This window comes from Herbaspirillum sp. NPDC101396 (assembly GCF_044767365.1).
GTDB lineage: Bacteria > Pseudomonadota > Gammaproteobacteria > Burkholderiales > Burkholderiaceae_D > Herbaspirillum.
Genome location: NZ_JBIWNT010000001.1, coordinates 1027888 through 1083952 on the forward strand (window position 1 = coordinate 1027888; position 56065 = coordinate 1083952).

The window sequence follows — 56065 nt, forward strand, 5'->3', positions numbered from 1 at the left end:
TCGGCCTCGCCCGGGTTGCGCAGGTACACCGCGAGATGCGTCAGGCTCTCCGGCGCGGTCAGGTGCAGGAACGGCCGCGAATGTACTTCTGCGGCGAGGGCTACGCGCTGCGGATGATTCAGGCTGGCGTAAACGATGGACATGGACAGGCCTTTGGCTTAATCGGAAAATTCATCGGAGAAATCAGCAAATCGGAATGGCGTCGCGCTGTAAGACCGTGAAGCAGAATCCGTTCCACGCGCACACTGATGCCAGGCCTGCTGCACGGCCGGCCCGGGAAAACTCAATCCTGGCGCGCCGGATAGCTGACTTCGAGGATGGTCAGTTGCTCCACGCCGGCCGGCGTCTGCAGCGTGACTTCGTCACCTTCGCGCGCCTTGGTCAAGGTGCGCGCCACCGGCGAGATCCAGCTGATCTTGCCGTTGAGCGGATCGAGTTCGTCGATGCCGACGATGGTTACGGTATGTTCGATGCCGTCCTGGTTCTCATAGGTGACGGTGGCGCCGAAAAAGATCTGGTCGTTGCCATGGTGAATGGTCGGATCGACCACTTCGGCGATGTCGAGGCGCTTGGTCAGGAACCGGATGCGGCGATCAATCTCGCGCAGGCGGCGCTTGCCGTAGATGTAGTCGCCGTTTTCCGAACGGTCGCCGTTCGAGGCTGCCCAATGCACGATGCGCACCACTTCCGGACGGTCGACGTCGATCAGGTGCAGCAGCTCGTCCTTGATGCGCTTGTGCCCCGCCGGCGTCATGTAATTCTTGGTGCCCGCGGGAATGGCCGGCAACGCCAGTTCGTCGTCATCGTCGCCGTCGGATTCTTTTACGAATGCTTTATTCATGTTCTCGCTTGCATACTCCACGTGGTGGTGCGGCCTTTCAGCCTGTCCATCATTGTAGCGGTATGTTAAAGTTCCCGAGCGCGCAATTGCACTGCGAGCGCGCTAAAACAGAGCTTCCCGCATAGACTTCTTCCGCCTTTTTCATGACCTCTTCCACGACTCGCTACCGTATCGGCCTGGCCGCCAACCGCGCCCATCAGGACGCCCCCAACTCCGCACTGGTGCAACTGCTCCAGGGTTCGCGCGCGCGCATCGAAGCGCTGCAGCCGGAACTGGTGGTGGTCGGCCGCACCCTTGATGCGATCGGCCAACTCGGCCTGCTGCCGGGCTATCCGCACATCGAGCGCTTTCCTTACGGGCGCCAGGGCGGCCTGATGAAGCTGGTGTCGCGCGTGGTCGACAGTGATCCGGCGCGCACGCTGGACGCCATCATTTACCTGATCGATCCGGTCGATCCATCCTCGACCTTCCCTGAAGCGGTGGCGCTCAAGCGCCAGTGCGTGATCCATGGCAAGCCCTTCCTGTCGACGCTGGCCGGTGCGCAGGAATGGTTCGAGCTGGAAGCGATCGCCGGCGGCGCGGCGCCCGATCCGGCGCTTGACGGCTCATTCAGGCTGGCCGACGAAGGCATCGCCCTGATCGCCCATGATTCGATGAAAACACGCATGCTGGCGCTGGCCGAACGCCATTTCGAGGTGCTCGACAGTTTCGGCTTCCGCTGCGCCACCGGCACCACCGGCGGCCTGCTCAACGAACTCGCGGTCAAGATCAAGGGAGAGGCCGGCCGTAACTGGGTCAAGCCTTTCCTGAGCGGCCCGCTGGGCGGGGACGCCCAGATCGCCGAGCTGATCCTCGAACATGAATGTCGCCGCGTGCTGTTTCTGGAAGATCCGCACGTCGCGCGCCAGCACGAAGCCGATATCCAGTTGCTGGAACGCGCTGCGCGCACCGTGACCGGCTACGCCTCCTGCATGAGCGATGAAAAATGGGGTGATCGCTGGCTCAGCCTGATCAAGCAGCGTCAGGTACGCTGACCCGCGCGATGCGGCCAGGAGATTCCCTGAAGCAAGTCCGGCTTGTTTTTGGCGCGCCCGCCCAACATATGCCTGCAGCGGCCTTCGCGCATCCTTGAGGACTTCCTTGTCGCACAAGATCAGAAAATACCTGCTGGCGCCCTTCGTCTACACGGCGGCGCTGCTGTTGTTGCTGGAAGAATGGCTCTGGAACGCCAGCAAACGCCTGTTCGCCCGCCTGCCGCTGATCCCTTTCGTGGCGCGCCTGGAAGCCTGGATAGCGGGCGTTCCTCCCTACGTGGCGTTGACCATCTTTGTACTGCCTAGCCTGCTGTTGCTCCCCGTCAAAATCCTGGCCCTGATGTCGATCGCCCACGGCCATCCGACATTGGGCCTGGTCATCATCGTCAGCGCCAAGGTGCTCGGCACTGCATTGGTGGCGCGCCTGTACACGCTGACGCAACAAGCCTTGCTGTCGCTACCCTGGTTCGCCCGCTACCGCGACATCGTGTTGCGCTTCAAGGACCGCATGATTGCGCAACTGCGTGCGACGCAGGCGTGGCAGCAGGTCGAAGCCGGCCTCGCTGTTTTCAAGGCGGCGCGGCGGCGCTGGTGGGCATCGGTCAAGGAGCGTTGGGGCGGTCGTAATGGCCGCCGCGGCCAGGGCAACCGCCTGGCGCGGATGATAAAAAAATACGCCGCTAGGCGGCGTGATCGGGAATAAACGATAACTGCGAGCGATAACTGCGAGCGATAACCGCAGAAAGTGAAAATGAAACCGCCGACATGGCGTCGGCGGCGCTTTGAATCAAATGCTCAACTGATCAGCTGTCCTGCTCGGCAACGTCGCCGGCACCGGCTTCCGCTTCGACTTTCTTCTCGGGCGCGTGTCCCATGTTGGTGGAAATGTTGTTGCCCCATTCGAACGCCTGGGTTTCCAGTTCGTAGAAATCTTCGGCGCTCAGTTGCAGTCCGTCGAGCAACTCCTTCATCTGCTCCGGCGTCTTGTCGGCTTTCTCGGTAGCTTCTGCCAATTGCAGGATCTCACCGTAGAAGCCGGTGCGGAACAGCAGCGCATCGCGGATTTCTGCACTCACCGTGATCTGCGTGAGGATGGCTTCCATCGGCATGCCGAACAAGGCGTCCACCAGCGACATGATGCCGACGGTGAAGGCGATCTCGGACATCTTGCGACGACCGGGACGGATTCTTTCGGTGATCAGCTCCAGCATCTTGCCGCGCGTTGCCGCCAAGATCAGCAACGGCGACAGCGTGTGCGCCTTGTCCTTCTCGGTATTGGCGAACAGCAGGATCTGCATCCAGCGCTTGAGCTGGCGACGACCCAGCACGATCAGCGCCTGGCCGAGCGAATCGATGTGCTTCATGAAACCGTACACGGGCGTATTCACCAGGCGCAGCAGCGTCAGGCTCAGCGCCACGTCGCGCTTGATGTAGCGCACGATCTCGCCGTTGTCGACGTTGCGCACCAGCAGCGTCAGAATGTGCATGATGACGATCTTGGACGCTTCCAGTTTCTTGCCCTGCAGGATCACGGGCTTGGCGAAGTAATAGCCCTGGAAGTAGTCGAAACCGAAAGTCACGCAATCGCGGAATTGTTCGACCGTCTCGACCTTTTCGGCCAGCAGCATCTTCTGTGCGCGCTTGAAATGCACGCTCAGCTTGAGCAGCTTGCTGGCGTCCACTTCCATCACGTCAATCTTGATGATCTTGACCAGCGGCAGGAGCTGGGCGATATCTTCCGACTCGGTGATGACGTCGTCCAGAGCGAACACATAGCCGGCGCGCACCAGTTCGTTGACGCGCTTGACCAGTTCAGGAGTGACCTTGACGGTTTCAAGGATTTCCAGCACGACCTTGTCGGCCGGCAGGAAATTGATGAAGTCGCTCATCAGCACGGTAGCGTCGACGTTGATGAAGCCGTGCAGGCTGCCGATGACATTGTTGAGACCGAGTTCCGACGCGTGCGCAATGACCGAGGCAGTGGCCGAAACGTCGTCGTTGACGTTGGCCGGACCGAACGCGGCGTTGCGGAACAGCAGCTCGTAACCGATCAGCTCCTGCTCGCGGTTGAGGATCGGCTGTCGAGCCAGGAAAAAATCATGGGCGTGATGCGCTGGGGGCGCCGGGGCAGCGGCGTCGTGATCAGGAGACGGTTCGGTCATGATTTCTTGTTTTGAATAACCCCGGCACTTTTGGCAGACATGGAATCTTTGGCATGACCTTCTATTGTATGCCCTGATGCATTGCCGATACCAGAAAACATTTCACGGATGAGACGGCGGCAAAAACTGCCGGCGCAAGCCTCGTCAGTACGATACATTCAAGCCTCTCCCGATTCCAGCAGGAAACCGGCGCCGCTGTCGCGACCCAGCACCTTCACCAGGTACGGCATGACTTCTTTCAGCGTCGCCAATAGCGTCCACGGCGGATTCAACACGAACATGCCGCTGGTGTGCAGGCCGAAACCATCCGGCGACGGCGAGCTGATCGACAGCGTGACGTTGATCCAGCTCTTGGCGCCAAGGCGCTTGAGACGGTCGGAAAACTGTTTGGATTCAATCCGCTGCAGCACAGGATACCAGACCGCATAGGTGCCGGTCGGGAAGCGCACCAGCGCATCCTGAAGGGCTTCCTTGACCTTCTGGTAGTCGCGCTTGTCTTCGTAAGGCGGATCGATGAGGACCAGCGCGCGCCGCGACGGCGGCGGCAGCAAGGCCTTGAGGGCGAGGAAACCGTCACCGCGCTCGATCATCACGCGCTTGCCGCGCGAAGTCGGGCGCTTGCCCTGCTCTGCAGCGTGCGCATCAAGTTTGCGGAAATTGTCGGCCAGGATCTTGCTTTCGGTCGTATGCAGCTCGAACAGGCGCAGACGATCCTGCTCCCGCATGACCTGGTTGGCACAATACGGCGAGCCCGGGTAATAACGCATCTTGCCGCTGGGATTGAGGTCTTTCACCAGTTGCACGTACTCGGCAACGGCTTCGGGCAGATCGGTGCGATCCCACAGCGGGCCGATGCCGGTTTCGTATTCAGCGTTCTTGCTGGCGTAGTTCCCGTCCAGCGCATAGACGCCTCCGCCGGCATGGGTGTCGACCACCATGTAGGGAGTGTCTTTCTGGCCGAGATAACGCATCAACTGGATCGTCACCATGTGCTTGAGCACATCAGCGTGATTGCCAGCGTGGAAGGCATGGCGGTAACTCAGCATAAAATCGTTCGAATCCCTGAAATGTTGGTGGCCGTTGCCGGCTATGGCAGTGCTTGTACCAAAATCACACGTAACTGTTGTGAGTCTGGTAGTTTTTCACATTTAATTTCACATTCTAACAAGGTTGCCTGCCGAATAGTCGCCCGGGCCTCGAATGTTACAAAGCCATCAACAGTTTTCAAAACAACCTACTCGCCAGAACGGTCAAGCCTAAAATACGCATCCAGCAACGAGGTTTTGAACACCACGCCCAGCAGGCGCGGGTCTTCCGTGCTGGAAATCACCGGCAGACGTTCGCCCTGGTGATCAAGGAAGAGTTGCAGGGCCTCTCCCAGCGACATGTCCGGCGTGACCTCGTGCAAGAAGTGAGTACGCATGAAATCTCCCGCGCATTTTGCTCCGATGTTGTCCTTGTCGAGCAGCAACGAGGTCACGTCCTGCAAGGCCACCACTCCCAGATAGCGATTCTCCTGATCGGTGATGTAGATGTATTTGACCGGATACTGCAGGAAGATGCGGGTCACTTCGGAGAACGGCGCATCCTTGTACAACACCGTTTCTGCGGGCTTGATCAGTTCGCTCATGTGAGTGCCGCGCAGGCGGATGCGTTCGGCCGCGTCGCGGTGGCGCTTGAGCGTGATTTCATACATCGAATTGCCATCCAGGCTGCGCGCGATGACATACGCCACCACACACGACAGCATCAACGGCAGCACCACCTGATAACTCAGCGTCATCTCGAAGATCATCAGGATCGCCATCAGCGGCGCATTGGTCGCGGCAGCCAGGAACGCGCCCATGCCCACCATGGCATACGCGAACGGCTGCGAAATCGCATGCGGCCACAAGGTGTGCGCCATGTCGCCGAACAGGAAACCGATGGCCGCGCCGACGAACAAGGTTGGCGTGAAAATCCCGCCGACTGCGCCCGAGCCGGTGGTCAGCGCCGTCGCGACGATCTTGTAGATCATCACGATCAGCACCGTCGACCACAGCCAGTCGGTGTGCAGCAGCGAATTGACCACGCTGTAGCCGTTTCCCCACACTTCCGGCACCCGCACCGACAGCAAACCCACCAGCAAGCCGCCCAGTCCCAGTCTCAGCGGCAACGGCAGGCGTGTTTTCTGAAACAAGGTCTTGCTCAATTCGAGCAGGCGCAGGAATTGCGGCGCCAGCAGTCCGGCAATCACGCCCAGCACGACGAACAGGATGATTTCGACACCTGCCACTTCGGGAAAATACGGCATCTCGTACGCCGGCTTGTAGCCCGGCAGCTCGCGCATGGTGATGTTGGCCACCACCGACGCCACGACCACCGGGCCGAAGCTTTCCATGACCAGCGCGCCGAGCACGATTTCAGTGACGAAGAAGGCGCCCGCGATCGGCGCGTTGTAGGCGGAGGTAATCCCGGCAGCGGCGCCGCAGGCCACCAGCAGGCGCATGCGCGAGGACGGAAAGTGGGCGAAGCGGCCGACCAGCGAAGCGCACAAGGCGGCCAGTTGCACCATCGGCCCTTCCCGCCCGATCGAGCCGCCCGAGCCTACCGTGGCCAGCGACGACAGGCTGCGCAGCAAGGTGTGGCGAATCGGGATCTGGCCGTCGCCGATGGCCACGGCCTCCATGTAATCCGAGGTGGCGCCGGCCGGCATGCGTTTGGCCCAGATCAGGATCAGCCCGGCCACCACGCCGCCGCAGGTCGGCAACAGCACGCGCATCTGCCAGGACAGGCCTTTGGCGATTTCGACGAAACTACCGCTATGACCGGTCAGCAGGTATTGCACGGCATCGATGCATTCGCGGAAACCGATCGTCGCCAGCGAGCCGACGAAGCCGACCACGGCCGCCCACAGCAGCATCGCATGGCTCTCGGACATGCGCAGCCAGGTTTGCAGGCGGAACCGGTATTTGAGGAGAGTGTTGCGCATCGGACCGCGTTCAGTCCTTGCCGACGATCAGGGATTGCAGGTGCTGCATGTCTTTTTCGATGGCGCTGTCGGCCTTCTTTTGCATGCGCTGGTAGCAGGCCACCACCTCGCGCGCCAGCGCGGTGATGCTGGCGCCGCCGCCCTTGGCGCCGCCGGTCGCAGTCTCCACCAGCGGCTGATTGAAGCAGCGGTTCATTTCTTCGACCAGCAACCAGGCGCGCCGGTATGACATTTCCATTTCCCGCGCCGCCCCGGAAATCGACCCCGTGCGGTCTATCGCCAGCAGCAAGGCGGCTTTGCCGGGGCCGAAGGCGATCGTGTCGCCCTGCATCACGCGCAATCGTACGGTTTTGGAATTTGTCATGACCGCGATTGTAGCAAGGGCTCCGGGCAAATTACATGTATATGCGACAGCGAATTGACTATCGTTATATCCTTACGTATATTCCGACCAGATTCGTCTTCCCACTCAGAAAAACAGGAACTCACATGCCCTCTTCGTTTGCCGCACAAATGCGCCGCCTCGCTGCGTCTGCTTCGCTCGTCTTGCTGGCGCTGCCCTTGGCGACGACCGCCGCCCATGCGACAGACCTCGTGGTCTCCGCCGCCGCCAGCCTGACCAATGCGTTCAAGGATCTGGGCACCGCATTTGAACAGCAAAATCCCGGCGTCAAGGTGATCAACAACTTCGGCGCCTCCGACATCCTGATGCAGCAAATCGTGCGCGGCGCGCCGGCTGACGTGTTCGCCTCGGCGGACCAGACGGCGATGGACAAGGCTGTCGCAGAAAAGGCCGTGCAAGCGTCCACCCGCAAGAATTTCGCCGCCAACCAGATCGTCCTGATCGTCCCCAGCGACAGCACCCTGCCGCTCGCCAGCCTGAAGGACCTGACTCAGCCCGCCGTCAAGAAGGTCGCGCTGGGCAACCCGGCGTCGGTGCCGTTCGGTCGCTACACCAAGACCGCGCTGGAAAGCGCCGGCCTGTGGGATGCCGTGCTGGCCAAGGGCGTGATGGCGCAAAACGTGCGCCAGAGCCTGGACTACGTCGCGCGCGGCGAAGTCGAGGCCGGCTTCGTCTTCGCCACCGATGCCGCCGTCATGCCGGACAAGGTCAAGGTCGCGATCCGCATTCCCTCCGATACACCTGCCACGTATCCAATCGCGGTAACGGCAAGCACCGCGCAGGCAGAACTGGCGGCAAAGTACCTCGCCTACGTGCAATCGGCCGCCGGCCAGGCTGTACTGGCGCGTTACGGCTTCCTCAAACCCTGATACGCTGCGGGCTGATCAACTCTCACTCGCTCACGCGCTTTCTTAACCTATGGCTGCAGTCTGGACCCCGTTGCTGCTCTCGCTCAAGGTCGCGGGTTGGGCAACGATCCTCAATCTCTTCTTCGGCGTCGCGGCGGCCTACGGGCTGTCGCGCTGGCGCTCGCCGCTGCGCGACCTGATCGACTCCATCCTGACGCTGCCGCTGGTGCTGCCGCCGACCGTGCTCGGCTACTACCTGCTGGTGCTGTTCGGCAAGCGCGGCACCTTCGGCGCGTGGTTGTCCGGCATGGGCATTGAGCTGGTCTTCACCTGGCAAGGCGCGGTGGTCGCCTCGACCATCGTGGCCTTCCCGCTGGTGCTGAAGTCGGCGCGCGCCGCCTTTGAAAATGTCGATAAACAGCTGGAAAACGCCGCGCGCGTGCTGGGCGTATCCGAAGCCGGCGTGTTCTTCCGCGTCAGCCTGCCGCTGGCGGCGCGCGGCATTGCCGCCGGCGTACTGTTGGCGTTTGCCCGCGCGCTCGGTGAATTCGGCGCCACGCTGATGATCGCCGGCAATCTGCCCGGCCGCACGCAAACACTCTCCGTCGCGATCTATGAAGCGGTGCAGGCCGGCGATGATTCCACCGCCACCTTGCTGGTGGTGATCACGTCAGTCACTTGCGTCGCCGTGCTGCTGATCGCCGGACGCCTGATGCCGGGCCACACCCGCCGGGCGGATCTGTCATGAGCGTCGCTGTCCACATCCGCAAGGAGCTGCGCGCCAACGACCGTACATTCCAGCTCGACATCGACTTTGCCTCTGACAGCGACCGCATCGTGCTGTACGGTCCCTCGGGCTCAGGCAAGAGCCTGACGCTCAAGGCCGTGGCCGGTCTGATGACGCCGGACGAAGGCAGGATCACGCTGAACCAGGGCACGCTGTTCGATGCCACACAAGGCATCAACGTCAAGCCGCAGCAGCGCAATGTCGCCTATCTGTTCCAGGATTACGCGCTCTTCCCTCACCTTACCGTGGCGCAGAACATTGCCTTCGGATTGCAGCGCGGCTGCTTCAATCTGCGCAAGCCTGCCGCGCATCCGGCAGTCGCGCGCTGGTTGCAGGCGTTCGGACTGGACGCCACGGCCGGCAGTTATCCCTCGCAGATTTCCGGCGGCCAGCGTCAGCGCGTCGCCCTGGCGCGCGCGCTGGTGGCGCAACCTGACATCCTGCTGCTGGACGAGCCGTTTTCCGCGCTCGATCTGTCGCTGCGCGAACGCATGCGTCAAGAGCTCAGCGAATTGCAACAACAACTGCATGTGCCGATGCTGATCATCACGCACGATCCGGCCGACGTCGAGGTGCTCGGCGACGCCGTGTTCGAGGTGCGCGACGGCATGGTCTCCCGCCAGAAATAAGCCGACAATAAAAAAGCCGCACTCTTGTGGAGTGCGGCTCCCGCAGGGACGGGGGTGGATACCCCCTGAAACTTCAATCGCCCTTAAGCAAACTTAAGCAACCTTCTTTTCGGCGCCATCGAAGAATTGTTCATCTTCGGTCGAACCGTGCAACGCTGTGGTCGACGACTGGCCTTGCTGAATCGCCTGGGTGACCGCGTCGAAGTAACCGGTGCCGACTTCGCGCTGATGCTTTACCGCAGTGAAGCCCTTGTCGGCTGCGGCGAATTCGGCTTCCTGCAATTCCACGAAGGCCGACATCTGGTTGCGCGCATAGCCGTGCGCCAGGTTGAACATCGAATAGTTCAGCGCATGGAAACCGGCCAGCGTGATGAACTGGAACTTGTAACCCATGGCGCCCAGTTCCTTCTGGAATTTGGCGATGGTGGCGTCGTCCAGGTTCTTCTTCCAGTTGAACGACGGCGAGCAGTTATACGACAGCATCTTGCCGGGGAACTTGGCGTGAATGGCTTCGGCGAATTTCTTGGCGAAGGCCAGGTCCGGCTTGCCGGTTTCACACCACACCAGATCGGCGTACTCCGAATAAGCCAGACCGCGCGAGATAGCCTGATCAATACCCGGACGGGTCTTGAAGAAACCTTCGACGGTGCGCTCGCCGGTCAGGAACGGCTTGTCATTGTCGTCCACATCGGACGTCAGCAAGTCGGCCGCCTCGGCATCGGTACGGGCGATCACCAGTGTGCTGGTACCGGAAACGTCAGCCGCCAGGCGCGCGGCGTTGAGCTTCTCGACCGCTTCACGTGTCGGCACCAGCACCTTGCCGCCCATGTGACCGCACTTCTTCACCGACGCCAGCTGATCTTCGAAGTGGACGCCGGCGGCACCCGCGTCGATCATCGACTTCATCAGTTCGTAGGCGTTCAGCACGCCGCCGAAGCCGGCTTCCGCGTCGGCCACGATCGGTGCAAAGAAGTCGATGTCATTCTTGCCTTCCGACCATTGGATCTGGTCGGCGCGTTGGAACGTATTGTTGATGCGCTTGACCACCATCGGCACCGAGTTGGCCGGATACAGCGATTGGTCGGGATACATTTCGCCGGCCAGGTTGGCGTCGCCGGCAACTTGCCAGCCGGACAGGTAGATCGCCTTCAGGCCGGCCTTGACCTGTTGCATCGCCTGATTGCCGGTCAGCGCGCCGAGGGCGTTGACGAACGGTTCGTTGTTGACCAGATTCCACAGCTTTTCAGCGCCGCGTTTTGCCAGCGTGTGCTCGATCTGCACCGAGCCTCGCAGGCGCACCACGTCATCGGCCGAGTAGTTGCGCTTGACGCCTGTCCAACGTGGGTTCTCCGCCCAGTCTTTAGCCAGTGCCTGAATTTGTTGTTCGCGTGTCGTCATGGTCAATCTCCTTAAGGTAGTCAGAAAATGGAGGTCAAGAAGTGAAATCCATGACTTCATAGTAGGCCTTTAGGTGCAGAGCAACAATGTCTTATATAAGACATATCAATAAATTTTTATCGTTAATATTCAAAAGCTTAAATATTGTTTTTTGCGATGCGAAACGAAATTTCTGAAAATGAAATGCTTTCATGATGCTGCGCAATCCTACTTTTCATAATGTGGAACGACGTTTTTGCATCATGAAAAACATACTCCGGCCACAGCTCCTTTTGCCGTTGCGCCGATGCCGGGGCATAATGCACTCCGTCTTTCATCATAAAAGTCACGCATCATTTTTTAGTGCAGAACGACCGCCACCCCATAACGATATAAACAATAAGGACCTCCATGAGCCCCACCAGCAACAGAGAAGAGACACTCCGTCAATGGCAAGCCCGCGAAGCCGAAGTGCGCGCCAAACTGGCCGCGCCCGGCGTCGCGTCAATGGATGAGCTGAAGGCCGGCAGCGGCATGGATTTCCTGCAGCGCATCTGGGACGGCGAGCTGCCGTCGGTGCCGATCGGCGAAACCATGGATTTCATCCCGGTTGAAGGCGAACCGGGCCGCATCGTATTTCAGGGCACACCTGGCAAGCAGCACTACAACCCGCTGGGCAGCGTGCATGGCGGCTATTTCTGCACCCTGCTCGACTCGGCCGTCGGCTGCGCCGTGCATTCCGTGCTGCCGCAAGGCATGGGTTACACCACACTGGAGCTGAAGGTGAACCTGATCCGCGCACTGACCGCGAAGACCGGCCCTGTGCGCGCCGAAGGCAAGGTGATCCAGGTCGGCAACCGCGTCGGCATCGCCGAAGGCCGCATCATCGACGTCGACGGCAAGATTTATGCGCATGCCACGACGACTTGCCTGGTGTTCCCGCTGCCGTGAGATCGGAAGCGCTGCAAGCATGGTACATGACGGTTGCTGAAGAGTCCGACGTCTCTTTCAGCAGTCGTCCGACCGGCATCGATTGCCTATTGGTTGTCTATTGAGTGCAGAAGGGTCAGAATGGCGCTAATAGAAATCAGCCGACGCCCCCATGCATTACGCCCTGGATATCCGCACCTTCCTCTTCAGTCATTATTTCTATACCGGCCTGCGCATCGCCACCGGCGTCGTCGGTCTGACCATGCTGGTCTTCAACATGGCCGACATGCAGACCACCATGACGGTCTTCCTCGGCGCCTTGTGCACCAGCCTGATGGACTTGCCCAGCCCGCTGCGTCACAAATTCAATGAAATGCTCGCCGGCGTGCTGCTGTGCACCCTGGTGATGCTGGTGATCAGCCTGTGCGCGCCGATCCACTGGCTGGTCAGCGTGGCGATGGTGCTGGTGAGCTTCCTCGCCAGCATGATGGTGGTGTACGGCAAGAAGACCTTGCCGCTGCAATTCGCAGCGTTAATGGTGATGACGCTGTCGATGGAAAACAGCGTGCCGTTTGACGAAGCCTTCCTGCATGCAGGTTTCTTCCTCGCCGGCGGCCTCGGCTACCTGACCTATTCGATGATCGTGTCCTACTTTTTGCGGCGGCGCGTCAAACAGCAAGTGCTGGCGGAAGCGCTGTTCGAGCTGGCGCGCTACTTGCGCATCAAGGCCGATTTCTACGACGTGCGCAGTGATCTGCAGACGCAGTTCACGACGCTGGTGCGCCAGCAGATCGTGCTGGCCGACAAGCTGCAGGCGTCACGCGACCTGGTGCTGCGCGACATGCACACCAAGCAGGACGGCTTGCTGGTGCATGTCCACCTGAGCATGCTGGAGCTGTATGAACAGGTGTTGTCGACGCATGCCGACTACGCCCTGCTGCGCAGCCATTTCGGCGACACCGACGTCATCATCTTCCTGCGCGACCTGGCCAACAAGACCGCCGAAGATATCGAGTCGATCGCCTACGCCGTCACCCGCAAGCGCATCTCGACGCCAACCGTCAATTACAAGGCGGAACTGCGCGCCGTTCAGTACGAGATGCAACAGCTGCAGCAGGACAACCTGGCCGGTCACATCCCCGACGAAGCCATCACGGTGCTGCGCGTGACCTACAACAAGATCCTCGACATCATCGAGCTGATCTCGCAACTGCACCTGGCCACGCAAACCCCGATCGATGCGATCCCGATCCTGCCGGGGTCCGACATGACGCCGTTCCTGACCCAGCAAAAGTACAAGGCCGGCCTGCTGATCGCCAACCTGCGCTGGCAATCGCCGATATTCCGCTTCGCCATCCGTGTCGCGCTGGCGGTCTCGACCGGCCTGTGGATCGCCGCGCATCTGCCGTACATGTCGCACGGCTACTGGATCGTGCTGACCATCGTCATCATCCTCAAGCCCAATTTCAGCTCGACCAAGCAGCGCGTGAGCGACCGCCTGATAGGCACCATCATCGGCTGCCTGCTGACCGCGCTGATCCTGCGCTTCGTGCATGATCCGATAGGCTTGCTGGCGGTGCTGTTCATCGCCAGCGTAGCGGCGCCGGCCTTCACCTACGTCAAATACCGTTACACCGCGATCGCGGCCTCGGTGCAGATCCTGATGCTGCTCAACCTGCTGCTGCCGGCCGGCCATCACGGCGCGGTCAGCGAGCGCCTGATCGATACCGTCATTGGCGTAGCCATCGCCACCCTTTTCAGCTACGTGCTGCCGAGCTGGGAATACCGCGACCTGCCACGCCTGCTCAAGAACGTGCTGCACGCCAGCCATCGCTACATCAAGGCCAGCCGCGACATGCTGGAAGGCAAAGTGGGCGATGATTTCTTTTACCGCGTCTGCCGCAAGGGTTTCATGGACAGCCTGTCGGCGCTGATCTCGGCGCAGGTGCGCATGATGGACGAACCGATCAGCAAGCAGCGTGCGGTGCGCGAGATCAACCGCTTCGTGGTGCAGAACTACCTGGTGGCGGCCCACATTGCCGCACTGCGCATCCTGCTGCGCCGCCATGCCGAAGGCTTGCCGCGCGCTCCCGTCAACAAGCTGATCGAGCAGACTTACCAGAGCGCCACCGCGCATCTGTTGCAGGCGCAAGGCATCCTGGCAGGTCCCGGCGGCAATACCGCGACGACCGTACCGGTGGAGGAAGTCGTGCCGGTCAATCCGCTGGCGGAAACCGTGGCGGCCGAAGACATCGCCCTGGCGACCGAGCCCGAAGTGAGCGAATGGTCCGGCTGGCATACCTTCCAGCGCCGCTCCGCGCTGCTCGACAGCGACCTGCAGGAGATCGTTGCGCAAACCGGCGCCATCGAAAGCATCCTGCGCAAAGCGGAGACCGCATGATTACCCGGCCGACGCGATAAAGCAGTTACCCGGACTTGCGCGACTTTGAATTGCGTTGATCCGCACCGGCCATGGCTGGCGACAGACAAAAAAAAGCCGTGCTGAGCACGGCTTTTTCATTTCACGACTGACGCCGATTACTGCTTGTCCTTGCCGTCATACGACAGAATGCGGTGCATGCGCTTCTGCTCGAACATGCGTTCGTCGGCGACCCGCAGCAGCGTTTCGATATCCAGGCCGTCCTGCGGGAACAAGGCCACGCCGATGGAAGCATCGACGTGATACTGATTGCCGTCGCGCCCTTCGATAGGCTGGTTGAGGAAGTTGCGGATCTTCTCGGCGATCGACTTGGCGATGTTCTCGTCGGTCACGCCATGCAGGTAGACCACGAACTCATCGCCGCCAAAGCGCGCGACCGAGTCGTCCTTGCGCAGAGCATGCTGCAATTGCGACGCCGCCGAAATCAGCACCTTGTCGCCTTCGTCATGGCCGTACTGGTCGTTGATCGACTTGAACTTGTCGAGGTCGATGAACAGCAGCGCAAATTGCAGCGGGGCCACCTCCGTCCCCTTGCGGCGGCGGAAGTCGATCTGCGCGATGAACGAATCGCGGTTAAGCACATTGGTCAGGCGGTCGGTGCGCAGGTTGCGTTCCATTTCCTGGAAACTCTGCGCCAGCTGGCCGATTTCGTCGCGGCGATCGATATTGAGCGACGGGAAAGGCTCGCCGTTGCCGATGCTCTTGGCCGCCAAGGTCAACTTACGAATGTCGCGCAGCACCCAGCGCAGGATCACAAAGCCCAGCACAAACGTCATGCACACAGCAATGAAACCCAACAACAATGTCTGGTAAACGCCGCCGGTCACCGAGCCGAGGAAGTCGGACCGGCTCACCGCGCTGACCGCCACCCAGTCCAGCCCGGCGTCGTCGTGATGCAGGCGGAACGCCAGTTCGGTCTTGGGACCATCGGTCTGCAGCGACTGGACCACCAGTTTTCCCGGCTCCAGCTTTTGCGTCTTCATGTAGGCGACCAGGTCGGCATACGACTGCCGCACGATGGGCGAGGTGCTCTGCCCGGCGTTCAGGCGCACGAAGTTGGCACCGTCGACCTTATGGATCGGCTCGTTCACCGAAGTGGCGATCAGGTCGCCCGACATCTCGATGATGAAGGCGACGCCGTTTTTGGTCAGCGGCAAGGCTTGCAGGAAGTCGCTCAGGCGGCGCAGGCCGATGCTGCTGGTGGCCACGCCCAGCAAGACATGCTCGGGAGAATAGACCGGCTTGGACAAGGTGATGCCGAGGAACTTGAGACGGAAATCAGTGAACACCGGCGACCAAGTTTCCTGCTTGCGCTCGATGGCCTGGCGATACCAGGGACGATTGCGCGGTTCGTAGTCCTGCGTGGCGATCAGCGTCGGCGTGGTGCCTGGGCCGCGCAAATGATAGACGTAGTTTTTACCCTGCGGATCGCGGGTGCTGTACATGAAGAGATTCATCTCTTCCTGCTTCACACCCAGGAAACTGCCGTCCGCGCCGCCGAAATAGACATAGCTGGGATCGTCGAACAGGCTGTTGGCCAGCCACAGACGCTCTTCCAGCGCGGCCTTTTCTTTCGGGAACGGGATGTAGGTCGGCGGCCCGCCCTTTTCGGCCGGCGGAATCGGATCCGGCGCCACCACGCGCAGCGTCTCGCGCGCGCCCAGCAGTTGCCGGTCGGTCGCCTGGCCGACGCGGTTCATGGTGTCCATCAATGCATTGCGCGCCAGCACCTCGGTGGCGTCATCGCCGGCACGATACAGAAACCAGCCTATCGTCACCGCCAGGCATAACATCAGAAATACAAACGGCAAGATGAACAGCCGTTGTAATGAAGATTGCTTCAGAATTTCACCCCTTGCTTATGCCACGGTCGTCTGGGACGGATAGTTCACGTGTTTTATTGTTTTTTATACATGACTTAACGTCATTTGATGCCTCATTTCGCCCACCTGGCACCGAATCAGAGAGTTTAATCGTTTATATAAAAAAATTCCCTGAAACCTGAAAAAAATACCCGTTTTATCGAAGTATTTCTCTCAGGCCGTCAGGGAACTAGATAGCATAATTACAAAGAGTTAATCAAGACATTTCAGTTCGGCTCAAACGAAAGTGCACCATTTTTGACACTCACATGGACCACGTCCTTGGGACCGAACTTTCCTTGCAAGATGAGCTTCGACAAGGGGTTTTCGATTTCCTGCTGGATCGCCCGTTTCAGCGGCCGCGCACCATAGACCGGATCGAATCCGGCCTCTGCGATCTTCTGCAATCCGGCGTCGGTAATGACCAGACCGATATCCATCTTGGCCAGACGCGCCTCGAGGATATGCAGCTGGATCTTGGCGATCGCGCCGATGTTCTTTTCGTCCAGCGCATGGAACACCACGATCTCGTCGACACGGTTGATGAACTCGGGACGGAAGTGCAGCTTGACCTCGGCCATCACCGCCATCTTCACCACCGCCGCATCGCTGCCTTCCATGGCCTGGATCTTGTGCGAACCCAGGTTGGAGGTCATCACGATCACGGTGTTCTTGAAGTCCACCGTGCGGCCCTGGCCATCGGTCAGGCGGCCGTCGTCGAGCACTTGCAGCAGGACGTTGAACACGTCCGGATGCGCCTTCTCGACTTCATCGAGCAGAATCACGCTGTAAGGCTTGCGCCGCACCGCTTCGGTCAGGTAACCGCCCTCTTCATAGCCGACATAGCCCGGCGGCGCGCCGATCAGGCGGGCCACCGAATGCTTCTCCATGAATTCGCTCATGTCGATGCGGATCATCGCTTCTTCGGTATCGAACAGGTACGACGCCAGCGCCTTGCACAGTTCGGTTTTACCCACGCCGGTGGGGCCGAGGAACATGAACGAACCGTAAGGCTTGTCCGGATCGCCCAGGCCGGCGCGTGAGCGGCGGATTGCATCCGAAACTGCAACAATCGCCTCATCCTGCCCCACCACGCGTTCGTGCAATACCTCTTCCATGTGCAACAATTTTTCGCGCTCGCCCTGCATCATGCGCGACACCGGAATGCCGGTTGCGCGCGCCACGATCTCGGCGATTTCTTCGGCGCCGACCTGGGTACGCACCAGGCGCCGCTTGCCGACGGTCTGTTCGCTGGCGGCGTCCTGCTTGTTCTGCATCTCCAGTGCCTTCTCCAGTTCGGCCAGCTTGCCGTACTTGAGCTCGGACACTTTCTGCCAGTCGCTCTTGCGAGTAGCGTCATCCATCTGCAGACGGATCTGCTCGATTTCTTCCTTCAGATGCTGGCTGCCCTGCACCGTGGCTTTTTCGGCTTTCCAGATTTCTTCGAGATCGGCGTATTCGCGCTCGAGCTTGGCGATCTCTTCCTCGATCAGCGTCAGACGCTTCTGCGAGGCTTCGTCCTTCTCGCGATTCACGGCTTCACGTTCGATCTTCAACTGGATCAGGCGACGGTCGAGCTTGTCCATGACCTCCGGCTTGGAGTCGATTTCGATCTTGATCTTGGCGGCGGCTTCATCTATCAGGTCGATTGCCTTGTCCGGCAGGAAACGGTCGGTGATATAGCGATGCGACAACTCTGCCGCAGCGACGATGGCCGGATCGGTAATGTCGACGCCGTGATGGACTTCGTACTTTTCCTGCAAGCCGCGCAAGATGGCGATGGTCGCCTCCACGCTGGGCTCGTCGACGATGATCTTCTGGAAGCGGCGCTCCAGCGCAGCGTCCTTCTCGATGTACTTGCGGTATTCGTCGAGCGTGGTGGCGCCGACGCAATGCAGCTCGCCGCGCGCCAATGCTGGCTTCAGCATGTTGCCGGCATCCATCGCGCCTTCTGCCTTGCCGGCGCCAACCATGGTGTGCAGCTCGTCAATGAAGACGATGGTCTGGCCTTCATCCTGGGCGATCTCTTTCAAGACGGCTTTCAGGCGTTCTTCGAACTCGCCGCGATACTTGGCGCCGGCCAGCAAGGCTGCCATGTCGAGCGACAGCACGCGCTTGGACTTGAGGCTGTCCGGCACTTCGCCGCTGACGATGCGTTGCGCCAGACCTTCGACGATGGCGGTCTTGCCGACGCCGGGCTCGCCGATCAGCACGGGATTGTTCTTGCTGCGGCGTTGCAGCACCTGAATGGCGCGGCGGATTTCATCGTCGCGGCCGATCACCGGATCGAGCTTGCCGGCACGGGCGCGCTCGGTCAGGTCGAGGGTGTATTTCTTGAGCGACTCGCGCTGGCCTTCCCCCTCTTGCGACGACACGCTGGCGCCGCCGCGCACAGTGCTGATGGCGGCTTCCAGGGACTTGCGCGAGAGACCGTTTTCACGCGCGGCGCGGCCGGCGTCGGACTTGTCGTCGGCCAGGCCGAGCAAGACCATCTCGCTGGCGATGAACTGGTCGCCGTGCTTTTGCGATTCCTTGTCGGCCAGGTTCAGCAAGGCCACGAGCTCGCGGCCGATCTGCACTTCGCCGCCATTGCCCGAAACCTTGGGCAGGCGCGTGAGTGCGTGCTGCAACGCCGAAGTCAGTCCGGCCACATTGACGCCGGCGCGCTGCAGCAGCGAGCGCGCGCCGCCGTCGTCCTGGGCCAGCAGGGCCAGCACCAGATGGGACGGATCAATGTATTGGTTGTCGTTGCCGACAGCCCGGCTCTGGGCATCCGCCAGAGCTTCCTGCAATTTTGTGGTGAGTTTGTCGAGACGCATGGTGTGCTTTCGCTCCGAATTTTGAATACCTAGAAAATTGGGACGTGCGGACGTATTTCAAGGAATGATCCGACTGTATGGCCGCGAAAGGCTGCCGGATTTGATCCAGATCAACTTACGGTAGATCGCTCCGGCGCGGGAAGGTGTCCGCCAGGCGCCCGGCGAAAGCCGCCAGCGCGGCGCTCAGCTTTTCCGAGACGGCTCTGTCGGCCAGCATGGCGGCCGTATCGAGCTTGTTGGTCGGCAAAGCCACCACTGCGGAAGCAGGTAAAACCACATCGGCGTTCATCATTGCCAGCGTGTCGAGCAAGGACGCCTGCGCATGTTCCGCACGGCCGGAGGCATTGAGCGCGGCGACCGGCTTGTTGATGAATTCGCCGCTGCCGACCACCCAGTCGAGCGCATTCTTGAACGCGCCCGGCACGCCGTGGGCATATTCCGGGCTGGCGATCAGGACCGCATCGGCCTCTCGCAGCGCAGCGCGGAACGCCAACACCGTCGCCGGCTCGGCGCCCTCGGCGTCGGGATTGAACGGCGGCAGCTCAGCCCATGCCAGATACAAGCTGATGCGCAGCGACGGCGGCGCCAGCACTGCCGCCGCTTGCAGCAGCGCCGTATTGGAAGATGCCGCCCGCAAACTGCCGGACAAGGCCATCACCTTGAAAGAAGCGCCGTCGCGGTCCATCGCGCCGACTATGCAAACACCGCGCGATACACTGCAAAACCCGCCACGCACAAGGCGACCGAACCCAGCAGATGCAAGCCTGAATGAGCGATCGCCAACAGGTAGTTGCCGCGTTGCAGCAGCAGCATGGCTTCCGCCGAGAACGTTGAAAATGTTGTCAGGCCGCCCAGAAAACCGGTGATCAGGAACAAGCGCCACTCCGCCGGCAAGCCCTGGTGCCCTTCAAAAAACGCCACCATGAAGCCGATCACGAAACCACCGCCCCAGTTGGCAGCCAGCGTGCCCCATGGCAGCGCTTGCCCGGCGACGTTGAGCCACAGGCTCAATCCCCAACGCAACCAGGCGCCCAGTGCCGCACCCATGCCAACCGCAATCCATTGCATCGTTCGTTTTTCCTTTTTTGTCTTCTTGATCAATACGCAATCATGGCGAATGAACCGTGAGCCGGTCAAGCGCCTGATGATCGTCCTGCAAGGCCTTGTCGACGCTTTCGTGCATCCAGTCGACCCAGGTGCTGATCTTGGCATCCAGGTATTGGCGCGACGGGTACAGCGCATACACGCCCATGTCCTGCATGCGGTAGTGCGGCAGCACGCGCACGATGGTGCCGGCGCGCAAGGCGTCCACCGCCGAATACAGCGGCAGCACGCCGATGCCCATGCCTTCCTTCAATGCCAGCAGCATGGCTTCGGCGACGTTGACGTGGAAGTTGGACTTGATGGCCACCACTTCCCTGCCATCCGGGCCTTCCATTGCCCACTCGTCCAGCGGCGACACCGGGCTGACCAGTTGCAGGCAATTGTGATTGAGCAATTCCTGCGGCTTTTGCGGCGCGCCGTGCTTTTCCAGGTACAGCGGCGATGCGCACAGAATGCTGTAGATGCTGCTGAGCTGGCGGAAGATCAAGCCCGAATCCGGCAACTCGCGCGCCAGCACCAGCGAGACGTCGAAGCCTTCCTCCAGCAGGTCCGGCACGCGCTGCGCCAGCGTCAGCTCGATGGCGACATCCGGATAGCGTTTCTGGTAGCTCGACACCGCGGGGATGACATAGCGCTGTCCGAAGCTGGTCATGGTGTGGATGCGCAGGCGCCCGGACGGTCTGACGTAGGCGTCGCTGGCCTCGGCTTCGGCCTCCTGCACGTAGGACACGATCTGTTCGCAACGCAACAGATAGCGTTCGCCGGCTTCGGTCAGGGCGATGCGGCGCGTGGTGCGGTTCAGCAACCGGGTGCGCAGATGGCGCTCCAGGTCCGCCACCGCGCGCGACACGTGGGCGGTGGTCAATTCCATTTGTTGCGCAGCCAGCGTAAAACTGCCAGCATCGACAACACGCATGAAAATGCGCATGTTCTGCAAAGTATCCATATATTCCGTCTTTCCTGTCTTCAATCCGGTCGTTTTGCATGCGTACAGCAACAAAAACGGCTCCGGGAAGCTGCATTGTTACCCAAAACGACAAAAATATTATTGCAGTAATTGAAAAGACCCTTTGTGTTTCCTGCGGTTTTTCTCTTTATCTTTACCAAATACAATCAGTATCGCTAGATATTTGCATTTTTTGGGATAGTCCGATGAAGACCTCTGCTGACAAACACCGCATTGTTGCGCCGCTCATGATGATTGCGGCCGGCCTGGCCTGTGCTGTGCTCGCCGGTTGCGCCGACAATGGCGGCATCAAACCGCAGGCGGTCGTCCAGCAGCCCAACACCCTCGACGTCGGCAACGCCATCCGCCAGGTCGGCGCCGAAGCGGGCTGGCCCAGGCGCGCCTGGTGGGAAAACTACGCCGATCCGCAACTGAACCGCCTGGTGGTGGCCGCCGTCGCCGGCAATCCCAACATGGCGATTGCCGCCGCGCGCGTGCGCCAGGCACAGGCCATGGCCGTGGTCGCGCATGCCGGCGAATTGCCGCAGGCGCAGCTGGACGCCGCCGTCGGCCGCAAGGATTGGTCCGACAACGTCTATTACGGCGCCAGCTTCCGCGACAAGCTGACCTGGAACAACACTGCGGTGCTGAGCCTGTCCTACAACCTCGATCTGTGGGACCGCAACCGCAACACCACTGAACGCGCCCAGGATGAAATCCATGCCGTCGCCGCCGATGCCCGCGCCGCCCAGCTCGAACTGGAAAGCAACGTGGTGCGCACTTACGTCCAGCTGTCGCTGCAATACGGCCTGCTCGACAGCACCCAGGACACGCTGAAACAGGAACAACAGATCCTCGACCTCGCCAACCGTCGCTTCCGTGGCGGCATCGGCACCCAGATGGAAATCAGCCAGGCCGAAGTCCCGCTGCCGGAAACCCGCCGCCAGATCGAAGTCTTCAATGAAAACATCGCCCTCACGCGCAACCAGCTGGCAGCCCTGCTCGGCCAAGGTCCCGGCGCCGGCGACAGCATCACGCGTCCGGTCATGAACCTGCAGGCCGTACTCGGACTTCCCAGCGCCCTGCCGGCCGAGCTGATCGGCCGCCGTCCCGACATCAGCGCCGCGCGCTGGCGCGTGGAGGCTTCGGCCAAGGGCATCGCCGTGGCCAAGGCGGCGTTCTATCCCAACGTCAACCTGCTCGCCAGCATCGGCCCGACTGCGGCCGGCGGCGGCTTGCTGAGTTTCCTGAGCGCGCCCAACATCACCACCACTTACGGCCCGGCGATTTCACTGCCGATCTTTGAAGGCGGCCGCCTGCGTGGCCAGCTCGGCGCCACTACCGCCGGTTACGACATGGATGTCGAACACTACAACCTGCTCCTGAGCCAGGCGCTCAAGAGCATCGCCGACCAGATCGTCACGCTGCAGGCGATCCAGCGCCAGCAGGTGCAGGCCGAGCTCTCGGTGGCGGCGGCGCAAAAGAACATCGACATCGCCACGCGCGCCTATCAGCGCGGCCTGACCAACTACGTCAACGTGCTGACCGCACAAACTCAATGGCAGCACCAGCAGCAAGTGGTGCAGCAATTGCTGGCACAAAAGCTGACCGCGTACGCCAGCCTCACCGTCGCGCTCGGCGGCGGACTGGAAGTATCGATGCCTGAGGCCGTCGCCAATTCGGCTGCAGCGCCGCTGCAAGTGGGAGCCGCGCAGTGAGCACCCCAGCCACGCCTACTACCACCACGGCAAGCCCGCCGGCACCGCAGTCGTTCGGCCGGCAATTGCATGAGGCTGCCACCGACTGGTGGCAGAGCGACTTCCCCAACTGGATCTACGTGTTCAAGATGGTCTTCGCCGGCTTGCTGGCGCTGGGCATCGGCTACGCGCTCGACCTCGAGTCGCCGCGCTCGGGCCTGATCACCGTATTCATCGTGATGCAGCCGCAAAGCGGCATGATCCTCGCCAAGAGTTTCTATCGCGTGATCGGCACGCTGGTCGGCTCGGTGGCGGTGGTGGTGTTCGTCGGCCTGTTTGCGCAGACGCCGGAACTGTTCCTGCTCGCCACCGCCTGCTGGATCGGCCTGTGCACGGTCGGCTCGGCGCATAACCGCAACTTCCGCTCCTACGGCTTCGTGCTGTCGGGCTACACGGTGGCGCTGATCGGCATTCCGGCCGCACTCAATCCGGCGCTGACGTTCGACTCGGTGATGACACGCGTGACCGAAATCACGGTCGGCATCGTCTGCGCCGGCGTGGTCAGCGCGCTGGTGTTTCCGCAAGCCAGTGCGCCCGGCCTGGTGCGCATCATCCGCGGCCGCTTCACCGCCTTCGTCGACCTGATCGGCAGCACGCTCGGCGGCAGCGCCGACCGCAAGGCGCTGGAAGCCACCAACGCCCGCTTCGTCGGCGACATCATCGGCCTCGAAGCGCTGCGCAGCTCGGCCATCTTCGAAGATCCCGAAATCCGCCTGCGCAGCGGCCGTCTGACGCGCATGAACAGCGAGTTCATGGCGTTGTCGACACGGGTGCACGCGCTGCACCAGCTGATGAACCGCCTGCACGACAGCCGCAATCCATCGGCGCAACTGGTCATCGATGCGATTTCGCCTTACTTCCGCGAAGTCCAGCCCCTGCTGACCCGCAGCGGCGGCGAGCCGGTCATGACGGCCATCGACGCCGCCGATGCCGCGCTCAAGCTGGAAAGCTACAAGCAAGAATTGCCGCGTCGCGTGCGCGCCACCCGCGACGTCCATGCGCAGAAACTCGATGACGACGCGATGCTCGATTTCGACACCGCCTCCGAACTGCTGTATCGCGTGATCGAAGAGCTGCACGCCTACACCCTCACCTACGCCTCGCTGGTGCAACGCCGCCATGAGCGCGAACAATGGGAACACGCCTACGCACCAAAAACCAGTCTGGTCATCGCCGGCATCGCCGGCGCCCGCGCCGCCATCACGCTGATCGGCCTGTCGATGTTCTGGATCCTGAGCGGCTGGCCCAGCGGCGACGTCGCCGCGCTCAACGCCGCCGCCTTCTGCGCCATCACCTCGGCCGCGCCGGACCCCGCCAAGGCCACCCGCACCGTCACCATGGGCGTGGCGCTGGCGGTGGTGCTGGGCTACTTCTACACCTTCCACATCGTGCCGCAACTGGACGGTTTCTGGATGCTGGCCGCAGCACTGACGCCGGTGCTGATGCTGGCGGTGCTGCTGACCACCAAACCGACGCTGGCCGGTTACGGCCTCGGCATCTGCATCTTCTTCCCGTTCGTGGCGGTGCCGGACAACCTGGCGCACTTCAACGCCGCCGGCTACCTCAACGAATCGATCGCGCTGATGCTCTCGCTGATCGTGACCACCGTCGCCTTCATGGTGCTGTTGCCGCCCACCACCAACTGGACCGTGCGCCATCTCGAAAAACAATTGCGCAAACAGGTCGTGCAGGCCTGCTTCGGCAAGCTGGCGCACCTCGCGCTGCAGTTCGAAAGCGGCACGCGCGACCTGATGCACCAGATCACCATGCTGACCGGGAGCCGTCCTGCATTGCGCAAGGACGCTTTCGGCTGGATGTTCGCCACGCTGGAAATCGGCCACGCCATCATCGAACTGCGCACCGAACTGTACGGCATCCGCAGCGGCAATCCCGGCCTGCTGTCGCCGGCCGCCTACGCCGCGCTGGACCGCCTGCGCGAAACCCTCCCTGCGCTGTTCAACCAGCCGACCCCGGCGACGCTGGCGGCCGTGCTCGACGCCAACAACCGCACCATCGCCGAAGTCCAGCAAGCCATCGGTCCGCACTACCGGGAACGCAGTGAACGCCATCGCTTGCAGCGCACGCTGAGCTACCTGCACTTCATCCGCACCGCGCTGCTCGATCCGCAATCACCGCTGCAACCGATGCATCAGGGCAGCGCCGCCACACCTTCAGGAGCCAACCATGCCGCGTGAAATTTCCTTCTTCGACGCCTACATGCCGACGCTGCTGCTGGCCGTCATCGTCGCCGGCGTCATCGCGCTGATCGCCGACCGCATCCTGGTGCGCATCGGCCTGTACAACCTGGTGTGGCATCCCGCGTTGTTCCGCGTGAGTCTGTTCACGTGCATCGCAGCGCTGCTCGGGCTCGCCATCTACCGTTAAGCAAGAACAGATAAAGAAATCATCGGGAGTTATCCATCATGTCGGTCAAATCGATTTTTCGTTTCCTCATCACGGCGCTGATTTTCCTGGCCGCAATCTTCCTGGCGTGGAGCCTGTGGCAACACTACATGGTGTCGCCGTGGACGCGCGACGGCCGCGTGCGCGCCGACGTCGTCAACATCGCGCCGGACGTCGCCGGCCAGGTGGTCGACCTGCCCGTGCGCGACAACCAGCTGGTGCACAAGGGCGACCTGCTGATGCAGATCGATCCTTCACGCTACCAGCTGGCGCTGCAACAAGCCGAAGCCGCCCTGGCCGCACGCAAGGCCGACCTCGACATGCGCCGCGCCCAGGCGCGTCGCCGCGCTGACTTGGATAGCCTGGTGGTCTCGCGGGAAAATCGTGAAGACGCCGGCAGCCAGGTCGCCGGCGCCGAAGCGCAATACCAGGTCGCCGTCGCCCAGCGCGACAGCGCCCGCCTGAATCTGGACCGCACCAAGGTGGTCGCGCCGGTCGACGGCTACATCACCAACCTGAGCGTGCGCCGCGGCGACTACGCCAGCGCTGGCGTGGCTAAGATCGCCATCATCGACAGCCATTCGTTCTGGGTGTATGGATATTTCGAAGAGACCAAGCTGCCCTACGTCGCCGTCGGCGACAAGGCAAAAATCCAACTGATCAACGGCGCCACCTTGCGCGGCCACGTCGACAGCATCTCGCGCGGCATCTACGACCGCGACAATCCGCAAAGCCGCGAATTGCTGGCCGACGTCAACCCTACCTTCAATTGGGTGCGCCTGGCGCAACGCATTCCGGTGCGCATCCAGATCGATGAAGTACCCAAGGATGTGTTGCTGGCTGCCGGCCTGACCTGCACCGTGACGCTGGAGCCCGGCAACCGTAAAGACGTCAAATGAACAACTGAACCACCAGCCAGATATTGGCCGCGCTGATCCCCAGGAACAGCATCCACACCAGCGCGGCAAGCCACACCGGGTTGACGAAATCGCCCATCAGGTCGCGCCGGCTGGTCAGCCGGATCAGCGGGAACATGGCAAACGGCAGTTGCAGGCTCAGCACCACCTGGCTGAGCACCAGCAAACGCCCGACCGAATGTTCACCCAGCGTCATCACACCGATCAGCGCCGGTATCAGCGCGAGACCGCGCGTGATCAGGCGACGCTGCCAGCACGGGATTTTCAGTTTCAGGAAACCTTCCATGATCACCTGACCGGCAATGGTGCCGGTGAAGGTTGAACTCTGTCCCGCCGCAAACAAGCCCACGCCGAACAGGATCGCCGCCAGCGAGGAACCCGTGATCGGATCAAGCAGGTGATAGGCAACGTCCAGGTCGACCACGTCGGTGCGGCCGCTGCGATGGAAGGCTGACGCCGCCAGGATCAGGATGGCGGCGTTGATCGCCATCGCAATCAGCAGCGATATGGTGGTGTCCACGCGCGTATAGCGGATCGCTTCGAGCAGGCCGGCGCGGTCGCGTTTCACCGCGCGCGTCTGCACGATGGAGGAATGCAGGTACAGGTTGTGCGGCATCACCGTCGCGCCCAGCACGCCGATGGCCAGATACAGCGGTTCACGGCTAGCCAGCGCCGCCAGTGACGGTACGAAGCCCTGCACCACCGCGTGCCAGTCGGCTTTCACGAACGCCAGCTGCGCAAACAGGCATACCGCAATCGTCACCACCAGCCCGAGGATGATCGCCTCGACCTGGCGAAATCCGCGCCCCTGCAAGCCCAGCACGATCACGGTATCGAGCGCCGTCAGCAGCACGCCGACCGGCAGCGACACGCCCAGCAAGAGTTTGAACGCCAGCGCGCAGCCGAGCACTTCGGCCAGGTCGCAGGCAATAATCGAGAGTTCGGCAAACACCCACATGCCCTTGCCGACCGCCGGCGGATAGTTTTCGCGCGAATGCACCGCGAGGTCCTTGCCGGTGACGATGCCCAGTCGCGCGCACAGGCATTGCAGCACGATCGCCGCCAGGCTCGACAGCATCACCACGAACAGCAGCTGATAGCCGAATTGCGAACCGGCCTGCACCGAGGTCGCCCAGTTGCCCGGGTCCATGTAGCCGATGGAAATCAGCAGGCCGGGACCGACGTAGACCTTGAGCTTTTGCCAGATGGTGGCGTGCGGCGGCACCGACACGCTGCCGGACACTTCGGAGGGACAAAAAGGCGCGGTAGCGGTGGTCGGGAGACGAAACATGTTGTTATTGTGGAAGAAGAGGAACGATCAGTCTGTGCCGGACTGCCATTTGGACAGCGCCTGGTCGTCGCTTTCGCGCGCATCGACCCAGCGCGCGCCTTCGGGCGTCTGTTCCTTCTTCCAGAACGGCGCCTGCGTCTTGAGGTAGTCCATGATGAACTCACAGGCGGCGAATGCGACGCCGCGATGCTTGGCCGTCACCGCCACCAGCACGATCTGTTCGAGCGGCTGCAGCGGCCCGACGCGGTGGATCACCAGCGCATCGAAAATCTCCCAGCGCGCCTTGGCGTCGACGACGATCTGTTCGAGCGCCTTCTCGGTCATGCCGGGATAGTGTTCGAGTTCCATCTCCTGCACGCTGGCGCCGTCGTTGAGGTCGCGCACCGTGCCGACGAAACTCACCACCGCGCCGACCTTGGGATTGTTCATACGCAGCGCGGCGATCTCGGCGCTGAGGTCAAAGTCGGCAGTCTGGACGCGGATCGGCATGGAGGAGGCAGGCAAGAAGCAGGTAAATGGAATCGCGTCCATTGTACCTAAAGTAAGCGCTTCCCCTGCCGCAGAAACGACAAGTCCCGGACTGGCCGGGACTTGTTCAGCACAAGAGAACCATGCTCAGGTCAGCACGCTCCACAGCAGCAGCGTCATGACCAGTCCGACCACCGACACAATGGTCTGGATCACCGACCACGTTGCAAAGGTTTGCTTGAGATCGAGCCCGAAGTATTCCTTCACCATCCAGAAGCCGGCGTCGTTGACGTGGCAGAAGAACACCGAACCCGCTCCGATCGACAGCGCCATCAGGGCATTGTGCGTGCCCGACAGGCTCGCCACCAGCGGCGCGACGATGCCGGCAGTGGCGGTCGTGGCCACGGTCGCCGAGCCGGTTGCCTGGCGCAGCGCCACGGCGATCAGCCAGGCGAGCAGGATCAGCGGCACATGGGTGCCGGTCGCCACCTTGGTAATCGTGTCGCTGATGCCGGCGGTCAGCAAGGCTTGCTTGAGGCCGCCGCCCGCACCGATGGTCAGCAACAGCCCGGCAATCGGCGGCAAGGCCTTGCGCAGGATGGCGCCGACTTTGTTGCGGTCCGTGCCCTGCGCCCAACCCAACACGATCACGGCAAACAGCACCGTCACCGTCAGCGCAATGATCGGCTCGCCGAAGAAATTGAGCATCTCGAACAAGGTGGTTTCAGGCGTGACCCAGATCTTGGCAACGGTACGCCCCAGCATCAGCACGACCGGCAGCAAGATGGTCACCAGCGACGGCAGGAAGCCAGGTTGCAATTCAGCCGCTTGCTGGCCCTTGAACAAGGCGCCGATCTGCTCCGGCTCACCGATGGGCATGCGCGGTGCAAGCCACATGCCGTACAGCGGACCGGCCAGGATCACCGCCGGAATCGCCACCACAAACCCCAGCAGCATGGTGGTGCCGAGATCGGCGTGCAAGGCGCTCACCGCAATCAGCGGGCCCGGATGCGGCGGCAGCAAGGCATGCAAGGTGGTCATGCCGGCCAGCGCCGGAATCGCAACGCGCAGGATCGGTTGCTGCGAACGACGCGCCATCACGAAGATGATCGGCGCCATCATCACCAGCCCGACTTCGAAGAACAACGGCAGGCCGACAACCAGCGCCACCAGCGCCATCATCCAGGGAATCGCCGCGCCCCTGGCGTAACGCAAAAGCGTCGTGACGATCTTGTCCGCCGCGCCCGAATCAGCCATCAGTGCGCCCAGCATGGCGCCCAGCGCAATGATGATGCCGGCCTCGCCGAGGATGCTGCCGGCGCCCTTGCTGAACGAGGACGCGATCTTTTCCAGCGGCAAGCCGGCGCCGGTGCCGGCGATGAAGGTGCCCAGCAGGATCGACAGAAAGGGAGCGATTTTGAGTACGCTGATCAGCAGGACGATCGCGATCAGCGCAACGAGAACGGACAGCAGCAGGCGCGTGTCCTGGGCCGCCCAGGCGGCAATTTCAGTGGTCAGGTGCAAGGTATCTCCCTTCAGTATATGAGCGTCTCCTCACCTGTTTCTCCTGCTGAAGTATTTGCTTCATTTGCGGTGCGCTACGTTGGCGCCCGCTGCTTTTCAACCGCGCTTGACCGTCGCCAGCAGGGCCCCGGCGCCGATGAAGGTCGCACCGGAAATACGATTGAACATCTTCGCCCGGCCCGGCGTACGCAACCACGGCGCCACGCGTGCAGCGAAGTGGGCATAGAACGTCAGCCAGAACAGTTCGAAACAGACGAAGGTCGCGCCCAGCACCAGAAACTGCGGCAACTGCGCGGCGTGCGGATTGATGAACTGCGGGAAGAACGCGGTGAAGAACAACAGCGCCTTGGGATTGCTGCCGCCGACCAGGAATCCTTGCCAGAACAAACCGGCGCGCGACTTCCGTGTTGGTTCAGCGTCGCCATCGCGACCTGCCTCTATCGTGCTCTGGGTCGAGAAAAAAGTGCGCACGCCAATATACGTGAGATAGGCGACGCCGCACCATTTCAAAATGAGAAACACTTTCTCCGAAACTGCAAGAATGGCGCCAAGTCCGGCCGCCGACACCACCATGATCAGGCACACTGCCGTGACGCTGCCGAGCGCGCCGGCGAAGGCGCGACGCACGCCGTGATGGATGCCATTGGTGATGCACATCAGCACGCTGGGACCGGGCGTGACGGTCAGTACGAACACGGCGGCGACATAGAGGAAGAACGTTTGCAGAGTCATGGGAGATCGTCTGGTCGGGATAGATTACGAAGGTTTGCGCCACACCGTGGCCAGCCACGCCTGTTCGGAACGCAGCAAGCCGTCAGGACGGTAATAGTGCCGGATTTCGACAAAGCCTGCTGCCGTCATGAAGCTGCGCCAGGCCTCGAGGTCGTGATACGAACCATAGCGTCCGCCGCTCCAGCCTTCGCTGTTGCTACCGCGCGGATTGGAGCAGAACAGCACGCCCTCCGGCTTCAACGCAGCGTGCAGCTGGCCGAGCACGCGCGGCAATTCGGCGGCCGGCACATGAAACAGCGACGCATTGGCGAATACGCCGTCGAACAAGGCCGCGGGCAAGTCCAGTTCAAAGAAGTTCTGATGCCAGACTTCGCAGCCGGAATCGGCGCGCGCCATCTCGACAAAACTCGCCGTGCCGTCGAGGCCGATGGCGCGATGGCCGAGCTTGCTGAAGGTTTGCAGGTCGCGCCCGGGACCGCAGCCGAAATCGAGTATCGTCAGCGGTGCTGCCGCCGATGACGATGGCGCGATGGCGTCGAGCAAGGCGTTGATGTTCTGGCTGACGTCATGGTCGCGCGTGCCTTCGCGGAAGTCGTCGGCGCGTCCTTCGTAGTGCGCCAGCGTGCCGCCGGCAATGCGATCGAGGTCTTCTTTCGGCAGCGGCATGTGTGTACTCACCCGCCGGTCACCGGCGGGAAGAACGCGACTTCGCCGCCCTCTTCGATCAGCGTGTCCGGCTCGACCATGTTGTGATCGTAGGCCATGCGCAGCGCCTTCTCCGGCGACAGCACTTCCATCCAGAGACCGCCGCGTCCCATCAGGAACGCGCGCACGTCGCCGACGGTTTTGACGTGGTCGGGCAAGTCGATGATCTCTTGCGTGACGCCGAGCGCTTCACGCACGCTGGCAAAAAAACGGAGTTCTATTTTCATGTGTTTCTGGTCCTGAAAAAGCGTTACAGAGGTGGTTGTAGATCAACGCTCAAGGCGCAATATGGATCTTTGGCCGGATGTGCTTCAGCTGCGCGACGATGGTGAATGTCATTACCACCAGCAGGGCCCATGCGCTCCATTTACCGATATGTACCGTGGACCATGCGCCGATCTGGTTGGGATAACGCCAGATGCCGAAGAATGTACTGATGTTTTCCGCCAGCCAGATGAACAAACCGATCAGCAGAAAAGCCAGCAGCAAAGGCATCTTGCGGTCGCGGTCATAGGGACGGAACACGACTGTCGTGCGCGCATACAGACCCAGCGCGCAGGCGCCGAGATACCAGCGGTAGTCGCCGATGTAATGATGCGTGAAAAAATTCAGGTAGATCAGTATCGCGATCAGCGTCGCCATCCAGTACGGTGGATGATGCAGGATGCGCAAATGAAACAGACGCCAGGCCTGGATGATATAGCTGCCCACGGCTGCGTACATGAAGCCCGAAAACAGCGGTACGCCGAACAGCTTCGAATAGGCAAAATCAGGATAGCTCCACGACTGGATATGGCCGGAAGTCTTGAACACCTCCAACGCAAACCCGACCACGTGAAAGACACTGATGGCCTTGAGTTCATCCATTGTCTCGATGCCCGTCCTGACCATCCAGAACTGCACGCCCAACGCGAACAGCAGCAAGGCGTCGTAACGCGCAATGCCGAACAGCCCCTGGCGCGGCATCAGGAAGATTGCAGCGAAAAACAAACCGGCGAACAGACAGGAGCGCGCTTCCTTGATGCCGAAATACCAGAATTCAACGACAAACCGACGCAGGCCCGTCAGCGCCGGCTGGTCTGTTGGCGCCATCAGATGACGATCGAGATTGGCGAGCATGGGCGCGGCTCAGTTCAGCAAATGATCGAAAGGAATGAAGCGCACCAGATCGCCCTCGGCAATGGTCTTGCCCGCAGGATTGTCGATCAGGCCGTCGCCCCAGACGGTGGACGTCAGCACACCCGATCCCTGTTTCGGGAACAGGTCGAGGCCGCCCGCGTCGTTGAAGCGCGCGCGCAGGAATTCCTGGCGACGGTCGGCCTTGGGCCAGTTGAAATCGGCGCGCAGCGTCAAGGTGCGCGGCGCGACGTTGTCGATGCCCTGCAGGCGCAGCAGGAACGGCCGTACGAAAATCAGGAAGGTGACGAAGGTCGACACCGGATTGCCCGGCAAGCCGAGGAAAAATGCTTTGCCATCGTCACTGCGATTGACCTCTCCGAAGGCCAGCGGCTTGCCCGGCTTCATGGCGATCTGCCACATGTTGAGGCGACCTTCCGCCTCGACCGCCGGCTTGACGTGGTCTTCTTCGCCCACCGAAACGCCGCCGCTGGTGATAATCAGGTCGTGGCTGGCCGCCGCCGCGCGCAAGGTGTCGCGCGTGGCTTGCAACTGATCGGGCACGATGCCGAAGTCTTTCACCTCGCAGCCGAGGTTTTCCAGCAGGCCGCGCAGCAGGAAGCGATTGGAGTTGTAGATTGCGCCCGGCTTGAGCGCTTCGCCCGGCATGGTCAGTTCGTCGCCGGTGAAGAACACCGCCACGCGCAACTTGCGCAGCACCGGCAGGCTGGCCAGACCGACCGATGCGGCCAGTCCCAGCTCTTGCGGACGCAGGCGCACGCCGGCCGGCAGGATGGTGTCGGCGACCTTGATGTCTTCGCCGGTTTCGCGGATCCACTCGCCCGCTTGCGGCACATGGCGCACGATCACATAGTCGCCGTCGGCATCTTTACTGAACTCGCAGGCTTCCTGCATGACGATGGCGTCGGCGCCTTGCGGCACCATCGCGCCGGTGAAGATGCGCGCCGCCGTGCCAGGCTCCAGGGCAACGCCGACATGGCCGGCCGGAATGCGTTGCGACACGCGCAGGCGCGTCTCGCCGCCCGCGCATTCCGCCGCACGCACGGCGTAGCCGTCCATCTGCGAATTGTCCATGCCCGGCACGTTGATCTGCGACACCTGCGGCGCCGCCAGTACGCGGCCGTTGGCTTCCAGTGTGGGAATGGTTTCGGTCTGGTTCAGCGGCACGGCCGACTTGAGCAGGAATTTCAATGCTTCGGCGACGCTCAGCAGTGGTGGTTTGACTAGCATGGGAAGGAAAATGATGATGCTGGAAAGGCATCCATTCTAGAGCAAACCGGCGTCTTGCCCCTGCTTGCCATGCGGAACGCTTTCAGCGCAGCAAACCCTGCATCGCCGCCGCGAAGCGCGGGTCGCCGAGCAGGCCGACGTTATAGCGCGACCACCGCGACGGCGCCTCGGTGTCGATATGGAAGATGCTGCCCGGCGCGGTGACGATGTTCTGCCGCATCAGCGCCTGCGCCAAAGCCTTGGAATCCGGATAGCCCGGCATCGCCGCCCACAGGTACATCGACTGCGCCGGCGTGCAGAACAGTTCCGCCCCCATGTTCTCCAACAGACGCCGCGAGCTCTCGGTAGCCTGCGTCAGGCGATCGCGCAGACGCGCTGCATGGCGGCTGTAGTGACCTTCGCTGAGGATGACGTCGAGCGTGCGCTCGCAGTATTCGGAACTGCTCACGTGCACCAGCATCTTGATGTCGGCAAGGTCGCTGGCGAGATCGCGATGGCAGGCCAGGAAGCCCACGCGCAAGGCCGCCGACACCGATTTCGAAAAACTGCCGACATAGATCGTGCGGCGCAGCTGGTCCAGAGTGGAAATGCGCGGCGCGGCGTTGGGCTTGAAATCGGCGAAGGTGTCGTTCTCGACGACGATGGCGTTGTAGCGATCGGCCAGTTGCAGGATCTTGTGGGCCTTGTGCGGCGAGGTGTCGGAGCCGGTCGGATTGTGCGCCAGCGTCTGCGTGAAGAACAGGCAAGGCTTGCCGATCTTGAGTTCGCGTTCTAGCGCCTCCAGGTCCGGCCCGTCGGCCAGGCGCGGAATGCCGACGATGCGCGCGCCGCCCAGCTTGAGCTTGCCGAACAACATGTAATAGCCGGGCTCGTCGACTAGCACGCGGTCGCCCGGTTTGACGAAATTGCGGATCACGATGTCGAGCGCCTGGTTGGCGCCGTGCGTCAGCACGATCTGGCTGGCCGAAGCGTCGATGCCGTGGTTGGCGAGCCGGTGCACCAGGTGCTGGCGCAGCGGCTGATAACCGAAACGGCTGCCGTAGCCGAACAAGGCGCCCATGCCGGTGCGCACCACCTTCTGGTGGAATTTGTCGAGCCGCACTTCGTTGAGCCAGTCCACCGGGGGGAAGCCGTCGCCCAGGCGCAGGTGCTCAGGATCGCTCTTCAACTGTTCGCGCATGAGCCAGACCACATCCATCGCGCGGCTCAGCGACGAGGCTTCGTCGTCGTCCTTGATCGCCGGCGCCGCCGCGCAGACGAAGAAACCGGACCCGCGACGCGGCTCCAGCACGCCCAGCGCAGTCAGGTAATCGAAGGCGTTGACGATGGTGTTCTTGGCGCAATCGTGGGTCCTGGCCATGTCGCGGATCGACGGCAGGCGCGTGCCCGGTGCATAGACGCCTTCACTGATCTGGCGACGTATCAGCTGGACCAGTCGTTGCGTCAGCGTGGAAGGAAGGGAAGCAGAAGGTGAAACGCTGGGCATGGCGGCTCCGGACGGATGTTGCATCGCAGGACAAGTGTCTTGGGTACAGTTGCTGCACTGTTTGTCAAAAGTGTACCAAATAAATTGGGTACAGCCTGCTATTCTTGCCTGCATTCCATCCGGCGCCTGCCGGCGCATAGAGTAAGACAACACTGAGACAAAAAGGCAGAGGTTCACATGACCGTCGACTCCCGACTCCCGCAATTCCGTTCGCTCAACCCGCAACAACGCCTGGAGCAGATCGCCCAGCGCGCCAATCTGACCGCCGAAGAAGTCGCCCTGCTCGCCAATCCGGCCGCGTTGCCGCTGGAAGTGGCCAACGGCATGATCGAAAACGTCATCGGCACCTTCCAGATACCGATGGGCGTGGCCGGCTACTTCCAGTTGAACGGCAAGGACGTGCTGGTGCCGATGGCAGTGGAAGAACCGTCGGTGGTCGCGGCCGCCTCCTTCATGGCCAAGCTGATCCGCGACTGCGGCGGCTTCCACACCTCGAGCAGCGCGCCGCTGATGCGCGCCCAGGTGCAGGTGATCGGCGTGAGCGATCCTTACGGAGCGCGCCTGGCCATCCTCAAGGACCGCCAGGCCATCATCGACATAGCAAACAGCCGTGACCAGTTGCTCATCAGCCTGGGCGGCGGCTGCAAGGACGTCGAAGTCCACGTCTTCCCCGACACGCCGCGCGGCGCGATGGTGATCGTGCACCTGATCGTCGACGTGCGCGACGCGATGGGCGCCAACACCGTCAACACCATGGCCGAAGCCGTGGCCGGCCACATCGAACAGATCACCGGCGGCAAGGTGCGCCTGCGCATCCTGTCCAACCTGGCCGACCTGCGCCTGGCGCGTGCCCACGTGCGCGTCTCGCCTGAAGCGCTGACGACGGCCGACTATGACGGCGCCGACGTCATCAACCGCATCGTTGACGCTTATACCTTCGCCGCCGTCGATCCCTACCGCGCCGCCACGCACAACAAGGGCATCATGAACGGCATCGATCCGGTCATCGTCGCCACCGGCAACGACTGGCGCGCGGTGGAAGCAGGCGCACATGCCTACGCCTGCCGCAACGGCCACTACACTTCGCTCAGCACCTGGGAAATCGGCAACGACGGCCACCTGGTCGGCACGCTGGAAATCCCGATGCCGGTCGGCCTGGTCGGCGGCGCCACCAAGACGCACCCGCTGGCGCGCCTGGCGCTCAAGATGATGGACGTCAAGTCGGCGCAGGAATTGGCCGAGATCGCCGTCGCCGTCGGCCTCGCACAAAACATGGCCGCCCTGCGTGCGCTCGCCACCGAAGGCATCCAGCGCGGCCACATGGCGCTGCATGCACGCAATATCGGCCTGGCGGCCGGCGCGACTGCGGACGAAATGGACTGGGTGGTGCAGCAAATGGTCGCCGCCAAGGACGTGCGCGTCGATTTTGCGGTTAAGCTGCTCAACCAGCGGCGTGAAAAATAAGAAGTACCCGCAGCACAAAAAAGATCGCTTCATCAGAAAGCATCGATAACCAGGAGACAACATGCAAGCACAATTCAAACTGAACACCCTCGCCCGCCTGATCGCGGCTTCCGCACTGATCTGTGCCGGCGCCGCGCAGGCGCAAGTGTCGGACGACGCCGTCCGCATCGGCTTCATCACCGACATGTCCGGCCCCTACGCCGACACCGATGGCGCCGGCGGCCTCGAAGCGATCCGCATGGCGGTGGCCGACTTTGGCGGCAAGGTGCTGGGCAAGCCGATCGAAGTCATGTCCGCCGACCACCTGAACAAGGCTGACATCGCCGCCACCAAGGCGCGCGAATGGGCCGACCAGCGCGGCCTCGACATGCTGATCGGCGGCGTCAACTCCGCCACTGCGCTGGCGACCAACAAGGTGATGGCGGAAAAGAAGCGCGTCTACATCAACATCGGCGCCGGCTCGGCGCGCCTGACCAATGAAGAGTGCACGCCCTACACCGTGCACTATGAATACGACACCGTGGCCCTGGCCAAGGGCACCGGCAAGGCGGTCCTCAAGCAAGGCGGCAAATCATGGTTCTTCCTGGAGGCCGACTACGCCTTTGGCCATGCACTGGCCAGCGACACCGGCGCCGTGGTCAAGGCCAACGGCGGCACCGTGGTGGGTTCGGTGAAGCATCCGCTGTTCGCCTCCGACATGTCGTCCTTCCTGCTGCAGGCGCAAGGTTCCAAGGCGCAGATCCTGGGCCTGGCCAACGCCGGCGACGACACCGTCAATGCGATCAAGGCGGCCAAGGAATTCGGCGTCACCAAGACCATGAAGCTGGTGGGCCTGCTGATGGTGATCAACGACATCCACGCACTCGGCCTGAACAACGCCGAGGGCCTGATGATGACCGACAGCTGGTACTGGGACAAGGACGAGGCCTCGCGCAAGTTCGCCAATCGCTTCTTCCTGAAGATGAAGAAGATGCCGAGCACGCACCAGGCTGCGGCCTACTCCGCCACCACGACTTACCTGAAGGCGGTCGCAGCGATCAAGACCGACGATTCGACCAAGGTCATGGCCGAGCTCAAGAAGACCAGGATCGACGACTTCTACAACAAGGGCTACATCCGCGCCGACGGCCGCAACATCCACGACATGTATCTGTACCAGGTCAAGTCGCCGGCCGAATCGAAGAAGCCATGGGATTACCTGAAGCTGGTGGAAACGATCCCGGGCGAACAGGCTTTCACGACCGTCGCGGAATCGAAGTGCAGCTTGCTGAAGCAGTAACTCAGGGCAGTAGGACCATAAAAAAACCGGCATCTTGCCGGTTTTTTTTCGTGCCAGTTTTGATCGTCACTTGTCAGTTTGACCCGCGCCGATAAAACGCCATGGTGCCCGCCAGCGCCAGCAGGATGGCGCCGCAGGAACGATCCAGCCACAGCACCGCGCGCCGGCGCAGCAGGCTGACGGCGCGCGCGCCGATGATCGCATAACCCAGCATCACGGAAAAATCGAGCGCCGCGAACACCACGCTGATGGCGGCGTATTGCGGCCATTGCGGTTCGGCCGCGTTGATGAATTGCGGCAGCAGCGCCGAGCAGAACAGATAGCCTTTGGGATTGGTCACCGCGACCAGGAAGGACTTGGCGAAGATGCGCATCGGCGCCGCTTCGCCGTCATCAGCCTGGGCGCGCGACAGATCCAGCCCACCCTTGGAGCGCAGCAGCCGAATACCCAGCCACGCCAGGTAAATCGCGCCTATCCACTTGACCACCGAGAACCAGAACTCCGACGCCGCCAGCACCGCGCCCAAACCCAGCGCCACCGATCCGACCAGCACGAAGTCCGACGACACCGCGCCCAGCATGCCGGGCAGCGAGCGGCGCACACCGTAACGCGCGCCATTGGCAAGCGCCAGCAAGACGGTCGGGCCGGGTGTGGCGATGGTCACGAGCGCCACGACGGCGAACAGGGCCAGCGTGGTGATGCTGAGTGCGTGCGGTAGCAGGTTGATTTCCATGGCGCGATGAAGGCTTTCTGATTAGGGAAACTCTCGACAAATCGAGTCGACATTGTCGCTCATCTTGCCGATCTTCGAAAGACGAGCAAAGGCGAACACAGATCAGTCGAAAATTGCCGCGCCGCCGGCAGCGTCGAAACCGAATGCGCGCCGGATATCTTCTTCGACTACGCGTTCAGGACATAAGGCAGGCAAACCATCGGGCGGGAAAAATCGGGCGCTGTCAGTTTCTGCTCCGCCCCCCGGCGGCGTCGCATCGATGGGTTCACACAAAAAGTACAACTTGTAGAAATCCCTGGCATCGTGCTTGAACGGTCCTTTTGCCTTGTGCCGCAATGCGTAGAGTGCAGTCGCGCGCACGACGATACCGGCCTCCTCCCGAACCTCCTTCACGACGTTCTCGGCAGCGGACAGGCCAACATCCGCATACCCCCCGGGCAGCGTCCATAAACCGTTGCTTTTTTCGCGCACCAGCAGAATCCTGCCGCCACTGATGACGGCACCGCGAACGTCAATCTTGGGAGTTGCATACCCTCGGGCATCCGCTGATATTGCCTCGATCTTTTCGATGGGCGTGGACATCAGCTGCGCCATCATGCGACGCGAGATGGCGCCGATCTCTTCTAGCCGTTCACGCTCAAAATCATCCTTGCAGTAGGCCAGACCGGTCTCTGCAATTGCCTGCAATCGCTTGGCGTACGCCAGCCACTGGTTTTCCATATCGCATCCATTATGTTCATGTCCGCGGCCTGGCCCTTCCTCGCGGCGGTTCCAGCCGGCCAGACGACTTCATCAACTCCGCGATGAAAGTTCTTACCGCCTTGATCGGTCCGGACTCCTTGAGTTCACCATGCACCGCCAGCCACACTTCCAGTGCAAATGCATCGCTGCCCACGCCTACCAGATCGGCCGACGCCTCCGCCAGGAAACACGGCAGCATCGCCACCCCGGCGCCGCTGGCGGCAATGGCCAGTTGCGTGCTCATGTCGTTGACGCGCAAGGCGATGGTGCGCGTTCCGGCAATTTTCAGAATCTCCCGCGCAAGCGGGTAGGCATCGTGATCCGGGTCATAAGCAACGAACTCCCAGTCGCGCGGCCGGCGCAACCGGGGGTACCGCGGCGACGCATACAAACGAAACAGCATTTCTCCCAGCGGCTGCGCGACGTAATCTGCTTCGGACGGCCGAGCCAAGCGCAACGACAAGTCTGCTTCGCGCCGCGTCAGCGAAACCACCGTCGACTCGCTGGTCAACACCAGTTCGATTTCAGGATACCTCTGGCGGAACATGGCCGCCGCCGGCGCCAGAAAGTGCGCGACGACAGTCAGCGGTGCGCTCACCACGACACGCCCTCTCAGGTCGCTTTGTCCGGCACGGATGACGCGCTCGATACCGAACGCCACCTCTTCTATCTGCGCCGCCAGCGCCTGCACGCGCCGCCCGGTCTCGGTCAGCTCAACCTTGCGCGGCAGGCGTTCAAGCAAGCGCGCCCCCAGTTCGGCTTCAAGCGCCGCTACCCGGCGACTGACTGTCGCATGCTCGACGGCGAGCGTGCGCGCGGCGGCAGATAAACTTCCCGCTTGTGCCAGTGCATAAAAATAACGCAGATTTTCCCAATCGAACATGTGCAAATTTTAACAATTAAAATCAATTTTTTGTTAATTTACACCCATTTTGCCACTGCTTAAACTTGCCTTTTCACATTCCTCTGAAAGGCAAAGCAATGAACAATACCGGTTTCAGCGAACTCGTACGGCGTCGCCGTTCGGCACGCGGTTTCCTGTCCAGGCAGGTCAATCCCGCGATCATCGCCGCCGTCATCGAAGAAGCTCAGTTGGCGCCGTCCAATTGCAACACGCAGCCGTGGATCGTGCATGTAGTCAGCGGCAAGACGCGCGACGAACTGGCATCCGCCATGATCGCCGACGCCAAGGCCGGCCGGCGTACTCCTGATTTCCGCTTCGAGCGCGAAGCGTATAAGGGGATATATCAGGAGCGCAACCAGGAGCAGGCCCGCACCTACTATGAAGCCTTGGGCGTGACTCGGGACGACAAAGCCGCACGCGAAACGGCCTACCTGCGCAATTTCGAGTTCTTCGGTGCACCGCATGCGGCCCTGCTGTTCATGCCGGCGCCGTATGACGTCCGCATCGCCGGCGACATTGGTATGTTCGCGCAAAATTTTCTACTGTCGCTGACATCGCGTGGACTGGCTGGCATCCCTCAGGCTTCGCTCAGCTACTTTGCCGCGACGACCCGGAGGATCCTCGACGTTCCCGAAGAGTTGAAATTATTCTTCGGCATCTCGTTCGGCTATGCCGACGAACAGCATCCCGGCCACGGCTTCAGCCTTGGCCGCGCACCGCTGGAAGAGAATGTAGTGTTCCACGTTTAGCCGAGATACCTGCCGCGGACAAGATCAGGCAAGCGACCGTTGCAGGAAGTCGAGGATCGTTTCCGGCAATGCGCGATGGAACTGCGCCCGGTCGAAACCGGGCGGATCCTGTGACGGCGGAAAATTCGGCCGCTGCAGCGCTGCCGGAAAAGGCGTCAGGAAAGAAAAATGTCCGGCGCCCGCCACCACCGAAAATTCCAGTGGCGTGCTTGACGGCAGCTGCGACAAGACTTTCCGGATGCTTTCCGCAGGCGTGATCGGGTCATGCTCTCCCGCCAGCGCCAGCAGAGGCGCATGCACGTCATCGAGCGCGCCGGGCGCCATGAACCAGTCGGTCGCCGGCGCCAGCAAGACGGCGGCACGGATGCGCGCATCCGCGGCGACCGGCAATGCAGTCCCCGACCGCGACCAGGGATGCCCGCCGACCAGCGCCAGCGCGGTATAGCCGCCCATCGAATGACCCAGCATGGCAATGCGATCCGCATCCGCCGCTGCGCGGAAGAAAGCATCCGCGAGCACGGCGTCGAGTGCGCGCGACGTCTGCCCCGGACGCGCTATCGCGGCGGCATCGGTGTTGGACAGCGAGCGGTCGTTGCGATTGTCGCCGGCATGTTCCGGACTGACGACGATGTAGCCGTGTGCGGCGAGGTGACCGGCGATGCTTCGGTACAGCAGATGCGATCCGCCGCCGCCGTGCGACACCACGCACACGGGAAACCGCCCCGATGCGATAGGAGCGTCCGGCGCGGCGTCGAACACGTAGGGGCCGATGGTCGTCTGCGCAGCATCGGCCAGGGTGGGATATTGGACCACGCAGGGCGCGCTTGTGCCTCGTTCGGGATCGGAGATGTGCAGCGTGCGGATGCCTGAATTCATGCGATTGAATGCCTTTGTGTTGTCAGTGATCAAAACGAATCGTGCGGCAATTGCTCATTACGAGACCGAAACAGGGACTGACAGCACCGCACCGGCAAGCTGCAGATTTCCTGGAGTGGATACGCGGCCATGCTCGCGTGGCGAACAGCCCATCACGCGTTTGAATGCCTTGCCGAAAGCGCTGTCGGATTCGTAACCGAGCGAGAGCGCAATGGCGGTAGTCGATTCGCGCGAATTCTTCAGCCTGTCGCCGGCCAGCAGCATACGCCAGCGCGTCAGGTATTCCATCGGCGTGGAGCCGACCGTCTGCTTGAAGCGCAAGGCAAACACCGAGCGCGACATGCCTACGCGTTGCGCCAGCTTCTGCAGCGTCCAGTCATGCGCCGGATCGTCGTGCATGCAGCGGATGGCTGCTCCCATCTGCTTGTCCGCCAGCGCAAACAGCCAGCCCCCGCCCTCCTTCGCGCCTTCCGCCAGATGCAGCCGCAGCGCCTGCACCAGCATCATGTAGGCGAGCTGCTGCGTGATCAGCGAACCGCCCGGTTGCGACTCGCGCACCTCTTGCGCCATGCGTTCGAGCGACCAGCGCATGGCCGCCTTGTCGGACTCCTTGCGGATATGCACGATCGGCGCCAGCGAGCTCAGCAGGAAATCAGCATGGCTGCCGGTCAGCACGAAGTGGCCGCCGACCAGATAGCAACTGGTTTCTGTCTTCTCGGCGCGCCCGCCTTCAGAGCGCCATTTTGCACGCAGCGTCAGGAACTCCACCGGCGGCACGGTCAGATCGGTGGCCAGACGAAATGGCGCTCCCGGCGGCAGCAGATAGCAGTCGCCAGCCGTGAGCAACACCTTGTCTGCGATCCCCTCGACGGAAAGCCAGCATTGTCCAGACACCACGGCATAGCACTTGATGCCTTCATGCCGAGGCCATTGGATGGCCATCTCGCCGGGAATTTCGAATCCGCCGGCGACATAGCTGCGCGGCTTGAACAGCGATAAGACTTCTGAGAGCGGATCCATATGCCTCCGGACGATTGAACCAATAAAACGGACTTTATAGCATGGATAGTACTGCTGCAAGCGCCTATATTGCGTTCATCGGGTTGCGCTTCCGCAGCCCTTCAACTCAACACAAGGGTATTCTTCATGCGTATTTTCATTACCGGCGCGACCGGTTTCATCGGCTCCACCATCGTTGCCGAACTGCTCCAGGCGGGCCATCAGGTGCTCGGCATGACCCGCTCCGACGTCGGTGCCCGGTCGCTGATTGCAGCCGGCGCGGAAGTGTTCCGCGGCGACCTGCAGGACCTCGACAGTCTGCGTCGCGGTGCGGCTGCTGCGGACGGCGTCATCCACACGGCGTTCAATCATGACTTCTCACAGTTCGTCGCCAATTGCGAAGCCGACCGCCTGGCCATTGAGGCACTGGGCTCCGCACTGGAAGGTTCTGATCGTCCTCTGATCATCACCTCCGGCACCGGCATGGGTGCAGCAGCACCAGGCCAGCCAGCCGTCGAAGACAACTTCGATGCCAACCACCCGAATCCGCGCAAGGCTTCGGAACTGGCCGGCGCGGTCGTGGCGAATCGCGGCGTCAACGTCTCGGTGGTGCGCCTGCCGCAGGTCCATGACACGGTCAAGCAAGGCCTCATCAGCCCCTTGATCGAGCTGGCCCGCGCCAAAGGCGTCGCGGCGTACGTTGGCGACGGCGGCAATCGCTGGCCGGCAGTGCATGTCAGCGATGCCGCCCGCCTCTATCGATTGGCGGTGGAACGCGCGCAACCCGGCAGCCGTTACCACGCCGTGGCGGAAGAAGGCATCACGATGCGCCGCATCGTCGAAGTCATCGGACAGGGCCTGAAGATTCCGACGGTCAGTGTTTCTCCTGAGGAGACAGTCGCACACTTCGGCTGGTTGGCAGGCTTCGTCGGCCGCGACCTGCCGGCGTCGAGCACACAGACGCAGGAAGTGCTGGGATGGCGTCCGACCGGTCCGGAACTGCTTGCCGATCTCGAGCGGATGAATTACTTCAGCGTTTAAAAAAAATGCGCCGGTGTCATGATGACGTCGGCGCATATTGATACGATCAGAGAAAAAAACCGCGATCAATCCCACTCGCCGGCTTCTTCGACGAGGACTTTCTTGCCTTGCATGACCAGGAGACGTCCGTCTTCCAGAACACGGTAGTAGACGTCGCCCTTCCTGAATTCATAGCCGAGGAAGCGGCACGGCGTCACGCCGTCGGCGCACAAGGTATGCAGCGTCTTGCCGCGCAGTCTGATGCTCTTGCCGGTCTTCCTGCTGGTGCCGATATACACGACATTGTCGCAACTCACCACACCCTCTTCACAGCCCTGGATGTCGATGACGAATGAGGGTGTCCTCAGTGTGTCGGCGCATGCGTGATCAAACGATAAAGACAGCAACGCGAGAAAGATGTATTTCTTCATGGCGGAAAAAGAGGTTCACGGATTTCGGTCAAGCAAGTCGCTGGCGAGCGTCTTTCCCAATTGCCTGGAAAGTGTTGCAAGCGCTTCCAGCGCGGGCTGTGGCGCGGCGCGCAGCGCCCCTATGCTGGGAAAATCATAAGGAGTGGAAGCCGGCAAATTGGTCATGAAAAAATTGAATAACCGATCGGTCGCCACAAATACCTGTTTCCGGAGGAACCGTCGATCATCCACTGCCGCGCTCATTGACACCAGCACATACGGTTTGTAGACCTTGGACGTGATCGTCTTGTAGACGAAACCTGGTTGAATAAAGCTACTTACGACAATCGCAGTTTCCGCAGAAGAAGCCCGGCTGACGTATTCTTCATGGGTCAATCTGGTCACCATGTAGCCGTTGGTTTTCAACAGATTGATGAAACTATCCGAAAAGCCGACGGTAACTTTATCCGCCCAGGAAGGCAGGACGCCATTGATCTCGAACTGTTCTGCGATTAATTCATCCGCAGAAATGAAGCCGGCCCAATCCGGCCGGATCAGCTTCAGCTCCTTTGTTTTTTCGATACGCGGCTCAATGAAAACGATGTTCTTGATACCCAGTTCGTTTGCACCGATGTTTGGCTGACGCAAGGCGCATCCCGACAGCAAGAAGCTGAATAAAAAGAGTGTGCCTGCGCATGATCGCGGCATGCTCCTCGTTAATCGAAGAATTAATTCCTTCATTCGGCATCCTGTTAAAAGTGATCAGATTTCAAGAAATCGTTTTTCAAATCGGCCGGCAATCTTTGTGCTTATTCCTTGTACACGACGTTGTCATCCACCCCGTATAAAACACAAGCCTTCCCGGCCCGCTCTTCGCATCGCTTCAACGCCTGCGCGTTGACGTCTTCCTTCGTCCCGGCATTCCAGCCCCAGTGCTTGCGCGTCGGCGCCACCGCAAACGCCTTGGGCGTCGGCGCCGCAAGATAACGCTGGTATTGCTCCCGGCCCTCGTCGCTGTCCAGCGGCAGTTTGTTCAGGTCATCAACGGCGGCAAAGCCGCTTGCCGGGAATTGCCGTGCGCGCAGCCGGTCGGGCAGCGTGTCCTGGTCCGGGCTGGCAATGCGGCGAGTATCCGTAATCACGCCGCGCTGCAAGGCATCGGTCGGTATTGCTTCGCAGTTGGTGATCTTCTTGCGTTCCTGTCCGTCGCAGAAGAATACGCTGTTGCCCAATGTGGCAGCAAGATCGGGATGGTAGAAACTCGCCGCGCCCTTGTTCTTTTTAATCGCGATCCAGCGCTTGACCAGTTCCGGATCCGCTTTGCCGTCCGAGTAGCGGATGATCCAGTCGTACAGGCCGCCGCGAATGACGGAAGCGCCGTTCAGATTACCCTGTGCGTCATAGTGTCCATGGAAACCGACGCGGGTCTGGTCGAGCGGATAGTCATCGGTGAACAGCCGCTGTTTGCCGCCCAGGAACATGCGCGAACACGACGACACGCAATATCCCGATACGGCCGTGGTCACACCCGCCTTACGGAAGAACTCGCCGATCTCGTAACCGGTCCCGGCTTCGCCGCCATGCGAGTTGCGCAGGATGACCAGATCGATATGGGGATTGGCGGCAAACGCATCCTTGACCATCGCCCACTCGGCACCGTTGACCGGGCCGGACAGGATGATGGTGTTACCGAACTTTGCCAGGTCCATGGCGGACACGGGTGCAGCCGAGAGCGCCAGGACGCAGATTGCTGCGGCTTGCGATACGCGACGTGAAAATGAGAAGCGCATGTTTATCGATGCCATCTTTTTACCCGATGCCGTTGACCAGAAATTCTTATTTTTTGACATATTCAGTTCTCGGATTTTCCGTCGCAAGGATGTCCATGCAGAGCGAATCGGTGATGATTGAAAAATGCCGGATACCTTTTCTTGGAAGAAGCGACTCCGCAAAAAAACGAGCGATGAATGAGGAATTTTCAACCACGTAATAACTCCCTTTTCCAAGCCCGTCCGTGCGAGATGCCTCTCCGGCAACCCAGCTTTCATTACGTCGTTGGTAAGCTTCGTGGGTATCGAAGAAGATAGCAAGCAGCCTGTCCGTTTCATATTCCTGCACAAGTATTCGCAAGCCTGCTGAACGCTCAACTATTTCTATGATATTTACGGCAGGCATCGCGTCGGGATGAGGATTCCAGACTTGGTATCGTTGCATCCCTTGCCCCTTTAATTTTTATCTTCCAACATTCTATTTCCATACGCAGCAAGATGCCACGCCGGCAGAGGCCGCCGGCTTGCGCGCCTCCGCTTGAGCAATATATCCATGTAGAGACGACAAAGCCCCTTCATGAGCGGGCCTTGCGCTTCTGGAGAGGTGCTTATCCAAGCCGATACGCCCTGCTCGACACGCCCACCGAATTGCCATCGGGATCCTTGACGTTGGCAAACGCATAGCCGTTGGCCTGGTGCGTGCTGCCGAAGACCAGACCGCGTTGTGCGCTCTGCGTTTTGAAGTCTTCCACATCCTCGACGCTGAACATGAGCTTCACGCCAGCCTGGCCCAGCTTGACGCTTTTGGCGGCCTGGTGGATCAGGATGCTGGCGCCGCTGGCGGGTGCGGTCAGCTCGATCAGACCCTCCACCATTTCCCCTGACGTTTCGAAGCCGAAGAACTGACTGTAGAAGGCGGCCGTCGCGGGTGGATTTTTTGCGTAGATGAGGATGGTGTTGAGTACTGGCGGCATGGCGATCCCAAGGTAGTTGGCGGGCTGACGAATATGGACGGTGTTTTGTCGCCCGCAACTCTATCAAGGAACGCTATTTTTTTCAGCGGTATTTTTGCTTGCTCAACCGTCTTTCTTCAAACGCATTTCATGGCAACCGCCACAAAAGATGACTCAGCAAAAATCCCGGCTGTGGACGTTGATCTCGCCCAGCAGGTGCGACAGATCGACCAGCCGCTTGGCGACCAGATGCTTGACGCCGGCGTGGGTCTGCCAGATGCCGTAGACACCCAGCAAGGAGGCGTTGAGGACTTCGTTACGCTGCTTCTCGACCAGCGAGGGCCAGATGATGACGTTGGTTGATCCGGTCTCGTCTTCGATGGTGAGGAACAGCACGCCCTTGGCGGTTCCCGGCCGTTGGCGCACCGTGACGATGCCGCAGCCGCGCGCGAACTGGCCGTCCTGGAACGTCGCCATCACGTCGTGCGGCAGGAATTTCTGTTTGGTCAGGATGGTGCGCAGCAAGGCCAGCGGATGGCGGCGCAGCGTCATGCCGGCGCTGCGGTAATCGGCGACGATGTCTTCGGCCTCGGACGGCGCCGGCAACTGCAAAGTCTCTTCGCGTGACGGCGCGCCGCGCAGCAGGTCTTTGGCGGGCGCGGCGTCGAGCGCCTGCCACAAGGCTTCGCGGCGGTGGCCGCTGAGCGTGACCAGCGCATTTCCGGCAGCCAGCGCCTGCAGGTCGCGCTTGTGCAGGTTGGCCCGCCGCGCCAGGTCTTGCAAGTCGCTGAAGGCTTGTTCCAGGCGCGCCCGCTCGATGCGCAAGGACGGTTCTTCCTTGAGGCTGCCGATCAGCGACAGGCCCAGGCGCACGGCGGGTCGTTCGGCGCCGACTTCTTCCAGCGCGCTTTCCCAATTGCTGCGCGTCACATCCGCCGGCAGCACGCGCACGCCATGGCGGCGCGCATCCTGGATCAGTTGCGACGGCGAGTAAAAACCCATGGGCTGGCTGTTGAGCAGCGAGCACAGGAAAGCTTCCGGTTCATGGCATTTGATCCAGCTGCTGAAGTACGCCAGGTTGGCGAAACTGGCGGCGTGACTCTCGGGGAAACCGTAGTCGCCGAAGCCCTGGATCTGGCGGAAGATGGCGTCGGCAAACTCTTGCGTGTAACCGCGCTCGAGCATGCCGTCGATCAGTTTCTTCTGGTACTTGTCCATGCCGCCCTTGCGCTTCCACGCCGCCATCGCGCGCCGCAGGCCGTCGGCCTCGCCGGGCGTGAAGCCGGCCGCCAGTACGGCGATCTGCATTACCTGCTCCTGGAAGATCGGCACGCCGCGTGTGCGTTCCAATGCCTGCTTCAATATTTCCTTGGGATAGGTTTCCGGCTCCAGACCTTCGCGCCGCCGTAAAAAAGGATGGACCATGCCCCCCTGGATCGGCCCCGGCCGCACGATCGCCACCTGCACCACGAGGTCGTAGAAGCGACGCGGTTTCAGGCGCGGCAGCATGCTCATCTGGGCGCGGCTTTCGATCTGGAAGACGCCGATGGTGTCGGCCTGGCAGATCATGTCGTAGGTGACCGGATCTTCGCGCGGAATGTCCTGCAGCTCGAACGATATGCCGCGCCGCTTGGCGACCAGTTCCAGCGCGCGCCGCAAGGCCGACAGCATGCCCAGCGCCAGCACGTCGACCTTGAGCAGGCCGAGCGATTCGAGGTCGTCCTTGTCCCACTGGATCACCGAGCGGTCCGGCATGGCGGCGTTTTCTATCGGCACCAGCCGCGACAGCTTGTCGCGGGCAATCACAAAGCCGCCGCTGTGCTGCGACAGATGCCGCGGGAAGTTGAGCAATTGCCGCGCCAGGATGGCCCACTGATGTGCGATCGGCGACTGCGGATCGAGGCCGCATTCGGCGAAGCGGTCCAGCAGGTTGTCGCGATGATCGAACCATTGCTGCGACTTGGCCACCTTGTCGACGATGGACTCGTCCACGCCAAGCGCCTTGCCGACGTCGCGCAGCACGCCGCGCGGCCGGTAGGTGTGCACGGCGGCGGCGATGGCGGCGCGCATGCGGCCGTATTTGCGGTAGATGTACTGGATCACCTCTTCGCGCCGCTGGTGCTCGAAGTCGACGTCGATGTCGGGCGGCTCGCCGCGCTCCTTGCTGATGAAGCGTTCGAACAGCATGGTCGAACAGGTCGGATCGACTTCGGTCACGCCAAGGCAATAGCACACCACCGAGTTGGCCGCCGAGCCGCGACCCTGGCGCAGAATGCCGTTGTCCTTGGCGAAACGCACGATGTCGTAGACGGTCAAAAAGTACGGCTCGTAAGCCAGGTCGTTGATCAGCGTCAGCTCATGTTCGAGCTGTGTGGACACTGACTCCGGGATGCCGGCGGGATAGCGCAGGTGGGCGCCGAGATAGGCTTCCTGCCGCAAATACGCGGCGGGCGTCTGGCCTTCAGGCACCAGTTCTTCGGGATATTCGTAACGCAGTTCATTGAGCTTGAAGTTGCACAGGGACGCGATGCGCAAGCTTTCTTCCAGCGCCGCCGCCGGAAAAATATTCGCCAGCCGCAACCGCGAGCGCAGGTGCTGCTCGGCGTTCGGCGCCAGGTCGTAGCCGCAGTCGCCGACCGCCTTGCCGAGCCGGATGGCGGTCAGCGTGTCCTGCAAGGGCTTGCGCGAACGCACGTGCATGTTGACCTGGCCGACTGCGACCACCGGCAATCGACTGGACTCGGCAGCCTCCTGGACCACGCCGCGATGCAGGTCGTCGAGCGGCCGGTACAGCTGGGTCAGGCCTAGCCAGGCGCGCTGCGGAAAGGTGCGCGCCAACCAGTCGGCCTGCTGCGCCAGCAACGTGGCGTCGGCCGGATAATGCGGCGCCAATACCAGCAGGCAATCGGGCAAACCGCGCAAGTGCGCATGCGAGGCCTGCGGCGCGGAAAAATCCTCAATGCCGATGCGGTAGCTGCCCTTCTCGGCGCGCGTGCGACCAAGCGTAATCAGCTCCGACAGGTTGCCGTAACCTTCGCGATTCTGCGCCAATGCGATCAGCGTGAGCGGCGGCTGCCCTGCTTCCCATTCGATGCGGAAATACGATCCGATGATCAGCTTCAGCTTGGAATCCTTGGTCTCTACATGCGCGCGCACCACGCCGGCCAGCGAACATTCGTCGGTCACGGCCAGCGCCGTGTACCCCAGCTGCACCGCGCGCGCGGCGAGCTCTTCGGCGTGCGAAGCGCCTTCGAGGAAGGTGAAGTTGGACAGGCAGAACAGTTCTGCGTAATCGGGGATCCGCACCGGCATCGACGTGGGCTTCTCAGGCATGGCGCACCTCTCTCAGCCGAACACGCCGTGCAGATACCAATGCGGTTCGACACCGTCGACATCGCCGATGCGCTCGCGATAGATCCAGTAGTGGCAATGATCGGCGCCTGCCGCGATGTAGTAGTCGCGCGTGACCAGCAGCCCGTTCCACCAGCCGGCTTCGATGCGTTCGGGTGGCGACACCGGGCGCAGGCGCGAGCCGTAATACGGCCGGTGCTGACGCATGACCAGCGCCACCGGCTTTTCCAGCAGCCAGCCCGGACGCGGCGGCAACGGGCGCGCGTCGAGCGGCGCGGCCGGCTCCATCACGGACACCCAGCGGTTGGCCTGCTCCGGCCGGTAGTCGGCCAGCGGCGACGGCTGCAACACGTGTTCGGCGCCCAGCCGCGCCACCAGCAATTCGACCAGACGCTTGTAGTCTTCCGGTGTGCCGCCCGGCTCGGGAAACAGGCTCTCGCTGGCCGGCGCCATGGCTTCGGTGCGCGCCGCTTCCAGCACCACGGCGATGACGGGGGCACTGATCTCGAGCTGCGCCAAGCGCTCTTTCAGCAAGCGGATCAGGTGCGCGTCCTGCCAGGTCGGCTCGGCCAGGGCGAGTTCGATCACGGTCGGCGCGACGGCCTGGCGGCCGCGTTCGTGCTCCAGTTGCACGCACACCTGCGTGACCGCCAGCTGGCGCGCCGTGAGCCAGCCGCACAGTTGCGCCAGCAAGGCTTGCACGGTGTGCTGCGCAGCCTCGGCATGTTCGATGCGCTCGGTCAGTTCGATGCGCTGGCGGAAGCTCGGCGGCGTCTCTATCCAGGCATGCAGTTCCGTCGCTTCGCCGTAGGCGCAATCGAGCGCATCCAGCATGCGGGTGTCGCCGCGCCGCTGCAGACCGGCGCGCGGCAAACCACGCAGGTCGGAGAGGTTGCGGCAGCCGATTCCCTTGAGCCAGTCGAGATAAGGCAGCGCGGCCGGCAAGGCGCTTACCGGCAAGCGATCAAGGCGGCGCTGCAGGCGCGGCCTACTCAGCGTGCGCGGATGATGATGACCCGGCAGATGGCAATGGCGCGCCAGCAAGGCGGCGCCGGCTGCGGTCGGGGCGCAGCTGACGGCGGCGGTCAGGCCGAGCTGGCGCACGGTGGCGCGCACGCGCCGGCACAAGGCGCGAATGCCGCCGAACAAACGCAGGCTGGCGCCGATGTCGAGCACGATGGTGGCGTCGTCGCTGAAGGCGGCTTGCGGCGTGTATTGCAGCAGCGCGGTGGCGGCGCCGGACAGCGCCTGCGCTTCGCGCTCGATGGCGCGCTCGTGCATGTGGGCGCGCGGCAGCAAGGCCAGCACACCGCCGCGGCGCATGCCGTAACGCACGCCGGCGTCGCAGGCCGGCTGCGACGCCGCCATGACGCGGGTGTGCTCCAGCACGACCGCGTCAGCCTCATCCGACCAGTTCGGATAAAACACTTCCAGCGGTAACAGGGGCAGGTGTACGGCGATCCACAGACGCATGATGCAAAAGATTCAGAGAAGGCAGTGAAACAAACAAGGGGGTGTCGCGTTGCGGACCGCGCCGCTTGACGAAGCCGATATCGACGCCGCCCGCGGCGGCCGTCAGCGACAGCCGCAACGGCGCCGGCGAGGCATCCTGGGCGCAACTGAGCGGCCGCAGCATGACGAACAAGGTATTGCCTCCCTGCGCCGCCAGATGCAGCCGGCGCACGCTCTCCTTGCGCAGATTGCGCTGCCAGAACAGCAGCACGGCGCAACTGTCCGATTTCAGTATCTGCTCGGCGGCCCAGGCGGCGTCGGCGCTGGTGGCGGCGCGCACCGACAGCAGGCGTGCAGCATCAACGCCCAGCTGGCGCCAGCCGATCGCTTGCGGCGCATGCGGCGTCTGCACCAGCGCAATACGGCGCGGCGCCAAGGCTTTCAAGGCAGGGCCAAGCAAACGCAACTCGCCCGCTCCCGGTTGCCGCAACAGCAAGTCGATCAGCGCCCCGGTCGGCCAGCCATGCCCCGGCAACTCCGCCGACAGCTCCGCAAAGCCGGTGTCGAGACAGCGCGCGCCGCCCCGCGCCAGCTGCGATGCGCGCCAGAGGGAGCTGTGAATGCTTTGAGGACTGTCAATAATGTCAAGAGATGGCGGAGGCATAAGGCATTGAATACTGTGTTTATATACAGTATATTGCCAGCTCCGCTTAGTCAACCTGAGATGCGCGATTCGTCAATATCGGCGTTGCCGGAAAGAAATCATGCCAACTTCATGGCGCCACCCACGTGCCGGGCCACTGATCGCCATTGCGGCGGAACACTGCGCGCCGGTGGCCGTCGGGAGAGATGTCGAGATATTCGAGCTTGTCCAGCACCACGCGCACCGGGCAGAAATTCGCATAGCCGTCGCCGCTGCCCGGTTCCCGAACATGACCGGCTTCGGGCGCATCAAGCGGCGTGCCCGGTGCAAACGGCGTGCGGTACAGGATCAGCGTATGCGGTCGCGCGGCGCTCCAGATGGCGCGCCGTTCGGCCTCGTCGGCGCAGATCTGCGCGCGGCCTTCGAGGCGGATCTGCACGAAGTTGTCGAGATCGAGTCCGGTCATGGCAATGCGCGGATCGGCGCGCAGCTCGGCGACCTTGGCCGAACGCATGTCGGTGTGGAAGGAGATCGAACCGCCCTGCTGGTCCGCATCGCGCAAGACCACGGTGCGCACCTGCGGCATGCCGGCAGCCGCGCCGATGCCATTGGTGGCGGCTTGCCACATCGTCAACGGCGTGCGTTGCGGACCGGCGCCTGCGGCGAGTGCTTTCCATATTGCGGCGTGGATGTCGTTCAGTGCAGTCATGGGCGGTTCTTGCCTTCCGTCAGGGAGGCCGCCATTGTAATCGCGTCACCGCTGTTGCGGCGCGCATACGCCGTCCACGATGGCGCTGCGAAATATTTCTCGTCTCGGCTACAATATTTTCCCTCATGATCCGTCTTCATCCTGTCCATCAATCCCCAACCCCGGCTTCGGCCCCGCGCTCCCACCGCGGCTGCCGTCGACTTGCCGATTGAACATCGCTCCCACTCCGGTCGACCGGCACACATAAATACGGCGAGCGCATGCACGCCCGCTCCACCAAGAAAGAAAAAAACATGACTTCTGCAACCCCGGCAACTCCTGCTGCTCCTTTACAGTTTTCTCCTTACCAAAAGTTCGTCGTCGGCGTGCTGGCCTTCCTGCAATTCGCCGTGATCCTCGACTTCATGCTGATGTCGCCGCTGGGCGCGCTGATCATGCCGGCCATGCAGATCACGCCGCAGCAATTCGGCCTGGTGGTGTCGGCCTACGCCTTCAGCGCCGGCGTCTCCGGCCTGCTGACCGCCGGCTTCGCCGACCGCTTCGACCGCAAGAAACTGCTGCTGTTTTTCTATACCGGCTTCATCATCGGCACGCTGTGGTGCGGCCTGGCGCAGACCTTTGAAAGCCTGTTGATCGCGCGCATCGTCACCGGCCTGTTCGGCGGCGTGATCGGCTCCATCGTGCTGGCGATCTCGACCGACCTGTTCCCGCTGCAGATGCGCGGCCGCGTCATGGGCATGATCCAGACCGCATTCGCAGCGAGCCAGGTGCTCGGCATCCCGATCGGCCTGTACCTGTCGAGCCGCTGGAACTGGCACATCCCCTTCATCGCCATGGCCGGCATGGGCCTGGTCGGCGGCCTCATCGTGTTCTGGAAATTGCAGCCGGTGGCCGAGCATCTGAAGCTCAAGCAGGAACACACCGCGTGGATGCATCTGTTCCACACCGTGACCGAGCCGAGCTACCTGATCGCCTTCGCCACGACGGCCCTGCTGATGACCGGCGGCTTCATGCTGATGCCGTTCAGCAGCGCCTACCTGGTGGCCAACCTGGGCATCGACATCGAACACCTGCCGACGGTCTACCTGATCACCGGCCTGTGCACCATCGTGTTCGGCCCGCTGATCGGCCGCGCCGCCGACCGCGTCGGCAAGTTCCGCGTGTTCCTGTTCGGCACTTGCCTGTCGATGATCATGGTGCTGGTCTACACCCACCTCGGCCGCATCACCATGCCGGTGATCATCGTGGTCAACGTGATCCTGTTCCTGGGAATCTTCTCGCGCATGATCCCGTTCCAGGCGTTGGTGTCGTCGGTGCCGGCAGCCACGCAGCGCGGCTCCTTCAACGCCATCAGCGCGTCGATCCAGCAATTGTCCGGCGGCGTCGCCTCGGTCATCGCCGGGCACATCGTCTCGTTCGGCGTGGACGGCAAGCTGCAGCATTTCGATACCGTGGGCTACATCATCGTCGGCACCTCGCTGGTGGCGCTGACGCTGGTGTGGCGGCTCAACCGCAACATCATGCGGCGGACCGCGGCAACGGCGGCGACGGCTGCATAGCGCAAACGCTGCAACCGCTGCAACCGCTGCAACCGGCACAAATGGAGTCAATGGCGGCGCAGATAAAGCGACGCATGCAAATCGCATGCGCTACCATTGACGCCACGTTCCATTCCGCACACGTACACGCCAACGCATGACATCGAAAGCCTCACCGCCACCTGCCGACGAGCCGCCCCGGCGCCCCGCCCTGCGGCTGGCCGAGGCCGTCTATGAAAAGCTGCGCGACGACATCTTCGCGTTCCGCCTGCTGCCGGGCGACCGCTTCGCCGAGAACGATGTCGCCGAGCGCCTGCAAGTCTCACGCACGCCGGTGCGCGAAGCACTGATGCGGCTGCAAAGCGAAGGCTTGGTGCGCGGCTACTTCCGCAACGGCTGGGAAGTGGTGCCGATCGATTTCTCACGCTTCGCCGCGCTGTACGACTTGCGCGAGATGATCGAGCTGCATGCGGTGCGACGCATCTGCGCGGCCTCAGCCAATCCGGCGCGCGCCGCCTTGCTGGAAGAAGCCGGCGCCGTCTGGCGCGTGGCCCCGGCCGAACGCCTGAGCGACGGCCTCGCGGTGGCGGCACTTGATGAACGCTTCCACCTGGCGCTGGTGGCCGCCGCCGGCAATCCCGAAACCGACGCCGTCTACCGCCAGGTCACCGACCATATCCGCATCATGCGCCGCCTCGACTTCGCCTATGGCGACTGCATCGGCGACACCTACGACGAACACATCGCCATCCTCGACGCCATCGCCGCCGGCGACCCCGCACACGCCGGCGCCTTGGCCGAACGGCATATCCAGGACAGCCACGCGGTGGTCCAGCAAATCACCATCGACCGGCTTGAACAAGTCCGCACCGAGATGGCCCAACACCCCTCGCCGGCACCCGCACGGCGCAAACGCTTCGGCTGAAGCACGCATTTAGTGCAGCTTACCGGGCGCTGAAAGTCCCGCCCAGCCAGCACTTCCGGCCGATCATCTGCCGCTTTTATCCTGACACTGCCGGTTTTCTCCGGCATGCGCAGCACTCTTCCATCGCCCTGAAGCAAAGCATGCCCAATGGCACGCTTCCTGCATTCGTTTTGCCCTTGAAATTTATGCATACATAAATTGACAACGGCCTGCAAAGCGCCATTTCCCGCTATTCCCCTGCGGCTCCCACTTATTCCAGGAGAAAAACATGACCACCCTGACCAACGCCTCAGCGCCCCTCGGCGCCACAGGATTGCTGCAGAATCGCTGGTTCCAGCTGCTGATCAGCCTGATTTGCATGATGGCGATTTCCAGCCCGCAGTACGTCTGGACGCTGTTCACCAAGCCGCTCTCGGCCAAGCTCGGCGTGCCCTTGTCGGAGCTGCAGATCACCTTCTCGATGCTGATCGTGCTGCAGACTTTCTTCTCGCCGTTCCAGGGCGGCCTGATCGAACGCTTCGGCGCGCGCCGGCTGATCTCGATCGGCACGCTGATGTCGGGCCTGAGCTGGGTGCTGGCGTCGCAGGCGTCGAGCATCGGCATGCTGTACCTGAGCTACGGCCTGGTCGGCGGACTCGGCACCGGCATCGTGTATGTCGGCGTGGTCGGCCAGATGGTGCGCTGGTTCCCTGATCGTCGCGGCTTTGCGGTCGGCATGGTGGCCGCCGGTTACGGCATGGGCGCGAT

At 62.0% G+C, this 56065-nt stretch carries 54 protein-coding genes (2 of these 54 running past the window's edge); 18 read left to right on the forward strand and 36 right to left on the reverse strand.

Annotated elements, in window-relative coordinates:
- Positions 1–143: the 5' portion of a DUF3422 family protein gene (locus ACIROY_RS04610; RefSeq protein WP_402340023.1), read on the reverse strand. The gene continues 1198 nt to the left of window position 1, outside the view; only the first 143 of its 1341 coding nucleotides appear in the window; its start codon is at positions 141–143; its stop codon lies off the left edge, out of view.
- A gap of 140 nt (positions 144–283) precedes the next feature.
- Positions 284–841: a transcription elongation factor GreB gene (gene greB, locus ACIROY_RS04615; protein ID WP_402270665.1), complete on the reverse strand. Its 558-nt coding sequence runs from the start codon at positions 839–841 to the stop codon at positions 284–286.
- Between the two features lie 143 nt (positions 842–984).
- On the opposite strand from greB, the gene ACIROY_RS04620 reads away from it, so the two are divergent.
- Positions 985–1875 carry a methylglyoxal synthase gene (locus ACIROY_RS04620; protein ID WP_402270663.1) on the forward strand — a complete coding sequence of 297 codons (891 nt, stop codon included), beginning with the start codon at positions 985–987 and terminating at the stop codon, positions 1873–1875.
- Positions 1876–1981: 106 nt separating this feature from the next.
- Complete coding sequence (locus ACIROY_RS04625; RefSeq protein WP_402270661.1) at positions 1982–2578, forward strand: hypothetical protein; 597 nt, start codon at positions 1982–1984, stop codon at positions 2576–2578.
- Between the two features lie 100 nt (positions 2579–2678).
- Here the strand turns inward: ACIROY_RS04625 and ACIROY_RS04630 are convergent, their stop codons facing one another.
- From ACIROY_RS04630 to ACIROY_RS04650, 5 genes are all read right to left on the reverse strand, one after another.
- Positions 2679–4037 carry an EAL and HDOD domain-containing protein gene (locus ACIROY_RS04630; protein ID WP_402270658.1) on the reverse strand — a complete coding sequence of 453 codons (1359 nt, stop codon included), beginning with the start codon at positions 4035–4037 and terminating at the stop codon, positions 2679–2681.
- Positions 4034–4195 carry a hypothetical protein gene (locus ACIROY_RS04635; protein ID WP_402340026.1) on the reverse strand — a complete coding sequence of 54 codons (162 nt, stop codon included), beginning with the start codon at positions 4193–4195 and terminating at the stop codon, positions 4034–4036. Before ACIROY_RS04635 ends, ACIROY_RS04630 begins: the two co-directional genes overlap by 4 nt.
- Positions 4196–5083: a 23S rRNA (adenine(2030)-N(6))-methyltransferase RlmJ gene (locus ACIROY_RS04640; RefSeq protein WP_402340029.1), complete on the reverse strand. Its 888-nt coding sequence runs from the start codon at positions 5081–5083 to the stop codon at positions 4196–4198.
- 188 nt (positions 5084–5271) lie between these two features.
- Positions 5272–7008, reverse strand: a complete 1737-nt coding sequence (locus ACIROY_RS04645; protein WP_402340031.1) for a ClcB-like voltage-gated chloride channel protein — start codon at positions 7006–7008, stop codon at positions 5272–5274.
- Between the two features lie 10 nt (positions 7009–7018).
- Positions 7019–7372, reverse strand: coding sequence for a winged helix-turn-helix domain-containing protein (locus tag ACIROY_RS04650; protein ID WP_402270648.1), 354 nt, complete (start codon positions 7370–7372; stop codon positions 7019–7021).
- 149 nt (positions 7373–7521) lie between these two features.
- Here ACIROY_RS04650 and modA point away from each other — a divergent pair, with 149 nt between their 5' ends.
- Genes modA through ACIROY_RS04665 form a run of 3 tightly spaced genes read left to right on the forward strand, consistent with a single transcriptional unit; the run spans position 7522 to position 9675 of the window.
- The gene (gene modA / locus ACIROY_RS04655) at positions 7522–8280 is read left to right on the forward strand and encodes a molybdate ABC transporter substrate-binding protein (protein ID WP_402272411.1); all 759 of its coding nucleotides are present in this window, start codon (positions 7522–7524) and stop codon (positions 8278–8280) included.
- A 49-nt stretch (positions 8281–8329) separates the two neighbouring features.
- Positions 8330–9007 carry a molybdate ABC transporter permease subunit gene (gene modB / locus ACIROY_RS04660; RefSeq protein WP_402340034.1) on the forward strand — a complete coding sequence of 226 codons (678 nt, stop codon included), beginning with the start codon at positions 8330–8332 and terminating at the stop codon, positions 9005–9007.
- A complete protein-coding gene (locus tag ACIROY_RS04665; RefSeq protein WP_402340037.1) occupies positions 9004–9675 on the forward strand; it encodes a sulfate/molybdate ABC transporter ATP-binding protein in 672 nt (223 codons plus the stop codon). Before modB ends, ACIROY_RS04665 begins: the two co-directional genes overlap by 4 nt.
- Before the next feature lie 93 nt (positions 9676–9768).
- Here the strand turns inward: ACIROY_RS04665 and aceA are convergent, their stop codons facing one another.
- Entirely contained in the window at positions 9769–11073 is a 1305-nt protein-coding gene (gene aceA, locus ACIROY_RS04670; protein ID WP_402270640.1) for an isocitrate lyase, read from the reverse strand.
- Between the two features lie 390 nt (positions 11074–11463).
- Here aceA and ACIROY_RS04675 point away from each other — a divergent pair, with 390 nt between their 5' ends.
- Both ACIROY_RS04675 and ACIROY_RS04680 read left to right on the forward strand, forming a co-directional pair.
- Positions 11464–12003, forward strand: a complete 540-nt coding sequence (locus ACIROY_RS04675) for a PaaI family thioesterase (protein WP_402340040.1) — start codon at positions 11464–11466, stop codon at positions 12001–12003.
- Between the two features lie 151 nt (positions 12004–12154).
- On the forward strand, positions 12155–14383 hold the full coding sequence (locus ACIROY_RS04680) for an FUSC family membrane protein (protein ID WP_402270635.1): 2229 nt from the start codon (positions 12155–12157) through the stop codon (positions 14381–14383).
- A 137-nt stretch (positions 14384–14520) separates the two neighbouring features.
- Here ACIROY_RS04680 and ACIROY_RS04685 read toward each other — a convergent pair whose 3' ends face one another.
- The 5 genes from ACIROY_RS04685 to ACIROY_RS04705 form a co-directional block, all read right to left on the reverse strand.
- Positions 14521–16215 carry a diguanylate cyclase gene (locus tag ACIROY_RS04685; RefSeq protein ID WP_402272409.1) on the reverse strand — a complete coding sequence of 565 codons (1695 nt, stop codon included), beginning with the start codon at positions 16213–16215 and terminating at the stop codon, positions 14521–14523.
- A 296-nt stretch (positions 16216–16511) separates the two neighbouring features.
- Positions 16512–19103 (reverse strand): ATP-dependent chaperone ClpB, encoded by a 2592-nt coding sequence (clpB, locus tag ACIROY_RS04690; protein WP_402340043.1) that lies wholly within the window; start codon positions 19101–19103, stop codon positions 16512–16514.
- A gap of 115 nt (positions 19104–19218) precedes the next feature.
- Entirely contained in the window at positions 19219–19788 is a 570-nt protein-coding gene (locus ACIROY_RS04695) for an NADPH-dependent FMN reductase (protein WP_402270631.1), read from the reverse strand.
- An 8-nt stretch (positions 19789–19796) separates the two neighbouring features.
- Positions 19797–20171, reverse strand: coding sequence for a fluoride efflux transporter CrcB (gene crcB, locus ACIROY_RS04700; RefSeq protein WP_402340046.1), 375 nt, complete (start codon positions 20169–20171; stop codon positions 19797–19799).
- A 40-nt stretch (positions 20172–20211) separates the two neighbouring features.
- A complete protein-coding gene (locus ACIROY_RS04705) occupies positions 20212–21153 on the reverse strand; it encodes a LysR family transcriptional regulator (protein ID WP_402340049.1) in 942 nt (313 codons plus the stop codon).
- 206 nt (positions 21154–21359) lie between these two features.
- Here ACIROY_RS04705 and ACIROY_RS04710 point away from each other — a divergent pair, with 206 nt between their 5' ends.
- Genes ACIROY_RS04710 through ACIROY_RS04725 form a run of 4 tightly spaced genes read left to right on the forward strand, consistent with a single transcriptional unit; the run spans position 21360 to position 26212 of the window.
- Positions 21360–22871, forward strand: coding sequence for an efflux transporter outer membrane subunit (locus ACIROY_RS04710; protein ID WP_402340051.1), 1512 nt, complete (start codon positions 21360–21362; stop codon positions 22869–22871).
- Complete coding sequence (locus ACIROY_RS04715; RefSeq protein ID WP_402340054.1) at positions 22868–25105, forward strand: FUSC family protein; 2238 nt, start codon at positions 22868–22870, stop codon at positions 25103–25105. Before ACIROY_RS04710 ends, ACIROY_RS04715 begins: the two co-directional genes overlap by 4 nt.
- Positions 25095–25295 (forward strand): DUF1656 domain-containing protein, encoded by a 201-nt coding sequence (locus ACIROY_RS04720; protein ID WP_402270621.1) that lies wholly within the window; start codon positions 25095–25097, stop codon positions 25293–25295. Before ACIROY_RS04715 ends, ACIROY_RS04720 begins: the two co-directional genes overlap by 11 nt.
- 38 nt (positions 25296–25333) lie before the next feature.
- Positions 25334–26212: an efflux RND transporter periplasmic adaptor subunit gene (locus ACIROY_RS04725; protein ID WP_402270618.1), complete on the forward strand. Its 879-nt coding sequence runs from the start codon at positions 25334–25336 to the stop codon at positions 26210–26212.
- On the opposite strand, the gene ACIROY_RS04730 is transcribed toward ACIROY_RS04725, so the two are convergent.
- The 9 genes from ACIROY_RS04730 to ACIROY_RS04770 form a co-directional block, all read right to left on the reverse strand.
- Positions 26205–27521 (reverse strand): Nramp family divalent metal transporter, encoded by a 1317-nt coding sequence (locus ACIROY_RS04730; protein ID WP_402340057.1) that lies wholly within the window; start codon positions 27519–27521, stop codon positions 26205–26207. The genes ACIROY_RS04725 and ACIROY_RS04730 overlap by 8 nt on opposite strands.
- A gap of 27 nt (positions 27522–27548) precedes the next feature.
- Entirely contained in the window at positions 27549–28010 is a 462-nt protein-coding gene (gene moaE, locus ACIROY_RS04735; RefSeq protein WP_402270614.1) for a molybdopterin synthase catalytic subunit MoaE, read from the reverse strand.
- 126 nt (positions 28011–28136) lie between these two features.
- A complete protein-coding gene (locus tag ACIROY_RS04740) occupies positions 28137–29513 on the reverse strand; it encodes a gluconate:H+ symporter (protein ID WP_402340061.1) in 1377 nt (458 codons plus the stop codon).
- A 96-nt stretch (positions 29514–29609) separates the two neighbouring features.
- The gene (locus ACIROY_RS04745; RefSeq protein ID WP_402270610.1) at positions 29610–30245 is read right to left on the reverse strand and encodes a LysE family translocator; all 636 of its coding nucleotides are present in this window, start codon (positions 30243–30245) and stop codon (positions 29610–29612) included.
- Positions 30246–30269: 24 nt separating this feature from the next.
- Positions 30270–30911: a class I SAM-dependent methyltransferase gene (locus ACIROY_RS04750; protein WP_402270608.1), complete on the reverse strand. Its 642-nt coding sequence runs from the start codon at positions 30909–30911 to the stop codon at positions 30270–30272.
- Positions 30912–30919: 8 nt separating this feature from the next.
- On the reverse strand, positions 30920–31177 hold the full coding sequence (gene moaD, locus ACIROY_RS04755) for a molybdopterin converting factor subunit 1 (RefSeq protein ID WP_116433096.1): 258 nt from the start codon (positions 31175–31177) through the stop codon (positions 30920–30922).
- Positions 31178–31226: 49 nt separating this feature from the next.
- Positions 31227–32069 carry a DUF817 domain-containing protein gene (locus ACIROY_RS04760; RefSeq protein ID WP_402270604.1) on the reverse strand — a complete coding sequence of 281 codons (843 nt, stop codon included), beginning with the start codon at positions 32067–32069 and terminating at the stop codon, positions 31227–31229.
- Positions 32070–32078: 9 nt separating this feature from the next.
- On the reverse strand, positions 32079–33317 hold the full coding sequence (gene glp, locus ACIROY_RS04765) for a gephyrin-like molybdotransferase Glp (RefSeq protein ID WP_402340064.1): 1239 nt from the start codon (positions 33315–33317) through the stop codon (positions 32079–32081).
- 82 nt (positions 33318–33399) lie between these two features.
- Complete coding sequence (locus ACIROY_RS04770) at positions 33400–34803, reverse strand: PLP-dependent aminotransferase family protein (RefSeq protein WP_402270599.1); 1404 nt, start codon at positions 34801–34803, stop codon at positions 33400–33402.
- 177 nt (positions 34804–34980) lie between these two features.
- Here ACIROY_RS04770 and ACIROY_RS04775 point away from each other — a divergent pair, with 177 nt between their 5' ends.
- The gene (locus ACIROY_RS04775; protein ID WP_402270598.1) at positions 34981–36267 is read left to right on the forward strand and encodes a hydroxymethylglutaryl-CoA reductase, degradative; all 1287 of its coding nucleotides are present in this window, start codon (positions 34981–34983) and stop codon (positions 36265–36267) included.
- Between the two features lie 61 nt (positions 36268–36328).
- A complete protein-coding gene (locus ACIROY_RS04780) occupies positions 36329–37546 on the forward strand; it encodes an ABC transporter substrate-binding protein (protein WP_402270596.1) in 1218 nt (405 codons plus the stop codon).
- Positions 37547–37619: 73 nt separating this feature from the next.
- Here ACIROY_RS04780 and ACIROY_RS04785 read toward each other — a convergent pair whose 3' ends face one another.
- The 3 genes from ACIROY_RS04785 to ACIROY_RS04795 form a co-directional block, all read right to left on the reverse strand.
- The gene (locus tag ACIROY_RS04785; RefSeq protein WP_402340066.1) at positions 37620–38279 is read right to left on the reverse strand and encodes a LysE family translocator; all 660 of its coding nucleotides are present in this window, start codon (positions 38277–38279) and stop codon (positions 37620–37622) included.
- A gap of 102 nt (positions 38280–38381) precedes the next feature.
- Complete coding sequence (locus ACIROY_RS04790; RefSeq protein WP_402270593.1) at positions 38382–38999, reverse strand: NUDIX hydrolase; 618 nt, start codon at positions 38997–38999, stop codon at positions 38382–38384.
- Between the two features lie 16 nt (positions 39000–39015).
- Positions 39016–39903, reverse strand: a complete 888-nt coding sequence (locus ACIROY_RS04795) for a LysR family transcriptional regulator (RefSeq protein ID WP_402270591.1) — start codon at positions 39901–39903, stop codon at positions 39016–39018.
- A gap of 98 nt (positions 39904–40001) precedes the next feature.
- Between ACIROY_RS04795 and ACIROY_RS04800 the strand changes: the two genes are divergently transcribed.
- Positions 40002–40673, forward strand: coding sequence for a nitroreductase (locus tag ACIROY_RS04800; RefSeq protein WP_402270589.1), 672 nt, complete (start codon positions 40002–40004; stop codon positions 40671–40673).
- Between the two features lie 24 nt (positions 40674–40697).
- Here the strand turns inward: ACIROY_RS04800 and ACIROY_RS04805 are convergent, their stop codons facing one another.
- Both ACIROY_RS04805 and ACIROY_RS04810 read right to left on the reverse strand, forming a co-directional pair.
- Positions 40698–41549: an alpha/beta hydrolase family protein gene (locus ACIROY_RS04805; protein WP_402340069.1), complete on the reverse strand. Its 852-nt coding sequence runs from the start codon at positions 41547–41549 to the stop codon at positions 40698–40700.
- Positions 41550–41606: 57 nt separating this feature from the next.
- Entirely contained in the window at positions 41607–42569 is a 963-nt protein-coding gene (locus ACIROY_RS04810) for an AraC family transcriptional regulator (protein ID WP_402340071.1), read from the reverse strand.
- Positions 42570–42695: 126 nt separating this feature from the next.
- On the opposite strand from ACIROY_RS04810, the gene ACIROY_RS04815 reads away from it, so the two are divergent.
- A complete protein-coding gene (locus tag ACIROY_RS04815) occupies positions 42696–43589 on the forward strand; it encodes an SDR family oxidoreductase (RefSeq protein WP_402340074.1) in 894 nt (297 codons plus the stop codon).
- Between the two features lie 65 nt (positions 43590–43654).
- On the opposite strand, the gene ACIROY_RS04820 is transcribed toward ACIROY_RS04815, so the two are convergent.
- The 9 genes from ACIROY_RS04820 to ACIROY_RS04860 all read right to left on the reverse strand — a co-directional run bounded on the left by ACIROY_RS04820 (position 43655) and on the right by ACIROY_RS04860 (position 52855).
- Entirely contained in the window at positions 43655–43999 is a 345-nt protein-coding gene (locus ACIROY_RS04820; protein ID WP_402340077.1) for a hypothetical protein, read from the reverse strand.
- A 15-nt stretch (positions 44000–44014) separates the two neighbouring features.
- Entirely contained in the window at positions 44015–44719 is a 705-nt protein-coding gene (locus ACIROY_RS04825; protein ID WP_402340080.1) for a hypothetical protein, read from the reverse strand.
- A gap of 68 nt (positions 44720–44787) precedes the next feature.
- Positions 44788–45768 (reverse strand): hypothetical protein, encoded by a 981-nt coding sequence (locus ACIROY_RS04830; protein ID WP_402340083.1) that lies wholly within the window; start codon positions 45766–45768, stop codon positions 44788–44790.
- 46 nt (positions 45769–45814) lie between these two features.
- A complete protein-coding gene (locus tag ACIROY_RS04835; RefSeq protein ID WP_402340086.1) occupies positions 45815–46192 on the reverse strand; it encodes a hypothetical protein in 378 nt (125 codons plus the stop codon).
- Positions 46193–46355: 163 nt separating this feature from the next.
- Positions 46356–46721, reverse strand: coding sequence for a VOC family protein (locus tag ACIROY_RS04840; RefSeq protein WP_402340088.1), 366 nt, complete (start codon positions 46719–46721; stop codon positions 46356–46358).
- Between the two features lie 153 nt (positions 46722–46874).
- Entirely contained in the window at positions 46875–50033 is a 3159-nt protein-coding gene (locus ACIROY_RS04845) for an error-prone DNA polymerase (RefSeq protein ID WP_402340091.1), read from the reverse strand.
- Between the two features lie 12 nt (positions 50034–50045).
- On the reverse strand, positions 50046–51524 hold the full coding sequence (locus ACIROY_RS04850) for a Y-family DNA polymerase (RefSeq protein WP_402340094.1): 1479 nt from the start codon (positions 51522–51524) through the stop codon (positions 50046–50048).
- A complete protein-coding gene (gene imuA / locus ACIROY_RS04855) occupies positions 51454–52167 on the reverse strand; it encodes a translesion DNA synthesis-associated protein ImuA (protein WP_402270568.1) in 714 nt (237 codons plus the stop codon). Before imuA ends, ACIROY_RS04850 begins: the two co-directional genes overlap by 71 nt.
- 109 nt (positions 52168–52276) lie before the next feature.
- Entirely contained in the window at positions 52277–52855 is a 579-nt protein-coding gene (locus ACIROY_RS04860) for a pyridoxamine 5'-phosphate oxidase family protein (RefSeq protein ID WP_402270566.1), read from the reverse strand.
- Positions 52856–53148: 293 nt separating this feature from the next.
- Here ACIROY_RS04860 and ACIROY_RS04865 point away from each other — a divergent pair, with 293 nt between their 5' ends.
- The 3 genes from ACIROY_RS04865 to oxlT form a co-directional block, all read left to right on the forward strand.
- Positions 53149–54414: an MFS transporter gene (locus ACIROY_RS04865; protein ID WP_402270564.1), complete on the forward strand. Its 1266-nt coding sequence runs from the start codon at positions 53149–53151 to the stop codon at positions 54412–54414.
- 136 nt (positions 54415–54550) lie between these two features.
- Entirely contained in the window at positions 54551–55318 is a 768-nt protein-coding gene (locus tag ACIROY_RS04870; RefSeq protein ID WP_402340097.1) for a GntR family transcriptional regulator, read from the forward strand.
- Between the two features lie 268 nt (positions 55319–55586).
- A protein-coding gene (gene oxlT, locus ACIROY_RS04875; RefSeq protein WP_402340100.1) for an oxalate/formate MFS antiporter crosses the window boundary here: on the forward strand, positions 55587–56065 show its start. 793 nt of this gene lie beyond the right edge of the window; 479 of the gene's 1272 nt are visible here — the first part of the coding sequence; it begins with the start codon at positions 55587–55589; its stop codon lies off the right edge, out of view.

What these genes read in the sequence shown, in the direction of transcription:
- ACIROY_RS04810 (WP_402340071.1), bottom strand. Translation starts at nt 42,569, where the DNA reads ATGGATCCGCTCTCAGAAGTCTTATCGCTGTTCAAGCCGCGCAGCTAT.
- imuA (WP_402270568.1), bottom strand. Translation starts at nt 52,167, where the DNA reads ATGCCTCCGCCATCTCTTGACATTATTGACAGTCCTCAAAGCATTCAC.
- ACIROY_RS04695 (WP_402270631.1), bottom strand. Translation starts at nt 19,788, where the DNA reads ATGGACCGCGACGGCGCTTCTTTCAAGGTGATGGCCTTGTCCGGCAGT.
- ACIROY_RS04650 (WP_402270648.1), bottom strand. Translation starts at nt 7,372, where the DNA reads ATGACAAATTCCAAAACCGTACGATTGCGCGTGATGCAGGGCGACACG.
- ACIROY_RS04840 (WP_402340088.1), bottom strand. Translation starts at nt 46,721, where the DNA reads ATGCCGCCAGTACTCAACACCATCCTCATCTACGCAAAAAATCCACCC.
- ACIROY_RS04645 (WP_402340031.1), bottom strand. Translation starts at nt 7,008, where the DNA reads ATGCGCAACACTCTCCTCAAATACCGGTTCCGCCTGCAAACCTGGCTG.
- ACIROY_RS04750 (WP_402270608.1), bottom strand. Translation starts at nt 30,911, where the DNA reads ATGCCGCTGCCGAAAGAAGACCTCGATCGCATTGCCGGCGGCACGCTG.
- ACIROY_RS04865 (WP_402270564.1), top strand. Translation starts at nt 53,149, where the DNA reads ATGACTTCTGCAACCCCGGCAACTCCTGCTGCTCCTTTACAGTTTTCT.
- ACIROY_RS04630 (WP_402270658.1), bottom strand. Translation starts at nt 4,037, where the DNA reads ATGACCGAACCGTCTCCTGATCACGACGCCGCTGCCCCGGCGCCCCCA.
- ACIROY_RS04785 (WP_402340066.1), bottom strand. Translation starts at nt 38,279, where the DNA reads ATGGAAATCAACCTGCTACCGCACGCACTCAGCATCACCACGCTGGCC.
- ACIROY_RS04845 (WP_402340091.1), bottom strand. Translation starts at nt 50,033, where the DNA reads ATGCCTGAGAAGCCCACGTCGATGCCGGTGCGGATCCCCGATTACGCA.
- ACIROY_RS04730 (WP_402340057.1), bottom strand. Translation starts at nt 27,521, where the DNA reads ATGTTTCGTCTCCCGACCACCGCTACCGCGCCTTTTTGTCCCTCCGAA.
- ACIROY_RS04720 (WP_402270621.1), top strand. Translation starts at nt 25,095, where the DNA reads ATGCCGCGTGAAATTTCCTTCTTCGACGCCTACATGCCGACGCTGCTG.
- ACIROY_RS04675 (WP_402340040.1), top strand. Translation starts at nt 11,464, where the DNA reads ATGAGCCCCACCAGCAACAGAGAAGAGACACTCCGTCAATGGCAAGCC.
- ACIROY_RS04725 (WP_402270618.1), top strand. Translation starts at nt 25,334, where the DNA reads ATGTCGGTCAAATCGATTTTTCGTTTCCTCATCACGGCGCTGATTTTC.
- ACIROY_RS04850 (WP_402340094.1), bottom strand. Translation starts at nt 51,524, where the DNA reads ATGCGTCTGTGGATCGCCGTACACCTGCCCCTGTTACCGCTGGAAGTG.
- ACIROY_RS04620 (WP_402270663.1), top strand. Translation starts at nt 985, where the DNA reads ATGACCTCTTCCACGACTCGCTACCGTATCGGCCTGGCCGCCAACCGC.
- moaE (WP_402270614.1), bottom strand. Translation starts at nt 28,010, where the DNA reads ATGCCGATCCGCGTCCAGACTGCCGACTTTGACCTCAGCGCCGAGATC.
- ACIROY_RS04745 (WP_402270610.1), bottom strand. Translation starts at nt 30,245, where the DNA reads ATGACTCTGCAAACGTTCTTCCTCTATGTCGCCGCCGTGTTCGTACTG.
- greB (WP_402270665.1), bottom strand. Translation starts at nt 841, where the DNA reads ATGAATAAAGCATTCGTAAAAGAATCCGACGGCGACGATGACGACGAA.
- ACIROY_RS04820 (WP_402340077.1), bottom strand. Translation starts at nt 43,999, where the DNA reads ATGAAGAAATACATCTTTCTCGCGTTGCTGTCTTTATCGTTTGATCAC.
- ACIROY_RS04760 (WP_402270604.1), bottom strand. Translation starts at nt 32,069, where the DNA reads ATGCTCGCCAATCTCGATCGTCATCTGATGGCGCCAACAGACCAGCCG.
- modB (WP_402340034.1), top strand. Translation starts at nt 8,330, where the DNA reads ATGGCTGCAGTCTGGACCCCGTTGCTGCTCTCGCTCAAGGTCGCGGGT.
- ACIROY_RS04790 (WP_402270593.1), bottom strand. Translation starts at nt 38,999, where the DNA reads ATGGAAAACCAGTGGCTGGCGTACGCCAAGCGATTGCAGGCAATTGCA.
- ACIROY_RS04805 (WP_402340069.1), bottom strand. Translation starts at nt 41,549, where the DNA reads ATGAATTCAGGCATCCGCACGCTGCACATCTCCGATCCCGAACGAGGC.
- ACIROY_RS04710 (WP_402340051.1), top strand. Translation starts at nt 21,360, where the DNA reads ATGAAGACCTCTGCTGACAAACACCGCATTGTTGCGCCGCTCATGATG.
- ACIROY_RS04800 (WP_402270589.1), top strand. Translation starts at nt 40,002, where the DNA reads ATGAACAATACCGGTTTCAGCGAACTCGTACGGCGTCGCCGTTCGGCA.
- ACIROY_RS04665 (WP_402340037.1), top strand. Translation starts at nt 9,004, where the DNA reads ATGAGCGTCGCTGTCCACATCCGCAAGGAGCTGCGCGCCAACGACCGT.
- ACIROY_RS04860 (WP_402270566.1), bottom strand. Translation starts at nt 52,855, where the DNA reads ATGACTGCACTGAACGACATCCACGCCGCAATATGGAAAGCACTCGCC.
- ACIROY_RS04635 (WP_402340026.1), bottom strand. Translation starts at nt 4,195, where the DNA reads ATGTATCGTACTGACGAGGCTTGCGCCGGCAGTTTTTGCCGCCGTCTC.
- ACIROY_RS04815 (WP_402340074.1), top strand. Translation starts at nt 42,696, where the DNA reads ATGCGTATTTTCATTACCGGCGCGACCGGTTTCATCGGCTCCACCATC.
- ACIROY_RS04835 (WP_402340086.1), bottom strand. Translation starts at nt 46,192, where the DNA reads ATGCAACGATACCAAGTCTGGAATCCTCATCCCGACGCGATGCCTGCC.
- ACIROY_RS04770 (WP_402270599.1), bottom strand. Translation starts at nt 34,803, where the DNA reads ATGCCCAGCGTTTCACCTTCTGCTTCCCTTCCTTCCACGCTGACGCAA.
- aceA (WP_402270640.1), bottom strand. Translation starts at nt 11,073, where the DNA reads ATGACGACACGCGAACAACAAATTCAGGCACTGGCTAAAGACTGGGCG.
- ACIROY_RS04795 (WP_402270591.1), bottom strand. Translation starts at nt 39,903, where the DNA reads ATGTTCGATTGGGAAAATCTGCGTTATTTTTATGCACTGGCACAAGCG.
- clpB (WP_402340043.1), bottom strand. Translation starts at nt 19,103, where the DNA reads ATGCGTCTCGACAAACTCACCACAAAATTGCAGGAAGCTCTGGCGGAT.
- ACIROY_RS04775 (WP_402270598.1), top strand. Translation starts at nt 34,981, where the DNA reads ATGACCGTCGACTCCCGACTCCCGCAATTCCGTTCGCTCAACCCGCAA.
- ACIROY_RS04870 (WP_402340097.1), top strand. Translation starts at nt 54,551, where the DNA reads ATGACATCGAAAGCCTCACCGCCACCTGCCGACGAGCCGCCCCGGCGC.
- ACIROY_RS04680 (WP_402270635.1), top strand. Translation starts at nt 12,155, where the DNA reads ATGCATTACGCCCTGGATATCCGCACCTTCCTCTTCAGTCATTATTTC.
- ACIROY_RS04640 (WP_402340029.1), bottom strand. Translation starts at nt 5,083, where the DNA reads ATGCTGAGTTACCGCCATGCCTTCCACGCTGGCAATCACGCTGATGTG.
- moaD (WP_116433096.1), bottom strand. Translation starts at nt 31,177, where the DNA reads ATGAAAATAGAACTCCGTTTTTTTGCCAGCGTGCGTGAAGCGCTCGGC.
- ACIROY_RS04830 (WP_402340083.1), bottom strand. Translation starts at nt 45,768, where the DNA reads ATGCGCTTCTCATTTTCACGTCGCGTATCGCAAGCCGCAGCAATCTGC.
- ACIROY_RS04825 (WP_402340080.1), bottom strand. Translation starts at nt 44,719, where the DNA reads ATGAAGGAATTAATTCTTCGATTAACGAGGAGCATGCCGCGATCATGC.
- ACIROY_RS04705 (WP_402340049.1), bottom strand. Translation starts at nt 21,153, where the DNA reads ATGGATACTTTGCAGAACATGCGCATTTTCATGCGTGTTGTCGATGCT.
- glp (WP_402340064.1), bottom strand. Translation starts at nt 33,317, where the DNA reads ATGCTAGTCAAACCACCACTGCTGAGCGTCGCCGAAGCATTGAAATTC.
- ACIROY_RS04780 (WP_402270596.1), top strand. Translation starts at nt 36,329, where the DNA reads ATGCAAGCACAATTCAAACTGAACACCCTCGCCCGCCTGATCGCGGCT.
- crcB (WP_402340046.1), bottom strand. Translation starts at nt 20,171, where the DNA reads ATGCAATGGATTGCGGTTGGCATGGGTGCGGCACTGGGCGCCTGGTTG.
- ACIROY_RS04685 (WP_402272409.1), bottom strand. Translation starts at nt 16,215, where the DNA reads ATGTTATGCCTGGCGGTGACGATAGGCTGGTTTCTGTATCGTGCCGGC.
- modA (WP_402272411.1), top strand. Translation starts at nt 7,522, where the DNA reads ATGCGCCGCCTCGCTGCGTCTGCTTCGCTCGTCTTGCTGGCGCTGCCC.